43 protein-coding genes are annotated in these 57,671 nt (G+C 34.8%); 20 read left to right on the top strand and 23 right to left on the bottom strand.

Features of this window, described 5'->3' with window-relative positions; translation table 11 throughout:
- Positions 1 to 149 precede the first annotated feature (149 nt).
- The 8 genes from HNS40_RS02815 to HNS40_RS02780 form a co-directional block, all read right to left on the bottom strand.
- The gene (locus tag HNS40_RS02815) at positions 150 to 611 is read right to left on the bottom strand and encodes a hypothetical protein (RefSeq protein ID WP_172277349.1); all 462 of its coding nucleotides are present in this window, start codon (positions 609 to 611) and stop codon (positions 150 to 152) included.
- A gap of 83 nt (positions 612 to 694) precedes the next feature.
- The gene (locus HNS40_RS02810) at positions 695 to 3,403 is read right to left on the bottom strand and encodes a T9SS type A sorting domain-containing protein (protein ID WP_172277346.1); all 2,709 of its coding nucleotides are present in this window, start codon (positions 3,401 to 3,403) and stop codon (positions 695 to 697) included.
- A 129-nt stretch (positions 3,404 to 3,532) separates the two neighbouring features.
- A complete protein-coding gene (locus tag HNS40_RS02805) occupies positions 3,533 to 4,711 on the bottom strand; it encodes a sodium ion-translocating decarboxylase subunit beta (RefSeq protein WP_216663646.1) in 1,179 nt (392 codons plus the stop codon).
- 173 nt (positions 4,712 to 4,884) lie between these two features.
- Positions 4,885 to 5,301 carry a biotin/lipoyl-containing protein gene (locus tag HNS40_RS02800; protein WP_172277343.1) on the bottom strand — a complete coding sequence of 139 codons (417 nt, stop codon included), beginning with the start codon at positions 5,299 to 5,301 and terminating at the stop codon, positions 4,885 to 4,887.
- 10 nt (positions 5,302 to 5,311) lie between these two features.
- On the bottom strand, positions 5,312 to 5,680 hold the full coding sequence (locus HNS40_RS02795; RefSeq protein WP_172277340.1) for an OadG family protein: 369 nt from the start codon (positions 5,678 to 5,680) through the stop codon (positions 5,312 to 5,314).
- Positions 5,681 to 5,690: 10 nt separating this feature from the next.
- A complete protein-coding gene (locus HNS40_RS02790; protein ID WP_172277337.1) occupies positions 5,691 to 7,247 on the bottom strand; it encodes an acyl-CoA carboxylase subunit beta in 1,557 nt (518 codons plus the stop codon).
- A gap of 28 nt (positions 7,248 to 7,275) precedes the next feature.
- Positions 7,276 to 7,680, bottom strand: a complete 405-nt coding sequence (mce, locus tag HNS40_RS02785) for a methylmalonyl-CoA epimerase (RefSeq protein WP_172277334.1) — start codon at positions 7,678 to 7,680, stop codon at positions 7,276 to 7,278.
- 275 nt (positions 7,681 to 7,955) lie between these two features.
- On the bottom strand, positions 7,956 to 8,153 hold the full coding sequence (locus HNS40_RS02780) for a hypothetical protein (RefSeq protein ID WP_172277331.1): 198 nt from the start codon (positions 8,151 to 8,153) through the stop codon (positions 7,956 to 7,958).
- Between the two features lie 155 nt (positions 8,154 to 8,308).
- On the opposite strand from HNS40_RS02780, the gene thiL reads away from it, so the two are divergent.
- The 6 genes from thiL to HNS40_RS02750 all read left to right on the top strand — a co-directional run bounded on the left by thiL (position 8,309) and on the right by HNS40_RS02750 (position 18,063).
- Entirely contained in the window at positions 8,309 to 9,361 is a 1,053-nt protein-coding gene (gene thiL, locus HNS40_RS02775) for a thiamine-phosphate kinase (protein ID WP_172277328.1), read from the top strand.
- Between the two features lie 8 nt (positions 9,362 to 9,369).
- The gene (uvrC, locus tag HNS40_RS02770) at positions 9,370 to 11,175 is read left to right on the top strand and encodes an excinuclease ABC subunit UvrC (RefSeq protein WP_172277324.1); all 1,806 of its coding nucleotides are present in this window, start codon (positions 9,370 to 9,372) and stop codon (positions 11,173 to 11,175) included.
- Positions 11,176 to 12,117: an NAD(P)-dependent oxidoreductase gene (locus HNS40_RS02765; protein WP_172277321.1), complete on the top strand. Its 942-nt coding sequence runs from the start codon at positions 11,176 to 11,178 to the stop codon at positions 12,115 to 12,117.
- A 148-nt stretch (positions 12,118 to 12,265) separates the two neighbouring features.
- Positions 12,266 to 13,999, top strand: coding sequence for a C69 family dipeptidase (locus tag HNS40_RS02760; protein WP_172277318.1), 1,734 nt, complete (start codon positions 12,266 to 12,268; stop codon positions 13,997 to 13,999).
- Positions 14,000 to 14,233: 234 nt separating this feature from the next.
- Positions 14,234 to 16,135 carry a 1-deoxy-D-xylulose-5-phosphate synthase gene (gene dxs / locus HNS40_RS02755; protein ID WP_371742917.1) on the top strand — a complete coding sequence of 634 codons (1,902 nt, stop codon included), beginning with the start codon at positions 14,234 to 14,236 and terminating at the stop codon, positions 16,133 to 16,135.
- Positions 16,136 to 16,155: 20 nt separating this feature from the next.
- Positions 16,156 to 18,063, top strand: coding sequence for a Na+/H+ antiporter NhaC family protein (locus HNS40_RS02750; RefSeq protein WP_172277312.1), 1,908 nt, complete (start codon positions 16,156 to 16,158; stop codon positions 18,061 to 18,063).
- Positions 18,064 to 18,149: 86 nt separating this feature from the next.
- Here HNS40_RS02750 and HNS40_RS02745 read toward each other — a convergent pair whose 3' ends face one another.
- The 9 genes from HNS40_RS02745 to HNS40_RS02705 form a co-directional block, all read right to left on the bottom strand.
- A complete protein-coding gene (locus HNS40_RS02745; protein WP_172277309.1) occupies positions 18,150 to 18,665 on the bottom strand; it encodes a response regulator in 516 nt (171 codons plus the stop codon).
- A gap of 676 nt (positions 18,666 to 19,341) precedes the next feature.
- Complete coding sequence (gene tsf, locus HNS40_RS02740) at positions 19,342 to 20,259, bottom strand: translation elongation factor Ts (protein WP_371742913.1); 918 nt, start codon at positions 20,257 to 20,259, stop codon at positions 19,342 to 19,344.
- Positions 20,216 to 21,046 (bottom strand): 30S ribosomal protein S2, encoded by an 831-nt coding sequence (gene rpsB / locus HNS40_RS02735; RefSeq protein WP_172277306.1) that lies wholly within the window; start codon positions 21,044 to 21,046, stop codon positions 20,216 to 20,218. Before rpsB ends, tsf begins: the two co-directional genes overlap by 44 nt.
- Before the next feature lie 96 nt (positions 21,047 to 21,142).
- Positions 21,143 to 21,529, bottom strand: a complete 387-nt coding sequence (gene rpsI / locus HNS40_RS02730; protein ID WP_172277303.1) for a 30S ribosomal protein S9 — start codon at positions 21,527 to 21,529, stop codon at positions 21,143 to 21,145.
- Positions 21,530 to 21,531: 2 nt separating this feature from the next.
- Entirely contained in the window at positions 21,532 to 21,987 is a 456-nt protein-coding gene (rplM, locus tag HNS40_RS02725; RefSeq protein WP_172277300.1) for a 50S ribosomal protein L13, read from the bottom strand.
- Positions 21,988 to 22,269: 282 nt separating this feature from the next.
- Positions 22,270 to 24,201, bottom strand: coding sequence for a glycosyltransferase family 39 protein (locus HNS40_RS02720; RefSeq protein ID WP_172277297.1), 1,932 nt, complete (start codon positions 24,199 to 24,201; stop codon positions 22,270 to 22,272).
- A gap of 72 nt (positions 24,202 to 24,273) precedes the next feature.
- On the bottom strand, positions 24,274 to 25,206 hold the full coding sequence (locus HNS40_RS02715) for a hypothetical protein (RefSeq protein WP_172277294.1): 933 nt from the start codon (positions 25,204 to 25,206) through the stop codon (positions 24,274 to 24,276).
- Positions 25,207 to 25,306: 100 nt separating this feature from the next.
- Entirely contained in the window at positions 25,307 to 26,656 is a 1,350-nt protein-coding gene (locus HNS40_RS02710; RefSeq protein WP_172277291.1) for a hypothetical protein, read from the bottom strand.
- Positions 26,657 to 26,933: 277 nt separating this feature from the next.
- Entirely contained in the window at positions 26,934 to 28,181 is a 1,248-nt protein-coding gene (locus HNS40_RS02705) for an aminotransferase class I/II-fold pyridoxal phosphate-dependent enzyme (protein WP_172277288.1), read from the bottom strand.
- A gap of 221 nt (positions 28,182 to 28,402) precedes the next feature.
- Here HNS40_RS02705 and HNS40_RS02700 point away from each other — a divergent pair, with 221 nt between their 5' ends.
- From HNS40_RS02700 to HNS40_RS02675, 6 genes are all read left to right on the top strand, one after another.
- A complete protein-coding gene (locus tag HNS40_RS02700) occupies positions 28,403 to 29,290 on the top strand; it encodes a lipopolysaccharide assembly protein LapB (RefSeq protein ID WP_172277285.1) in 888 nt (295 codons plus the stop codon).
- Positions 29,291 to 29,460: 170 nt separating this feature from the next.
- Positions 29,461 to 32,322: a T9SS type A sorting domain-containing protein gene (locus HNS40_RS02695; protein WP_172277282.1), complete on the top strand. Its 2,862-nt coding sequence runs from the start codon at positions 29,461 to 29,463 to the stop codon at positions 32,320 to 32,322.
- Positions 32,323 to 32,437: 115 nt separating this feature from the next.
- Positions 32,438 to 33,538, top strand: coding sequence for a 7-cyano-7-deazaguanine synthase (locus HNS40_RS02690; protein ID WP_172277279.1), 1,101 nt, complete (start codon positions 32,438 to 32,440; stop codon positions 33,536 to 33,538).
- Positions 33,539 to 33,593: 55 nt separating this feature from the next.
- Positions 33,594 to 35,036, top strand: coding sequence for a T9SS type A sorting domain-containing protein (locus tag HNS40_RS02685; protein ID WP_172277277.1), 1,443 nt, complete (start codon positions 33,594 to 33,596; stop codon positions 35,034 to 35,036).
- Between the two features lie 74 nt (positions 35,037 to 35,110).
- Positions 35,111 to 36,520, top strand: coding sequence for a T9SS type A sorting domain-containing protein (locus HNS40_RS02680; RefSeq protein ID WP_172277274.1), 1,410 nt, complete (start codon positions 35,111 to 35,113; stop codon positions 36,518 to 36,520).
- Between the two features lie 90 nt (positions 36,521 to 36,610).
- Positions 36,611 to 37,252, top strand: coding sequence for a hypothetical protein (locus HNS40_RS02675; protein ID WP_172277272.1), 642 nt, complete (start codon positions 36,611 to 36,613; stop codon positions 37,250 to 37,252).
- A gap of 2 nt (positions 37,253 to 37,254) precedes the next feature.
- On the opposite strand, the gene HNS40_RS02670 is transcribed toward HNS40_RS02675, so the two are convergent.
- Positions 37,255 to 37,782 (bottom strand): nuclear transport factor 2 family protein, encoded by a 528-nt coding sequence (locus HNS40_RS02670; protein ID WP_172277269.1) that lies wholly within the window; start codon positions 37,780 to 37,782, stop codon positions 37,255 to 37,257.
- 194 nt (positions 37,783 to 37,976) lie between these two features.
- Between HNS40_RS02670 and mrdA the strand changes: the two genes are divergently transcribed.
- Both mrdA and rodA read left to right on the top strand, forming a co-directional pair.
- Positions 37,977 to 39,791 carry a penicillin-binding protein 2 gene (gene mrdA / locus HNS40_RS02665; protein ID WP_172277266.1) on the top strand — a complete coding sequence of 605 codons (1,815 nt, stop codon included), beginning with the start codon at positions 37,977 to 37,979 and terminating at the stop codon, positions 39,789 to 39,791.
- A 56-nt stretch (positions 39,792 to 39,847) separates the two neighbouring features.
- Complete coding sequence (gene rodA, locus HNS40_RS02660) at positions 39,848 to 41,107, top strand: rod shape-determining protein RodA (protein ID WP_172277263.1); 1,260 nt, start codon at positions 39,848 to 39,850, stop codon at positions 41,105 to 41,107.
- Between the two features lie 273 nt (positions 41,108 to 41,380).
- Here the strand turns inward: rodA and HNS40_RS02655 are convergent, their stop codons facing one another.
- The gene (locus tag HNS40_RS02655; protein WP_172277260.1) at positions 41,381 to 43,531 is read right to left on the bottom strand and encodes a DPP IV N-terminal domain-containing protein; all 2,151 of its coding nucleotides are present in this window, start codon (positions 43,529 to 43,531) and stop codon (positions 41,381 to 41,383) included.
- A gap of 276 nt (positions 43,532 to 43,807) precedes the next feature.
- Here HNS40_RS02655 and HNS40_RS02650 point away from each other — a divergent pair, with 276 nt between their 5' ends.
- The 3 genes from HNS40_RS02650 to HNS40_RS02640 all read left to right on the top strand — a co-directional run bounded on the left by HNS40_RS02650 (position 43,808) and on the right by HNS40_RS02640 (position 46,350).
- Complete coding sequence (locus HNS40_RS02650) at positions 43,808 to 44,314, top strand: OmpH family outer membrane protein (protein WP_172277257.1); 507 nt, start codon at positions 43,808 to 43,810, stop codon at positions 44,312 to 44,314.
- Positions 44,315 to 44,398: 84 nt separating this feature from the next.
- Positions 44,399 to 45,556, top strand: a complete 1,158-nt coding sequence (locus HNS40_RS02645; protein ID WP_172277254.1) for a methionine aminotransferase — start codon at positions 44,399 to 44,401, stop codon at positions 45,554 to 45,556.
- Positions 45,544 to 46,350 (top strand): amidohydrolase, encoded by an 807-nt coding sequence (locus HNS40_RS02640; RefSeq protein ID WP_172277251.1) that lies wholly within the window; start codon positions 45,544 to 45,546, stop codon positions 46,348 to 46,350. The genes HNS40_RS02645 and HNS40_RS02640 overlap by 13 nt, the downstream gene beginning before the upstream one ends.
- Before the next feature lie 96 nt (positions 46,351 to 46,446).
- Here HNS40_RS02640 and HNS40_RS02635 read toward each other — a convergent pair whose 3' ends face one another.
- The 4 genes from HNS40_RS02635 to ispG all read right to left on the bottom strand — a co-directional run bounded on the left by HNS40_RS02635 (position 46,447) and on the right by ispG (position 53,086).
- Complete coding sequence (locus tag HNS40_RS02635; RefSeq protein ID WP_172277248.1) at positions 46,447 to 48,006, bottom strand: T9SS type A sorting domain-containing protein; 1,560 nt, start codon at positions 48,004 to 48,006, stop codon at positions 46,447 to 46,449.
- A gap of 357 nt (positions 48,007 to 48,363) precedes the next feature.
- Positions 48,364 to 49,857: a TrkH family potassium uptake protein gene (locus tag HNS40_RS02630; RefSeq protein WP_172277245.1), complete on the bottom strand. Its 1,494-nt coding sequence runs from the start codon at positions 49,855 to 49,857 to the stop codon at positions 48,364 to 48,366.
- A 2-nt stretch (positions 49,858 to 49,859) separates the two neighbouring features.
- Positions 49,860 to 51,203, bottom strand: coding sequence for a Trk system potassium transporter TrkA (gene trkA, locus HNS40_RS02625; protein ID WP_172277242.1), 1,344 nt, complete (start codon positions 51,201 to 51,203; stop codon positions 49,860 to 49,862).
- Positions 51,204 to 51,364: 161 nt separating this feature from the next.
- Positions 51,365 to 53,086 carry a (E)-4-hydroxy-3-methylbut-2-enyl-diphosphate synthase gene (gene ispG / locus HNS40_RS02620; protein WP_172277239.1) on the bottom strand — a complete coding sequence of 574 codons (1,722 nt, stop codon included), beginning with the start codon at positions 53,084 to 53,086 and terminating at the stop codon, positions 51,365 to 51,367.
- A 245-nt stretch (positions 53,087 to 53,331) separates the two neighbouring features.
- Here ispG and dnaK point away from each other — a divergent pair, with 245 nt between their 5' ends.
- The 3 genes from dnaK (at position 53,332) to guaD (ending at position 57,361) form a co-directional block, all read left to right on the top strand.
- Positions 53,332 to 55,251, top strand: a complete 1,920-nt coding sequence (gene dnaK / locus HNS40_RS02615) for a molecular chaperone DnaK (RefSeq protein ID WP_172277236.1) — start codon at positions 53,332 to 53,334, stop codon at positions 55,249 to 55,251.
- An 85-nt stretch (positions 55,252 to 55,336) separates the two neighbouring features.
- Positions 55,337 to 55,912 (top strand): hypothetical protein, encoded by a 576-nt coding sequence (locus tag HNS40_RS02610; protein WP_172277233.1) that lies wholly within the window; start codon positions 55,337 to 55,339, stop codon positions 55,910 to 55,912.
- Positions 55,913 to 56,077: 165 nt separating this feature from the next.
- Positions 56,078 to 57,361 carry a guanine deaminase gene (guaD, locus tag HNS40_RS02605; RefSeq protein WP_172277230.1) on the top strand — a complete coding sequence of 428 codons (1,284 nt, stop codon included), beginning with the start codon at positions 56,078 to 56,080 and terminating at the stop codon, positions 57,359 to 57,361.
- Positions 57,362 to 57,671 lie beyond the last annotated feature (310 nt).

Genomic DNA, 57,671 nt, shown 5'->3' with positions numbered 1-57,671 from the left:
GAATAGATCCTCTTGATGTTGACTAAGAGACCATTATATGATCAATAAGGTTGCGTGGAAGATGGAAAAAAACACTAATTTAGAAGGTCACATATTTAACGTGCTTCGGAAAGGGTTAAGTTGCATTAAATCAAGGTTTAGTAGTTTTTTTAAGGCTTTGTCTTTCTAGCTGAAAGATTAAAACCAACAATACCAAAGTTATCGGTATGTTGTGAATGAAGAATGATTTTGATTTTTAATAATCCGTCGCTTTTTATTTTAAGGTCTTGCTTAAATGTCACAGGAAGTTCAAAACCATTATCTGCCTTTTTTCCCAAGGCTTGATATTCAAAATCAAGAATTCTTATGGTTTTGTCTTCCAATCTTTTTCCACCTTCAGGCAGGTATAGGTAAAACCCAAGTTCCATTTTCCTATTTTTATAGTTGGAATCAGTGATAATAGTTCCATCGAAACTATAGTTTTGACCAGCATCTACTTCAATTTCATAATTAAATTCATCAAATTTAAACCAGTTGTTGTCTTCGAATCTCTGTTGGGTTTCAAAAACAGTAGAATTAGTACAAGAGTAGGCTATAATAGATAATAAAAATATGAAGATTGTGTTTTTCATTGTAATTATAATATTAAAATGCAAAGATAAAAAAAGACGGATTGGTGGGGCCAATCCGTCAATGAACAAAGCAGATAAATATTTTATTGTATACTTATCTTGCTTGAATAATATTTACTTGAAGTCTTTAGTTTTAAGACATAGCTTCCAGTAGAATAGTTGCTTAGGTCAACAAAATTATTTTTTAGGGATGTTGAGGATTCAAAAACCAAATCCCCCTTCATGTTAAAAAGTTGTAATTGCTTTATTGTGCTTTCGTTGTCAGGAAGAACAATGTTAATCTTGCCGTTTGAAGGATTTGGATAAACAGTGAAGCTTTCCGTGTTTTCCAATTCATTTTGTCCTACTGATAATAAATCATATGTACAAGTATATAGACCTCTACCATGTGAGGCGGCGATTACTTTTTTATCACTTTCTCTTATTCTTAGCATATCAACTCTTACGTTGGCCATCCCCTGAATAGCAGGAGACCAGCTTGGGTTATTTGCACTTAAATCAGAGGCTTGCCATACGCCTAGCTCAGTTGCGAGAAGTGCTTGTTTACTTGAGTTTGGATGGTATAGCGCCCATCTGATTGGCATATCTGGTAGGTTTCCTTCAATTTCTTGCCAGTTATTACCTCCATTATAGGTTTGCCAAACCGAACTCACTCCATAGTTACTGAATGTTACTAATAAGGTATCTTCCGAACCTCCGATAGCAATACAGCTAATGGCTCCCGTTGGGAAGTCTGAGCTTCCTATTTCAGTTGTATTTGCTATAGCTTGTGCATTACTAATTTTAAACAAATGCCCCGCATTGGAGCCCATAAATATGGTAGAACTTCCTAGCTCAGCATAAGGAGAATTTGTAACTGCAGTAAACCATGTGTTTATATTTGTACCTGCATCTATTAATTGTTCTGTTGGGTTGTTGGGCAGGTTTTTCACTCTAAACATTTTGTTTGCATCTTGTCCAAAAAAACCAACTCCATTTGCAAATAGAATATTGTTTTCGGAATCAAGATCCGCAGGACAAAGAAATGTTCCAGTACTATTATTTCCAACCCAAGCCACTTGATTATCTCCATTAAACACGGTGTATCTATTATAATAATAGGATGCTAATGAGATGTTTGGCTCATTTTTATCATAGAAGCAATAAGCACCATCTCCTCCAACAATCATATCGAATATAGTTAAGTCATTGCCTGTATATTTTAATGTTCCATTATCTTGAAGACCACCTAAATATTGATCTTCTCCAGTACTAGGATGAATGTCGCAGGTGTAAAATTGTAAACTTGAATAATGATTATTTCTTTCTTGAAAAACTGGGTTGGAAGCGCTTGCATTATTTGTATAAAAGACGCCGCCATCTGTTCCAAAAATAACTTCATCAGAAGAACCAGGTTTGAATTTTATCACATGTTGGTCAGCGTGAATATAATAATCCCCACCACCACTATACATAGCTGCCCAATCGCTTACATGAAAGTAAGTAGAGCCTTCGTTCAATGAATGATATTGGTCTAGGCCTCCAATATAGAAATGGTTTACTTCCACTGGATCAACAGCTATAGAGAAAGCATGCCAGCTTAAGCTAGCCCATGTTGGATCGTTATTTGGAATGTTTAACTCTTCCCAATCTTCACCACTATTATAAGATTTTAATACGAAATTCCCATGATAATAACCAAATCCGTTTTCGTATCCAGCTCCGATTATTGCATATACTTCAGAGTTATCTGATGCGGATGTTCCAAGCATCACTCTACCAGGTAAGCTATATTCACCAATTCCATCTTCAATAATTTCCTGGTAATCATCATTCTCTACCCAGGAACCACTAGTTCCCAAATCAGAGTATAGAATAACGGCGCCACCTTCTCCATCAATATTTCTCATGGTTCCTATATAAATTCTTCCATCAGGACCAATTTCAATATCTGCAGGTGTATATGGAATCTCATTTGAAATATATGGTAGCACTTGTTCCCATGAGTCTCCACCATTATCGGAGCGATATAATCCATCAGAAGGAAGTGAAACATGATCGGCTCCCATATATTGGCCCGAAGCCACACCGGCATAAATAACTGATATACCTTCTTCATCTCTTACTTCTATATCGGTGATGTAGGCAAAGTTTTGACTAGACTCAATAATGCTCCAAGTACTACCTCCGTCTTCTGATTTCCAAATACCAACACCTCTACCAGAGGATTCTCTATAGGTGATTATGGCAGTTTGCGCTTCACCAGTTCCTGCATAGAAGGTTTGAGTTTCGTTAGGATCGTAGGTCAAACAACTGATAGATAAGGAAGCCATAAAATCATCAACAGGATGCCATTCAGAATTATAATCTGTGATGTCTTCGTTATACCAAATACCACCAGTAACGGAGCCTGCCCAAACTCTGTTGCCAGTATTACTGTTAGGATCCCACATTAATGCTCTGGTTCTTCCACCCATATTGCTATTAATATTCTCCCATTCTAATTCTTGAGAATTCTTGAAACTTGAAGCTTCTAAGATTGCTTTAGTCTCCTTATTAGCTTTTACAAGTCTTTCTTGTGGTACTCGTTTTTCTACAGGATCCATTACCTGATAATATTCTTGTAGGGCTGCCATATCAGGTTGCCCAAGTGCCTTTTCATCAGTGGACTCCTCAGGTAAGCTTTTTTGAAAAGCCATGAGTTCTTTATTGATGGAATTAGCGTATGTGTCACGCGGATTTTTATTCTCGAATATAAAGACAATTGCAATTAGCACAATAATTGCGATAAATGGGAGTAAATAGTTTTTCATGATTATGATTTTTATTTAAGGACAAAGCTATTTATATTATGGTTGTTTTACAACTCATAGTTTTTAGATATAAAATAAGAAGCCCCAACTAAATAAGTAGCTGGGGCTGTAATTATATTTTGAGATGGCTTATGCCAAAAAGCTCAATAGGATACCAGCGGCTACGGCAGAACCAATAACACCACTTACATTGGGGGCCATGGCATGCATAAGAAGGTGGTTGGTCGGATCGTATTTTAAACCTTCGTGTTGTACTACACGAGCACTATCTGGAACAGCACTAACACCAGCTGCACCTACTAGAGGGTTGATTTTTTCTCCATCTTTCAAGAATATATTCATGAATTTTGCAAAAAGGATTCCTCCTGCGGTTGCAATGATAAATGAAGCAGCTCCTAGTCCGAAAATCATTAAAGAAGTTCCTTTTAAGAATACAGTAGCTTGAGTAGAAGCTCCTACAGTGATACCCAAAAGAATAGTTACGATATCGATCATTGGATTTCGAGCAGTATCAGCTAATCGTTTAGTTCTTCCACTTTCTTTTAGCAAGTTACCAAAGAATAGCATACCTAATAATGGTAATGAACTTGGAGAAATAAAACCTGTTAGCAATAGTCCAATAATAGGGAACATAATTTTCTCTAATTTAGGAACAACTCTAGGAGGTTTCATTCTAATAACACGCTCTTTATCATTCGTTAATAAACGCATGATTGGAGGTTGGATTACAGGTACTAGGGCCATGTATGAATAAGCAGCAATGGCAATAGGGCCAATTAAGTTTAATACAGTCTCTCCGTTATATAAGTTAATACCATTTGCTAATTTAGACGAAAGAAAAATCGCGGTAGGGCCATCTGCTCCACCAATAATTCCAATAGCACCAGCTTCTGGTGGATTAAATCCTAAAGCAATAGCTCCAAGGAAAGTAAGGAAGATACCAATTTGAGCAGCAGCTCCTAAAAGCATCAATTTGGGATTAGAGATTAATGAAGAGAAATCTGTCATGGCTCCAATTCCTAAGAAAATTAGAGGAGGGTATATACCAAGTGTTACACCATAATATAGATAATTCATAACACTACCTTCCTCATAAATACCTAATTTTAAACCTGCTCCTTCCATAAAGGGGATGTTGCCTATTATGATACCAATTCCTATAGGAATTAAAAGCAAGGGTTCGTAATCGTATTTAATGGCTAGGAAGATAAAGAATAATCCGACGAAAAGCATCACAAGGTGACCTGTTGTAACATTATTAAAGCCAGAGTATTCGTAAAACTTCATTACTCCGCCCATTCCAGACATTCCTGTTACGCTTTCTTCATCGTGTCCCATATCGGAAGTGACTCCGGTACTTTTCTCTACTTGAGAAGTTTGCTCAACATCAGTTGCTTTTTCATACAGTTTGAAGCTGCTTGAAACCAATGCTATAATGGCAATTGCTCCTATTATTGTTAATAGTTTTCTTATCGCCATTTTTATTTCATTTCAAGTAAAACATGATCTTGAAGAACGGCCTCACCCACTTGAACTTTAATAGAGGTGATGACTCCATCTTTTTCTGCTAATACTGTGTTTTCCATTTTCATGGCTTCGTACATCAGTAAAGTATCACCTTTTTTAACTTGGGCTTTTTCTTTTACTAAAATACTCATGATATTACCAGGAAGAGGGCATTTAACCTTAATTATTGCACCATCTCCTTTTTTCTTAATTGTTTTGTGAGTTGGTACAGCCTGTCTTACCATGGTTGGTGTTTTGGACTGACTCACTTCGCGGTCAAGTTCTACTTGGTAGGAAGTACCATTTACTTCAATATCGAAAAGATTACCTTCGGTACTTTTTATATCTACTTCGTATTCGTTGCCTCGTATTTTGAATTTATATGATTTCATTGTTCAATTTTTAAAATCTTGAATTTAAACCTCCCTGAATGGTGTATATCTTAGAACTCCATGGAGAATATCGTTTTGACAATTTTTTAGCTGTGATTTTACCACTTTCAATATCATGCTTTTCGTTCATGCAAAGATATATAGCCATACTAATAGCCGCATTTACTTCTCCTGAATGACCAATTGTACTTTCTTCTGCATCTTTTTTACCAGCTCTTCTCATTCTAGAACGTGTATACATATCTAATAATTTGGGTATTAGTAAGTATACTAGGAATAAGAAAATAAGTGCAGAAAGAACAATTAGATATCCAATTAAAGTAACTGTGATTCCGAAGTCCATGGTGCTATTAAGCAATATTAAATTTAGATGTTCCATTTTCTTTTCTTTACAAAGGAATGTTTCCGTGTTTCTTTGGAGGATTCATATCCTTCTTGTTTGTTAATGTTCTGAAAGCTCTAACAATTCTAAATCTAGTATTTCTAGGCTCAATGACATCGTCAATATAGCCATATCTTGCTGCATTATAGGGATTAGCGAATTGTTCTTTGTATTCGTCCTCTTTTATAACGGCATATTTAGTAGCTTCTTCAGGAGTCATAGTCGACATTTTTCTGCCTTCTAATACTTCGATAGCACCTTTGGCGCCCATTACAGCGATTTCTGCAGTTGGCCACGCGTAATTAACGTCTCCTCTTAATTGTTTAGAGCTCATTACATCATGTGCACCACCGTAGGATTTACGGATTGTAATTGTTACTTTTGGAACTGTAGCTTCACCATAAGCAAACATTAACTTAGCACCATGAGTAATAATTCCGTTATGCTCTTGTTTGCTACCAGGTAAGAAACCAGGAACATCAACCAATGTTAAGATAGGAATATTGAAAGCATCGCAGAAACGTACAAAGCGAGCAGCTTTTCTACTGGCGTTGATATCTAGTACACCAGCTAAATAATTAGGTTGATTGGCAACAACTGCAGTTGGATTGCCATTTAATTTAATAAAACCTGTGATGATGTTTTTAGCAAAATGTCTTTGGAACTCAAAGAATTCATTATTATCTGCTAAACTCCAAATGATGTCCTTCATTTCATAAGGCTGATTTGGGTTTTCTGGAATGATTTCATTTAATACATCATCAATACGATCAAGAGGGTCGTTACAAGTAGTTTGAATGGGGTCTTCCATATTATTGTTAGGAAGATATTCCATCAGTTTTCTAATTAACATTAAACCTTCTTCTTCATTTTCTGCTTTGTAGTGAGCAACACCTGATTTGGAAGTATGAACATCTGCACCACCAAGGTCTTCGGTAGTGATATCTTCTCCAGTTACTGTTTTTGTTACTTTAGGGCCAGTAACAAACATATAACTAGATTCTTCACTCATGATGACAACATCAGTAAGAGCTGGAGAATATACGGCTCCACCAGCACAAGGACCAAAAATTGCAGAGATTTGAGGAATAACTCCTGAAGCCATAATGTTTCTTTGGAAGATCTCAGCATAACCAGCTAAACTATTTACACCTTCTTGAATACGTGCTCCTCCGCTATCATTGATGCCGATAACAGGTGCTCCTACTTTCATAGCCATGTCCATTACTTTACAAATTTTCTCAGCGAAAGTTTCTGATAAAGAACCTCCAAATACCGTGAAGTCTTGAGAGTAAACGTAAACAATGCGACCATCTATTGTTCCATGACCTGTCACTACACCATCTCCTAAGAAATGCTGCTTATCCATGCCAAAGTTAGTACATCTGTGAGTTACAAACATATCAAACTCTTCGAAACTGCCCTCGTCGAGTAAGATGTCAATTCGCTCACGGGCTGTGAATTTCCCTTTGGCGTGCTGGGAGGCTATTCTTTTTTCTCCTCCGCCAAGGGCTGCTTCTTCCCGTTTTTTGATGAGCAAGTCTATTTTATCTTGTATTGCCATTATATATAATTATTACAAATGAATGTTATTATTTTTTACCACAAAACTCTGTAAGAACCCCACCTGTTGATTTAGGATGGAGGAATCCGATTCTTAAACCTTCAGCACCGCCACGAGGTTCTTTATCAATCAAACGTACGCCTTTTGCTTCGGCATCATTTAAGGCAGTAGTTACATCATCCATTGCAAAAGCTATATGGTGAACGCCAGGGCCTTTTTTATCTAGAAATTTAGCAACTGGGCTATCATCAGCAGTAGCTTCTAATAATTCGAGTTTTGTTTGACCTACCATAAAAAAAGCTGTTTTTACTTTCTGGTCTGTAACTTCTTCAACAGCATAGCATTCTAATCCTAAAACTTCCTCGTAGTATTTAATGCTCTCTTCAAGGTTGCTAACTGCAATTCCTATGTGCTCTATGTGGGTTGGTTTCATATATTGAAATTTATTATTATTACTTGAAAATATTACTGCAAAAGTATTTGTTTAGCTGTTAACTAAAAAACAATAAAAGCAAAAAATATCACCGTATTTTTTGCTTAAACCTAAAGTTTTTGTAAATATGGAATCGCCTGATATAGAGAATTATACAAAATTAATTTGAACAAGTTTTAAATAAAATCAGTGCAGATTAGATTTTGTTAAACTAAATAGGGCATATTTATTTATGCTTGCATAATAATTGCATGAGTGAAATGGTCGTATTCTCATTATTTTGTTGAGAGTTTTCTTTTTTTATTGTCTTTGGGTTTTGCCGTTAAAATCACTACTACACCAATTGCAGGTGTTAAAAACACGCTTAAAATAAAAACACCCCAGAAACCAAGTTTTGTGTTTTTACCAATCAAACCAAAAACAATGGCTAGCATGAGGTATGTAGACCAAAAATATATACTATAATTTTCCATAATATTATTGTTTAGGCTAAAATAATAAAAAAATGACTTCAATCAACGTCTTTAATTCTTCTATTTTAAAGCTGATCTAATATTAATTGATTCAAGAAATAATCATCACCCATATGTGCTATTCATTTTGTACTTTTGCAAAAAAATAATACAGCATGTTCGAAGAGAGAAAGAAAAGAACCGAAATATCCGAATTAGGTGAGTTTAGATTGATAGAAATTTTAACTAAAGATTTTGAGATTAAACAAGAGAGTACTCTCACAGGAATTGGTGATGATGCCGCTATTCTTGGTTTTAAGGAGGATGAAAAAGTATTGGTTTCTACCGATTTATTAGTGGAAGGAATTCATTTTCACTTGTCATATGTTCCATTAAAACATTTGGGTTATAAAGCTGCTATTGTAAATTTTTCTGATATGGCTGCTATGAATGCACTTCCTACTCAGATAACTGTTGGAATAGCATTAAGTAATCGCTTTTCTTTAGAGGCTGTGCAAGAAATATATGAGGGGATAAAGCTTGCTTGCGACAAGTATAATGTTGACTTAGTGGGTGGCGATACTACTAGCAGCACTAGTGGTTTGGTGATTTCAATAACTGTTATTGGAAAAGCAAAAGAGGAGCGTATTGTTAAAAGATCTGGAGCCAAGGAAAAAGACTTGTTGGTTACAACTGGCGATTTAGGAGCAGCATATGCTGGGCTTTTATTGCTGGAAAGAGAAAGGAAAGTGTTTGAAAAAACACCTGAAGTACAACCCGAGTTTTCTGGTTTTGAATATGTTATAGAGCGTCAGTTAAAGCCAGAGGCGAGAGTGGATATTGTGAAAAAGTTAGAGGAGTTAGATGTTATTCCAACATCAATGATAGACATTAGCGATGGCTTAGGTTCTGAAATTCTTCACCTTTGTAAAGCTTCAAAATTGGGCTGTCATCTCTATGAAAATAAAATTCCTTTGGATGTTCAAACCCATCAGGTTTCTGATGACTTTGGGATTCATCCGGCGACCTTAGCATTAAATGGGGGGGAAGATTATCAGCTTTTGTTTACCATCTCTCAAGATGATTATGAGAAAATTAAGGATGATGATTCTTTTATCATTATTGGTCATATGATGGATGAAGGGACAGGAGCACAGATGATTACTGAAATTGATAAGGCCATTCCTATTAGAGCTCAAGGTTGGGATGGCTTAAAAGCTGAACAATAGTTTTTTCTATGAATGAAGCTCATGAAGCCATAAAGAAGCAGATTAGAACTTTGCCTCACCAGCCAGGGGTTTATCAATATTTTGATAAAAATGAGCAGATCATTTATGTAGGTAAAGCCAAAAACCTAAAGAAACGCGTTTCTTCTTATTTTGCTGGGCTACAAAATCATAGCGGAAAATTAAAGGTTTTAGTCAAAAAAATAGTAAGCCTTAAATTTATAGTGGTGGAGACAGAGGTGGATGCGCTTTTATTGGAGAATAATCTTATCAAAAAGTACCAGCCTCGTTATAATATCCTCCTCAAAGATGATAAGACATTCCCATGGATTTGTATTAAAAATGAAGCGTTTCCTAGAGTCTTTTCTACGCGTAAAAAAAATGATGATGGTTCTCAGTATTTTGGCCCTTATGCTTCTGGTAAGATGATGAAAACCATATTGGAACTGATTCGTCAATTATATCCCATTCGTACTTGTGCTCATCATCTTTCACAAAAGAATATAGAAGCTGGTAAATTTAAAGTTTGTCTCGATTACCATCTTGGTAATTGTCTGGGGCCGTGTGTTGGAAAACAACGCACAGAGGATTATGATGGAAATATAAAAGAGATAGCAAGGATTTTAAAAGGAAACATAGCCAGTTTAATTCAAGAGTTGAAACAAAAGATGATGAGCTATGCCGAAGCAATGGAATTTGAAAAGGCACAAATGCTTAAAGAAAGGTTAGAAGTTTTAACTAGCTATAGAAGTAAATCTATGGTGGTGAATCCAAATATAAAAAATGTGGATGTATTTTCCTTTTTTGAAGACGAGGAAGCTGCTTATATCAATTTTATGAAGGTGATTGATGGGGCCATTGTTCAAACCCATACTCTCGAGTTAAAGAAAAAATTAGAGGAAAGTCCTGTACAATTATTAGAAATGGGAATAGCTGAGATTAGGCAGACTTATGGATTGGAAGCTGAAGAGATGTTATTGCCATTTGAAATAAGTTTAGCATTCGATAATATCTATATCACTATCCCGAAAATTGGTGATAAGAAGCATCTTTTAGAATTAAGTGAGCGTAATGCTAAGTATTATCAGTTGGATAAGAAAAAGAAAAAAGATTTAATAGATCCAGAACGTCACGTAAAAAGAATACTCGATAAAATGAAAGAGGAATTGAGGATGAATGAACTTCCTCGTCATATTGAGTGTTTCGATAATTCCAATTTTCAAGGAGATTATCCAGTTGCTGCCATGGTGATGTTTAAAAACACCAAACCTTATAAAAAAGGATACAGACATTATAATATAAAGACTGTTGTTGGTCCCGATGATTTTGCCTCCATGGCCGAAGTCATATACCGACGCTATAAAAGATTGCAAGAAGAAAATGCCGATTTACCTCAACTGATAGTTGTGGATGGAGGTAAAGGACAATTGAGTGCTGCTGTTTCAAGTCTTGATAGGTTAGGGCTTCGCGGAAAAATCACCATTGTTGGGATTGCCAAAAAGTTGGAGGAAATCTATTTCCCTGGTGATTCTTTACCTTTGTATATTGATAAAAAATCGGAGACATTAAAAATCATACAGCATACAAGAGATGAGGCGCACAGGTTTGGAATTACGCATCATCGAAGCAAAAGAGATAAAGGAACATTAAAAACTTCATTAACTGAAATTAAAGGTATTGGTCCACAGACCACCGAATTATTGCTGAAGAAATTTAAATCGGTTAAGAAAATTAAAGAGCAAGATTTAAAGACCTTAGAAAAAGAGGTGGGTTTATCAAAAGCTCAATTATTGATAGAATATTTTAAAACTCATTAAATGAAAGTTTTATTTATAGATACTACTCATGAAATCCTGCCTCAAGAACTAGAGGAAATGGGCTTTCAATGCGATTATTTTGATGATTATAAATATCAGGATTATCTAAATTGTATTGCTGATTATGATGGAGTAGTGATTCGTAGTAAAATTAAAATGGACAAGCATATTCTGAAACAAGCCAAAAAACTAAAGTTTATTGGTAGAGTTGGAGCGGGAATGGAAAATATTGATGTAGAATTTGCCCAATCTTTAGGAATCGCTTGCCTCAATTCTCCTGAAGGAAACCGCGATGCTGTTGCTGAACATGCCTTAGGAATGATTCTCGCCTTAAGAAATCATTTGGTTAGAGTTAATCAGGAAGTTAGAAATGGCATCTGGATAAGAGAAGAAAACCGAGGCTTTGAGCTAAAAGGAAAAACATTGGCTATAATCGGATATGGAAATATGGGAAGAGCTTTTGCCCAAAGACTTCTAGGTTTTGAGATGAAGGTGATTGCCTACGATAAATATAAAAGCAATTTTTCTGATGAATATGCCCAAGAAGTAGCTTTAGAGGAGGTTTTTAAACAAGCTGATGTCATCAGTTATCATGTGCCTTTAACCGAAGAAACTCGCTATATGTTCAATGATGAATTTATTTCGCAAATGAACAAACCATTCTATCTCATCAATACGGCTCGTGGACCAGTTGTAAACACAGCTGATTTAATGAAAGGGATAGAAGCTGGACAAGTATTGGGAGCAGCATTAGATGTTTTGGAGTTTGAAGGTGTGTCTTTTGAGAAGCTAAAAGAAGAAGATTTACCCGAAAGTTTCCAAAAATTAATCTCCTCCGATCAGGTTTTATTGAGCCCTCATATTGCTGGTTGGACCATGGAATCTAATATAAAACTATCCTCTTTTATTGTGGAGAAGATAGCAGCTTTAAACCTACTATAGGTTCGAGAATACCCATATAAAATCCTTTATTTATCCTTGATTGTACTAATTTTAAATAGCGTTCAAGCCTGTCTTTAGCATCCTTGTATATTTCCCCAAAAAACTTACTTTTGTGCTTCGTCAATTATATATTTAAAATACAATACTTATGAAGAAGATATTAGTGCTTGTACTAGTGGCTTTCACGGTGGTCTTTTCAAGCCATCAAGCTTCCGCTTGTACCAATTATTTGATTACTAAAGGTGCATCTACTGATGGTTCTACCATGATTAGTTATGCCGCCGATAGTCATGTATTATATGGTGAATTATATCACTGGCCTGCTACAACATGGGCAAAGGATGCGATGTTAGATGTTTATGAATGGGATACAGGAAAGTATCTTGGAGAGATTAAGCAAGCTGCCAAAACTTATAATGTGGTTGGTAATATGAATGAATTTCAGTTGGCCATAGGAGAAACAACTTATGGTGGACGTTCAGAATTGCGTGATCCAAAAGGAATCATGGATTATGGTAGTTTAATATATATCACCTTACAAAGAGCAAAAAATGCTCGTGAAGCGATTAAAACTATCGCTGGTTTAATGGCTGAATATGGATATTATAGTTCTGGTGAATCTTTTTCTATTTCTGATCCTAATGAGGTTTGGATTATGGAATTGATTAGCAAGGGACCTGATAATAAAGGTGCCGTTTGGGTAGCACGTCGTATTCCTGATGGATATGTTTCTGGTCATGCCAATCAAGCTCGTATTACTACTTTCCCTTTAAGTGATGGAAAAACTTCTATTTCTTCTGATGAAATGGATAAGATTTTCAATAAAGAAGTAGAAAATGTTTATGCTGCTGACGTTATCACTTTTGCTCGTGAAAAAGGATATTTCTCCGGTGCAGATAAAAACTTTAGTTTCTCAGATTCTTATGCTCCAGTTGATTTTGGAGGGGCGCGTTTCTGTGAAATTCGCGTTTGGTCTATGTTTAATGAAATTACTGATGATGCCAATAACTATTGGGAATATGTAAAAGGTAATATTGAGCATGGTAAGAAATTAGCCAATGGTGATGAGAATAAAGATCATTACCCAACCAATCGTATGCCTTTATGGGTGAAGCCTAACAGAAAAATATCTGTTCAAGATATGATGTTCTTTATGAGAAATCATTTAGAAGGAACAGAATTAGATATGAGTAAAGATATGGGAGCTGGTGCTTTTGAAAATCCATACCGTTGGAGACCATTGACATGGAAAGTAGATGGCGAAACTTATTGTAACGAGCGTGCTACTGCTACTCAACAAACAGGTTTTTCTTTTATTTCTCAAAGTCGTTCTTGGTTGCCAGATCCAGTTGGTGGAATTATTTGGTTTGGAGTTGATGATGCCTCTAGCTGTGTTTATGTTCCTTTGTATTCTAGTATTACCAAAGCCCCACGTACTTTAGAAAGAGGAAATGGTAAAATGATGGTTTGGTCTGATGATGCTGCTTTCTGGGTATTTAATCAAGTGACAAACTTGGCCTATACTCGTTATAATGAAATTCATCCAGAAGTTGAAAAGAAACAACAAATGTTTGAAGATCAATTTGTGATGCACACTGATATGGTTGACCAACGTGCTGTAGCTCTTTATGAAAAGAATCCTCATTCTGCTGCTGAATATTTAACTCATTATTCTTGTTCACAAGCTGATATGGTTACTTATGCATGGAAAGATTTTTATAAATACTTATTTATGAAATACATGGATGGTAATATCAAGACTGCTAATCCTGGACATCAAAACCCAAATATGAAACAGCCAGGTTATGGTGATAAGTGGTATAAGAAAATCGCAGATGAGACAGGTGATAAACTAAAAATGCCTGCTAGCGGAGGTCATTAATTATCATTTAATTAAATAATAAAAGAGGCTCAAATTTATTTTGAGCCTCTTTTGTTATATTAAGTTTTGTATGATAAAGAATCAGGTCCCCTTAATTATCATCTTAAATGCCTTGTTTGATTATAACATATTCCTATTGAATTGGAGAACAGCATTTTTATAAAATAATTAAATGATATTGGATTTTATTCTCAAAAACTGACTTATGGATGCAATAAAAATCTAATTTTGCGAATTATGCAAAACCAATTTGGCAAAATATTATCAAAGGTTAATTTACCTACAGATTTAAAGAATCTTACAGAAGAAGAATTGCAAGTATTAGCTTCTGATGTTAGAAGATGTATTATTGATGTGGTAGCAACTAATCACGGCCATCTGGCTTCTAGTTTGGGGGTTGTCGAATTAAGTATTGCTTTACATTATGTATTCGATACTCCTTATGATAAATTAGTTTGGGATGTTGGTCATCAAGCCTATCCGCATAAAATATTAACAGGCCGAAAAAGCGAATTTCATACCAATAGAAAGCTATATGGGATTTCTGGTTTCCCAAAAATCAGTGAAAGTGAATATGATGCTTTTGGTGTAGGACATTCCTCTACTAGTATTTCTGCTGCTTTAGGTATGGCAGAAGCTTCGCGTTTAAAAGGCGAAATTGATAGGCAGCATATTGCAATCATTGGTGATGGCTCCATGACGGCTGGTATGGCTATGGAGGCACTTAATAATGCTGGTGTTAGCAATTCTAATATCCTTGTCATTCTAAATGATAATGGAATCGCCATAGATCCAAGTGTGGGTGCTATCCATAAATACCTAACTGATGTTTCAACCTCCAAGACTTATAATAGATTGAAGGATGATATCTGGAATATGTTGGGGAAGATGGATAAATTAGGTCTGGCTTCTCAGAAAATTGCAAGTAAAATAGATTCAGCCATTAAAACTACCCTCCTCAAGAGTAGTAATATGTTTGAATCGATGAACTTTAGATATTTTGGTCCGGTGAATGGTCATAATTTGCCAAGATTGGTTAAGGTATTATCTGATTTAAAAGATATTCCTGGCCCCAAAGTATTGCATATCATAACGAAGAAAGGTAAAGGGTTAGCTACCGCGGAGCAAGATCCAATTACTTTTCATGCTCCAGGTACTTTCGATAGCAGGACAGGAGAATTGATAAAAAGTATAGAGGTAGCTGACAGTATCCCGCCCAAATTTCAAGATGTTTTTGGGAAAACATTACTGGAGTTAGCTGAAATAGATGAAAAAATCGTTGGGATAACCCCTGCTATGCCCACCGGTTCTTCATTTAATTTTATGATGGAGAAATATCCTGAGAGAGTATTTGACGTTGGGATTGCAGAACAGCATGCTGTTACTTTTGCTGCTGGATTAGCTATTTCTGGAATGAAACCATTTTGTAATATTTATTCTTCTTTTATGCAAAGGGCTTATGACCAGGTGGTTCATGATGTAGCTTTACAAAAGTTACCTGTAGTTTTTTGTTTGGATAGAGCAGGCTTGGTAGGAGAGGATGGACCAACCCATCATGGTGTCTTTGATTTAGCTTATTTTAGAGGAATCCCAAATATGATTGTCGCAGCTCCACTTGATGAATGGGAGTTACGGTATATGATGAATACCGCTAAAGATTATAAAGAAGGTCCATTCTCTATCCGTTTTCCAAGAGGACGTGGTTCACATGTGGATTGGGCTTGTGAATTGGAAAAAGTAGAAATTGGTAGAGGTCGTCAATTAAGAGATGGAGAAGATTTAGCAATTTTGAGTATTGGAACTGTTGGTGTAGAAGTTTTGAAAGCTATTGAAAAAATTGAGTCGGACAAGAAGCCTGCAGTTTATGATTTACGTTTTCTCAAGCCTTTAGATGAAGAATTGGTCAAGGAGGTTTTTGAGCGTTTCGATAAAATTATTACCATAGAAGATGGTGCTTTAATAGGTGGTCTTGCTTCGGCAATTTCCGAACTAAAAAATAAATTACAGTTTAAAGGGGAAATCAAAAACCTTGGAATTGCTGATGAATTTATTGAACATGGAAAACCTGAGGAATTAAAAGCTATTTGTGGTTATGATTCTTCCGGAATTATAGCTTGCATCCAGTCTTTTTATTAAATTCGCCCTAAACTTTTAGGATGAATCCAATTAAATATTCAAGTTTAGTCTTTTTATTTGCCCTATTCTTTCTTTTAGTGGGAAAAGTTGAGTCCGTTTCTTCTCAAGAAACTACAGCTTGGTCTGTTGAGAAACCACTCATCATAATGCAGGGAATTGAACTAGATTTTCCTATAAAAGTAAATGCTTCAGATTCTTTTCTTGATGTTTATGTAAATGGGAAAGCTGAAACACTGGAAATCATAGATGGATATGCATACCTACCCATTAAAATTGATGTGGAATCTATTATTAAGCTTGAATCCACCCACGGTGTTATTGAAGTAAAAGTTAATCCGATACCACTTTGGTTTAGTATTATCCCTCCCCTTGTAGCCATCTTTGTGGCTTTAGTTTTTAAGGAAGTTTTTACTGCTTTATTTATGGGGATATTTATTGGAACCACTACCATTCAATTTTTCTATGGAGAGTCTTTCTTTGCTGCTATTTATAAAGGCTTTTTCAGTATTATAACTGATTATATTATTGGAGCCTTAAATGATCCAGGGCATCTTTCAATTATTGTCTTTTCTATGCTTATAGGGGGGATGGTGCATATTATTACCAAAAATGGAGGAATGGCGGGAGTAGTAGCTTTTCTGAGTAAATATGCTAAAACTAGAAAATCTGGACAGTTTATCACTTGGTTGCTAGGAATATCAATATTTTTCGATGATTATGCCAATACTTTGGTGGTCGGGAATACCATGCGTCCGGTAACAGATCGTTTAAAGGTTTCGCGAGAGAAACTAGCTTATTTGGTTGATTCTACTGCAGCTCCAATTGCTTCAATAGCCTTAATTACAACATGGGTAGGGGCTGAGTTAAGCTATATTCAGGATGGGATAAAACAATTAAATATACACGAGACTCCATATGTAGTTTTCCTTAATTCTTTACAATATTCCTTTTATCCCATATTTACTCTTGGGTTTGTTTTGATGGTTATCTTTACAGGTCGCGATTTTGGTCCTATGAGGAAGGCTGAAATAAAGATCAAACATATAGTGCTGAAGGAAATCGAAAAAGAAACCCCGCTTGATGATTCTTATCAGCCTAAAAAAGGAGTGAAACCTCACGCTTTTAATGCATTAATTCCTGTTCTTGTTGTAGTTTTTGGTACTATCGCTGGTTTAGTGATCACAGGATTAGAATCCTCTACTTGGTCGAGTGAATTGAGCTTCTATCGTAATTTGAGTGGTGTCATTGGTAATGCAGATTCCTATGTAGCTTTGTTATGGTCATCTTTGGCTGGTGTTTTTATTGCGGTAATCCTTAGTGTTTCTCAAAGGTTATTAAACCTTAAAGAATCTATGGATAGTATGGTTGATGGCTTTAGGATCATGCTCACTGCTATTTTAATTTTAACTTTGGCTTGGGCTTTGGCAGCATTGACAGAGAATATTCATACTGCTGAATTTATTTCAGGTAGTTTAATCGATTTACAGATTAGTCCATATTTAATCCCTGCTTTGGCATTTGTTTTAGCTGCCTTGGTAGCTTTCTCTACTGGTTCTTCTTGGGGAACGATGGCTATTTTGTATCCATTAATGCTTCCTGCAATTTGGTTGTTAGCAACAGAAGCAGGATTATCCTATGATGAATCTATTGTCCTTTTCCATAATGTCGTCTCTGTAATTCTTGCTGGTTCTGTCATGGGTGATCATTGTAGTCCAATCTCCGATACAACTATTATGAGCTCCTTAGCTAGTCAATGTAATCATATTGAACATGTTAGGACGCAATTACCTTATGCGCTTTCTGTAGGAGGGGTTTCTTTATTACTAGGGACACTTCCCGTGGCTTTTGGCTTTCCTATTATACTTTCTTATATTTTGGGTTTTGGCTTGTTGTTCATGGTCATTAGGTATTTCGGCAAAACCACCTAATCATAGCATCTTATATATTTGAATATCTTTCTAAAATTCATGAATATATGAGGTAACCTTAATATCAAAGATAAATGAAAGACTATTTACAAAGCAGGCCCGTAATTCTGTATTCCTATTAAAACTCCTACCAATATGATTAAAATAATAATGAATATCTTATACCATAATATGACGTTTCCCTTTTTATCGGCTCTAATGTGATTACAAATATTGCCAAGAAGGTGATTGATTCTAATAAGAGCGGTATCTCCTTTAATTACGTAATCGTAGGCACCATTTTTCATCGTCTCAATGGCTACATTAATATCGTCTGATGCTGTGAGGAAAATATTTTGTGTACTAGGACTAATTTGCTTAATTTTTTTTAAAACATCTAGTCCAGTGGTTTTGCCTCCCAAATGATAATCCAATAAACTAATATCGGGTTTCTTTTCTTTAACAGCTTCTATGATGTCTTTAGCGTTACTAAATGAGCGTACATTTTTATATCCCTGTTTTTCTAAATCATGAGATACCACTTTTAAATAGATTAAATCGTCATCAACAAAATAGATCAATGTATTTTCGTTAGCCCTATTCTTTAAATTGTTCGGTTCCATATCAATCTTTTTTATGTAAATATAATAAAACTATTTTTTATAAGCTAGTCTAAAATAAAAAAAAGAGTCTTGAAATGCAATTGTTTAGATTGGAAAAGTATAGAAATATTACAGTTTATAAATCGTTTATTCGATAAGATCCATAGTTTATTCAATATGTCCACACGTTTGTTCATTGGTAGTGACAAAACTAAATGAATCTATTAAATTTGTTGCTGAAAGTGATTCCTATATCACTTTATCCTTATTGATGTAACACAAAGGAATAAATCTCATCTTCCATTCCTTAGCAAGCTTTTCCTCAAAGAGCTTGCTTTTTTTTGCTTTAAAATTAGCTAGTGAAAATTATTTAATTTTGTTTATTGTTGTCGTTTCAACAGTAACATAGAATGATCAAAAATTACGTTTATTCAATGAATGGTTACTTTTAAACATGTATATCGAACGTTTATTTGAGGATTGTTTTGTGGTGTTATTTAGTGCCAGGGATTCATTGAAATCTCTCTGTTCTGTCTCACAAGAAATCGATGATAATAATATTTTTGGTCTACTGAGGGTTAGATAAATGAATTCTAATATAATGAGAGTTTGGTTATAGTATTTGAAAGGTCTATTAAAATGAAAAAAACCATTCTTACATAGGTAAGAATGGTTTTTATATAAAAAAACACTTAGTTTAGGCTAAAGCAAAACGTAAGAAATTAGATACAGTTAAATCTTTGTCTAAATTCTTAGCATAAGTTTCAACATCTATCTTAGAATCTTTAATGAAAGCTTGGCTTAATAAAGTATTTTCCTTGAAGAATTTGTTTAGTTTACCAGTAGCAATTTTTTCGAGCATGGCTTCTGGTTTACCTTCTTGGCGTATTTGATCTTTAGCAACTTCTAGTTCTCTTTCGATAACAGTTTTGTCCACTAAATCTTTATTTAAAGCAACAGGGTTCATAGCAGCAACTTGCATAGCTATATCCTTACTTACTTCATCAACACCATCAACGTTCTTAGACATTGCTACTACGGTAGCAAGCCTATTACCTGGGTGGATATATGTTTTAACATAAGCACCATTAAGGCTTGCAAATTTACCGATCTCAATTTTCTCACCAATTTTACCAACTTGGTCAAGAATTAATGCTTCGATTGTTTGACCACCAATAGTTAAAGTTTTTAAATCTTCAACTGTAGTAGTCTTGTTTTCAATTGCAACATCTAAAATTGATTTAGCAAAAGCAACAAAGTCGTCATTTTTCGCAACGAAATCAGTTTCACAGTTAATCATAACAACAGCACCAAAAGAGTTATCAGCATTTGTTCCTGATAGAATAGCACCTTCAGCCGCGTCACGATCAGAACGCTTTGCAGCTACTTTTTGTCCTTTTTTGCGCAGGTAATCAATTGCTTTTTCGATATCACCATCGTTTTCAACTAGGGCGTTCTTGCAATCCATCATACCAGCTCCGGTTTGCTTTCTAAGCTTATTTACTTCAGCAGCAGTAATCTTTGCCATCTTTTTTCTTATTAAAATATTATTAATTTTATTACGCTTCAGACTATTTAGAAAGTCTTTTTCTTGGTTTTTTCTCACCAGAATCATCGCCTTCAGCTTTTTCAGTAGCTTCTTCAGAAGTTACTTTTTCAGCTTTCTTGCTTTGTTTTGCTGCTTTTTCATCAGCTTGATTCTTTTCTCTTTCCATTTTTCTTTCTGTAAGACCTTCTTCAATGCTCTTTGTCAAATATTCAACAATAGTAGAGATTGATTTTGAAGCATCGTCATTACCAGGAATTGGAAAATCGATAAGAGTAGGGTCTGTGTTGGTATCAACAATTGCGAAAGTGGGTATGTTCAATTTTCTAGCTTCTGCAACAGCAATGTGCTCTTTGTTGATATCAACGATAAATACCGCTGAAGGTAATTTGTTTAAATCTTGTATGCTACCAAAGTTTTTTTCTAACTTCTCTCTTTCACGAGTGATTTGAAGTCTTTCTCTTTTTGATAAGTTCTTGTACTGTGGAGTACTAGCCATCTTATCAATAGTCACCATTTTCTTAACCGCTTTACGAATGGTAACAAAGTTTGTTAACATTCCACCGGGCCAACGCTCAGTAACGTAAGGCATGTTAGTTTTTTTAACGTGCTCAGCTACTATTTCTTTAGCTTGTTTTTTGGTAGCTACGAAAAGAATTCTCTTTCCGCTTTTGGCAATTTGTTTCATGGCATGAGCTGCCTCTTCTAATTTTGCCTGTGTTTTGTAAAGGTCGATGATATGGATACCATTCTTTTCCATAAAGATATATGGAGCCATACTTGGGTTCCACTTTCTTCTAAGGTGTCCAAAATGAACACCAGCATCGAGTAATTGATCAAAAGATACTTTTTCCATCTTTAATTTTTGTTTACATTCTTTAATTCTCAATCAAAAAGTAGTCCTCTGAGGAGTCTAATTGATTTAGATACTAAACAATATTTGATAATAATATTAACGTTTACTGAACTGGAATTTCTTACGAGCTTTAGGCTGACCTGGCTTCTTACGTTCCACCATACGAGGGTCTCTAGTCATTAAGCTCTTAGTTTTCAATTTAGCACGGTTTTCTTCGTCGAATTTAACCAATGCACGAGCAATACCTAAACGTAAGGCTTCTGCTTGACCATTGATTCCACCACCATCTAAATTAGCAACTACGTCAAATCTATCAGCTAATTCTGTAAGTTCCAAAGCCTGACGAACTACATACTGTAGTGTACCAGTTGGGAAATATTGTTTGTAATCTCTTTTGTTAACAGTAATTTGTCCATTACCTTCTTTGAGATATACTCTTGCGATAGCTTTTTTTCTTCTACCTAGTGAATTAATAATTTCCATGGCTACAGAATTTCATTTAAATTAATAGTTCTGGGGTTTTGTCCTGCATGAGGATGTTCAGTTCCAACATATACATTAAGATTCCTGTATTGTTGTGCTCCCAGTTTATTTTTCATTAACATACCTTTAACGGCTTTTTCAACCATGAAAAATGGCTTTTTTTCCATCATTTCTTTGGCTTTCATAACAGTTTGACCACCTGGATATCCTGAGTGACGGATATAGGTTTTTTGATCCCACTTTTTACCGTTTAAAATAAATTTATCTGCGTTGATAATGATAATATTATCACCACAATCTACATGAGGAGTGTAATTAACTTTGTGTTTACCTTTTAAAAGGTAAGCTACTTTTGAAGCTAATCTTCCCAAAACCTCATTCTCTGCATCAATGAGAAGCCATTCTTTAGTAACGGTCTCTTTGTTTGCACTTACTGTTTTGTAACTTAAAGTATTCATTTACAATTGTTTTACTTAATTGAACATATCCATTTTCAAAATGGGCTGCAAAAATAGAAACAATTTCTTGTTTAACCAAATTTATATCAAGCTTTTAGACAATTGGTGTGAAGCTTTCCAATTTGCCTTTTGATATCTTTGTTTTGTGAAGCACCGTCAAATAACGGATATGGTCAGGGTTCTAATTAATAATTTTAACAAATTAATAATCAGGGGTGTTGTTGTACTAAGGGCGGCAAAATTACGCTTTATTTTAATATCACAAAGCGAAAAAAAGAATTTCTATTGAAGATTGTTGAAAAGACCATAACGGATTGGATTATTAGCCCTAGTAGAGACTTCTATATTATGTATTTTGAAGCTTTCTTTATCTTTATTCCAAATATAGAGGTTCAAGATACTGTTGTTCCAATCATTTTTGGTTACCAGTATCTTTGAATCGAGAGTTTGGATTGCTTTATAGTGGTTCTTTTTTGATGTAGAGATTAAAGACATAGGTGCGCCACGCCATATGGTTTCGCCTGAGGTGGTCTGGATTGTACCTACTAATAATGAATTAAGGTCATTTGTATCGCATATAACTTCAGCAATTACTTCAATTATGACTCCATGTTTTATTTTAAGTTTGCTGATGGAATCGGAATAACTTAATCCCCACTCGTCTTTCTCCTTAAACTCATAGGCCGAATTAGCCAAGCTGTCTTCTACGAATCGTGCATCATTAAACTTCCAACCTGTTTTGTTAGATTCCTCTGAGAATGTTGTTATTTCTTGATTTTTTAAGATATTGGGAATGCGTGATTTACTAAAAAGATAGTTTTCTACTGTATATCCATCGACTCTTTTAGTCAAGTTTGGATAATACTGTTGTATGATGGGAATGTAATTGCTTGGAACTCCACTAGCTAATATGAAGTCTTCTTTTCTTGCACTGATTATCTGACTAAATTCTTTGGAACTTATTTCCTCTTTATAAACATTAAAATATGCTGGGTTTTTAATTTCGTATTTGGCGAAATAGAAAGTCTGGTAATCTTCTATAGTGTTGAAAATAATGAATGTCTCGCCCTCTGTTAAATTGTTATTCTCATTGAGCATCTGAGCTGTGATATCAAATGGTTGTTTAAAAATGATTTCGTAATGTTTTCTGTTTTCTATTAAATTAAATGTATTCAGAATAATAATAAGGAGAATGCTAGGATAAAAAGACCACCATTTCATTTTTTCAATACCTGAGCCAATTAATAATAATAAATAGGGGAAGCTATATATTAGCATAGAGTATTGTATCACTGGGTTAATGTAAAGTGAATATCCTAGTCCGATAGTTATAGGCAGTAAAAACCAAGAAATGAGGAGGGTGTTTTTTGTAGTTTTTCTATTCGATATAGTGCTTTTGTCTCCGAAAATAGAATAAGCAAAGAAAGCTGCGACGAGTATGAGGATAGTGCTTGAGAATTGAAATGCCCAATCAATAAATTCTAGTGGGAAACTGTAATTGGGTTTGTTGAGCCAAAGTCCTTCTCCACCAATTCCACCAATACCTAGTTGATGAATGAAAACGGGCATATGAGGAAGGTATAAGGTAAATATTAAAATACCAGATATAATATATTCTTTCACTTGACTTTTATGAATAGTAAAGAGGCCTGAGAACCCTATGATTGCAGCAAATAACAAGCTAAAATGATGATTATAGGCAGAAAGAGCCGCAAATATGATAAATCCAGCTAGAAATTTCTTCGAAGGATTTTGAAACATATATAAACTCCAATAATGAACCATCATTAAAGTTAAAAACAATCCACTAATATAAGGACGGGCAACAGGACTATACAATACAAAAAACTGTAAAGTGGCCATGAAACTTGCTGCTAGAACTCCACTTTTATCTCCAAACCAAGTTTGGCCGATTTTAAAAATTAAATAGATAGATGCCAATCCCATGAGATTGAATGGAAGTTTAACTATCCATTCTGTTCTGCCAAATAGGAGGGTCCAATAATATAAGAATACTTGCACGCCGGCTGGGTGACCATCGGGTTTTACGCCTTTCTCTATGAGCTCTGAAAAGCTATTGAACTGCAGTCGGCTTATGGCGCTTAGTTCGTCCCACATATAGGGGAGCGTGAAAAAATTATAGAAGCGTAGAGTAGCGGCTATTATTAAAATAATAGTTAGGCCAAATTGATATTGATGTTTCTGAAGCCACATAATGCAAATGTAAAATAAAAAAAAGGAGAAGGCTGTCAGCTTCTCCTAGATTTTCTTTATTGCTATTTTCGTTTAGTTGAGTTCCAAGCTTGTACTTCCAATTTCTTCACCATTAGCAAATACTGTAATTTCATAAACTCCAGCTTGCATTTCAATGTTTTCATATTTCTTTAACCAACGAAGACATAATGGGCGAGCTTCATTATCATATTCTACATTCTCAAAAATAGAATATTGAATTTGTTCTCCTTTATAATCGAATACATAATCTTCGGCTACACCAGGTGTTAGGATTTTGTGATCAGGACGGGCGATTCTAACATAAACCTCTTTTTGTCCTGGCTCTATAACCACATTTTTCCCAAGGGTGAAACATACTTCAATAATGTCTGTTCTACGTGCTTTATCACTAGGCTTTTCTTTGCCTGTTTTTTTTAGGTAGACCGCGCTGGCTGTCATATTGTAAGCTTTTAAAACACTTGCTTCAACTATTTTGTCACTAAGTTGAGCTTTTTCCTTATTTAGGTTTTTATTAATGGCTTTCTCTTCATTATAACGTGCTTTAATCTCTTTGTTTTCTACTACAAGTTCATTGTTTACAGTATAAAGTGAATCCATTTGGCCTACATAGGTCCTGGCTACCACTCTAAGTTTATCTAGTTTTTTCTTAACTTTATAAAATTCCCATTTATAGTTTAGTAAGTCTTTGATTTCTTTCGCGTTAGCAATGATAAGGCTGTCTTTGATAGAAAGGCTATCACTTAATTCACCATATTCTGCTTTTATTCTATCATGCTCCACCATTAAGGTTTCTAGTTCTCCTTCAAGTTCAGCCTTCATTATCGCTTTTTCTTGTTCAAGTTGATCTAAGTCTGCTTTCACGGTACTGTTATTCCATGCAAAGTATGCAGCAGCTGCAATAGCGATTACCGCTAAGGCTATCCAAACAAATTTCATTTTGTTGGTTCCTTTTTGTGTTGGGGTTGGTGTGTTTTGCGCCTCCATATGGTGTTATTTATAATTCCTTATTTATAAAACTAATTCTTGTTTATTTTATTTTGCAAAGATACTGATCCTTAACAAATTTTATCATTTTAATTTTTAATTAGCCAATTCTTAGTCCTTGGTCTAGAAGTATGCGGTAAGCAGCAATAAAGACGAGAGCAAAAATGACAATACGATATGATAATTTGATTTTTATTTCTCCTTCTTCAAAATAATATTCTTGATAGTATTTATTTAAAATAAGAATAGGGAGAATCATGAATATCATAGAAATGTTGATTAAGGTATCGTACCGCATGACTTCTGGTTGTGAAATCAACCAAATGAGAAATGTTCCTACGACATAGGGTATGAATACTTGGCTGATTATGAATAGAGGTCTGTTATATGGTTTGGAGTAATTATAATAAGAATTGGCCGACATGATCCAGTATTTGGTTGAAACTGTCCCTACTATTACTGAACTCATAATGATAAGTAGTGACATGATAAGCTTACCTGTATCGGAATAGTACATATACATGATCACATAACCAAGGCCTTTTCCTAATAGGTTGCCAATTAATATTCCTCCAATAAGCTGATTGGCTCCATGAAGAATTGCCCAAAGGAGGAGGGTTTTTAATACTCCTGTTTCTAAATAGACAATGCTATATATAATAAGACTCAATACTGCAATGATAAAAGAGACAATAGGGCCTGTAGCAAAAATAGTTTTTATGGAGTCGGCATACCAAGCATCGTAATCCACCAAAAATTCAATATTATAATAATAAACCACTGTCTTATAGTCGAAAAGTAATGAGGTAGTAGCCATGCTTAAATTTGAGAAAAGCTCAATAAAGAAATAACTCATTAAAAACATCATGAGTGACTGAGTAGAAATAGTCAGCTGATCTTTTTTAGAGATTTGCAACCAAAGAGAAGGGCCTTTCTTTTTTCGAGGAGGTAATCCTTTCCCTTTTAGAAAATTGACAATAATAGTTCTGTTTTTTTTAAGAACGAATTTATAAAGTCTTCTCTTACGATATTTTTGAAAAGCTTTTTCTTTTTTCTTACGTGCTATGAGTTCTATCTGTCTGGGGTGTTTGGCTTTTCTTTTGAAGAAACCTTTGAAGTAGACCTTGTATAAACGGTTTTTCTTCCTTCTGCGCCAATCGTCAAGTTTCTTTTGTTCTGCAATGGCAGCTTTGGCTCGTTGACTTATTTTTCCTCGTTTAACAAAACTTCTTGCAACAACTTTTATTTTTCTCCATCGTTTTCTTCTTCTGAATCTCTTTTCCTTATTGCGCTCCTCTTTTTTCTTGTTCTTTTGATTCTTTTCCTCTTGCTTTCTTTTTCTTTTCGCTCTCTTCAGGAATTTGTATATTCTCCACAGCCTTTTCCATAGTGGGTAGGTGATTTTCTTTTCTGATGAAAACTGCAGAATAGACAGATCTAGTTGAAGCATTCCAATAAATTGGATGCATAAATAGGAGTATGAAATGCTAAATGGGTTCAAGGAAAATTTTATTGCGAATTTATAAAAAAGCTCGTAATAATCGAATTACGAGCTTTTTAAATTATGTTGGGTTTAAAACAAATTATTTTGTGTTGTTTATAAAGTCCGACTTCTTGGTTACGCTTGCCCTATAATTGGTCATTTACACAAGTAAACTCCCAATTATCGGACTTCACAAGCCTCGAATTCAAACTTTCTGAATAAACATATAAGTTCTAGGCTGCCTTTACTCTGCAGTCATTGTTTTAAATGTCATTTCATAAACACCAGTTTCAAGTTTGTGTTTCACTTCGCTAAAACACTTGATAGTATATTCAACATCTTCCAAAGTATGCACTGCTGTTGGAATTAATCGTAATAATATCATTCCTTTAGGAATAACTGGATAAGCAACAATAGAGCAGAAAATACCGTAATTCTCTCTTAAGTCAGCTGTGATTTGTGTGGCTTCAGGAACTCCACCTTTTAACATTACTGGAGTTACAGGAGATTCTGTATCACCTAAATCAAATCCTTTTTCTTTTAATCCTTTTTGTAAAGCATTCACGATAACCCAAAGTTTATCTTTGTGCTCTTGGCTTTCTTTAATCATATCTAATCGCTTAATAGCTCCAATAACCATTGGCATTGGAAGAGATTTGGCGAAAATCTGAGAACGCATATTATACTTTAAAAATTTGATCATTTTAGCATTACCAGCAACAAAACCACCAATTCCTGCCATAGATTTAGCGAAAGTACCAAAGTAAACATCAATCTCGTCTTGACATCCTAAATGCTCACCTGTTCCAGCTCCTGTTGCTCCCATAGTACCAAAACCATGTGCATCATCAACTAATAAACGGAATTGATATTTTTTCTTCAACTCAGCAATTTCTTTCAATTTACCAAGATCACCAGCCATACCGTAGACACCTTCGGTAATCACGAGGATTCCTCCCTTGTTTTTATCTGCTAATTTAGTGGCGCGTTGTAATTGCTTCTCTAAGTTCTCTATATTGTTGTGTGGATAAACAAATCTTTTACCCACTTGCATTCTCATACCATCTAAGATACAAGCATGAGCTTCGCTATCATAAACAATAACATCGTGGCGATCCACTAATGTATCGATGATAGAAACCATACCTTGGTATCCAAAATTTAATAAATAACCAGCTTCTTTATCTACGAAAGTAGCTAAATCTTGCTCTAATTTTTCATGATACTCCGTTTGCCCAGACATCATTCTAGCACCCATTGGGTAGGCCATTCCCCACTCAGCAGCGGCGTCGGCATCAGCTTTTCTAACTTCAGGATGGTTTCCCAATCCTAAATAGTTATTTAAAGACCAAACTAAAACATCTTTTCCTTGAAATTTCATTCTATTGGAAAGTTCACCCTCTAATTTGGGGAACATATAATATCCTTCGGCTTTTTGAGCATATTGACCCAAAGGGCCTAAGTTTACTTCAGTTTTATCAAATAAATCCATATTGTAGGCTGTTTTATTAAGGTTTGCAAATTTATAAAATAATATCAGATGAAGTAATAATTAACCTATAATAAGTGTTTTATGTAAAAGTATTATAAAGATCAAGATTTTACAGTATGTGCGCTTAAAGATTTTTATACTTTTGCCGACTAATTTTTTGAGCAAAAGAAAAGGTCCGTTTGAAAATGGTCTTGAATACTCAGATGACAAATGAAGAAGCCATGAAAAGAAATATTTTCTATTATTTACTACTTATAACTGTGATTTTTACTGCTTGTGGAACCCCAAAGCAAACTATCGATTATCAACAATTGGCCATGACTTCTTATGAAGGTGGAGCTTATCAACAATCCATAGATCAATGGAATACCTATATCCAAGAGCAAGAAACCAAAGTGCTAGAAGTAAATCCTAAGGCCTATGCTGAGATAGCCAAAGCACAATTTGCTATGGAGCAATATGAGAAAGCGGAGCAAAACTTTGATAAAGCTAGGCATAAAGAATATGCTGATGCCGACATGTATGTGATGATGGTTGAGCGATACAGAATGATTGATAATTTAAGCAAAGAGCTTACCGCTTTAGAATATTATAAAGACCACTTCGCGGATCAAAAAGACAGTACTCCAATGAGAAACCGTTTGTTTGAAACCTATATGGAAGCCGATAATTATGAGGCTGTCACTGAGACTTGGCAAAAAATGGATAATGAATCAAAATCTGAGGAGGTTTATGTTCAATTATATTTCGATTTAAATAAGGAATTGGAGCAGACAGAAAAATGCGATGAGTTGGCTGAGCAATTATTAGTTTTTAATGGGGAGAACGAAGAGGCTTTAATTTGGTTGGCCAAGAAATATTATAACAGAGCAGAGAATCGCTACCAAACTCAAATGGATAAATACAATAAGAATAGAAGCAACAAACAGTATAATATCCTTTTGAAGCAATTAGATATAGTAACTGCGGATTTCAAAAAATCCTTAAAGTATTTTGAGCCCCTTTGGAATATGGAAGACGGTAAAAAGTATGCCAGTTATATGGCCAATATCTATGGCCGCTTCGATGATAAAAAGAAATCTCAGTATTATAAGTCTTTTATTAAGTAATTCTTTTTCTCATCTTTTTAAATTCTATTTCATCTAATTGATTGTAAATCAGATTCATAGTTCGTTGAGTTTGTTTTCGTGGATAGATTGATGAATTTTTTTTATTTCTTCAGGCACCCTAGGCTCATTGATATACGACTTAACATATATAACCAATTAAATGTTTTGTCATGAAAAAAGCTATACTTCCTATTTTATTCGTTTTCTTATTCACAAATTTAGCAACCTCCCAAGGCTGTTTCCCCGATGGTATTACTTTTAGTAGTCAGGAACAGGTTGATCAGTTTCCAATAAATTATCCTGAGTGTAGCATTATTGAGGGAAGTTTAATTATTTCCGGTGATAATATTGTGAATTTGGATAGCTTGTATCAAATCACCGAAATTGAAGGTGACTTGCAGGTTAATAATTGTCATGAATTGACTAGTGTGTCAGGCTTGTCTAACATTGAATCGGTTTATGGAATCAATTTCTTTAATATAAAAAGATTGAAGGATATTGATTGTTTTGGTAAAATAACTAGTTTGCAAGGTGAGTTAGAGTTAATGTCAACGGATTCTATTCTAAATATTTCGTCTTTTCAAAATATAACTTCTATAGGTGGCGGATTTAGAGTGTCTGGAACAAAAATTTTAGAAGACCTTTCAGCTTTTCAAAATTTAGAAACAATTCAATCATCGTTTGTCTTTAGCAGTAACGATTTAATAAAAGAAGTTTCAGGGTTTAATCAAACTGATAGTTTGTTTTTAATATATATTGGAAGTAATAAGTCATTAAAAAAAGTTACAGGATTTCAAAATCTGAAAAATGCAGGACAGCAATTTTATATTCTTGTAAACGATAGTTTGCAGGAGGTTAATTTCCCTGGTTTAGTTAAAGCTGAGAATATGACGATTGAAAGCAATGAAAATTTGGAGTTTATTAAATTTGAAAGCTTAGAGGTCATTGAGAGACTGAAAATTAATGATAACAAGAGTCTACATACTCTGAATAGTATTCCAAACCTAGATTCTGTGAATTATATCCTTTTAGAGGATAATAAAAGGCTAAAAGATATTTCCGGTTTAGGTGGTACAGGATTACGAAAACTTCATAGTCTTACCATTAGGTATAACGATAGTTTAGAATCTTTTTCAGGTTTTGATAACTTGAAGAAAATTACCAACCTTACTATTAAAGATGGACGTATGCTTGCTGAATTCAGTGCTTTTCAAAATTTAGATAGTGTCACTGGTGATTTGGTACTTGATAAGCTTAAAAAAATAGAGAGCATAAATGCATTTCAAAAATTGAAATATGTTGGGGGTGAATTTAATATAAGTTTTGGAGCTCAATTAAAGAATTGTGCTAACTTTAGTTCATTGAATTATATTAAAGGTAATTTTACATTGTTGAGACTGGATTCAATATTTGACTTAAATGGTTTTGATCAGTTAAATGTAGTTGGTGGAACTGTAACTATACAAACCAATAATAGGCTTGAAAGCCTAGAAGGATTTAATAACCTAGAAAGTGTAGTTGGGGACTTTGTTGTGTTGAATAATCACGGTTTAGTTTCTCTTGATGATTTGGATTCCTTGAAAACATTGTCAGGTAGTTTATTGATTGAGAATTGTAGAAACCTGAAGGAAATTGCTAGTATTAAAAATTTAGAATATACAGGTGGAATTAGCCTGATAAGGTTAGATAGTTTAAAAACTATTTACGGTTTTCCCAAATTAAATACTCTTGATGGTTCTTTGTTCCTTAAAGATTTAGATAAACTCAAAGAGCTTTCTGGATTTAGCGATATTAATAAGATTAATAAGTCTTTAGGTATTTCAGGTTGCGATGGCTTAAAGGATTTTAATGGACTTGAGACTTTGAAGATGATTTCTCAGACTCTTACAGTTTATAATTGTGACTCTATAAAGAACTTAATAGGCATGGAGAACCTAAGTAAAATAGGAAACCACTTGTATATTGCAAATAATGAACGATTAAGTAGCCTGCAAGGTATAAATAATGCAGACTTAGAATCTGTTGAAATAAAAAACAATCCATTACTTTCTATGTGCAGTGTGGAGAGTATTTGTCAATTTATAAGCACAGATTATATAAGATTTGAGAACAATTCTGAGGGTTGTAATACTGAAGAGGAAATAAACGAAATGTGTTATGACCAAGGATACTATTCTGATGATGTGTTTTCAATGATAAATGAACAGCCAAAATGGAATGTTTTGGATTTGAAAACTGAAATACCAAATATTGCTACAACTCAAAGTTATAATTATACAAATGATTTTGTTTTCTGCGGAAACAGATACTCCAAAATTAATTTCGAAGATATCAATAAAAGAGCATATATCAGAGCGAATCATGAAAAAGCATATTATCGAAATAGAGAAGATTGTAATGCAAAAGAATATTTACTTTATGATTACACGCTAGCTGTTGGTGATACTGCTTATGTGGGCTGGAATCAGTATGAATGGATTGCTAAGGATACAGCCGCATTTGCTGTGACAAAAGTGGAGGATATTGAAAAGTTTGATAGAATTCGGATAAGGGTAACTTTAGAGTACGCAGAGGCAGATGCTGCATATACAGGCCAGCTTCATTGGTTAGAGGGAGTGGGTTGTGAAGAGCATCCATTTTATCCTTTTGCACAAATGGATGATTATTTATTGCACAAATATGAATTGCTGTGTTTTGATAGTGCAGGATTCAAAAAGTATCAAAGTCCAAACTGGAGTGTCTGTGATACCAATTATACAAGTATTGATGATTTGCAAACTTCAGGATTCAGCATCTCACCGAATCCATTTGTAAATCAGATGAAAATTACTTCAGAAAATGAAGAAATACAAGGTATCCAACTCCTCTCTCTAACTGGCCAATTCATTCCAATTTCATGGAATAATAATGGAGGAATAGCAAGTGTTCGTATTCCTGAGGAGTCTCCAAATGGTATATATATCCTCCGGATTTTTACCGCAAATGGATATAGTAATATCAAAATGGTGAAATCCGATTATTCCTTGAAATAGCTTTTCTAAAAGCTGTTTTATAATTGAAATGGTTGACGTTTTTAAAGAATAAGTGATTTCCCCTATTGCTGAACTTATAATATCTGTATAATTTCGGAGGGTAAAACCAAATAGAATGAAATCACAAACTAAATCGAGGCAATGTAAGACCTGTCTTAATCATGATATGTTGAGCCATATAGTGATTGATGAAAGTGGCCTCTGCAATCAATGTCAAGAATATACGCCTTTTGTTCCCAAGCCTTCTAATGGGGTTTTAGATTTGTTCTCTAATATCAAAAAGAAAAATCATCGATATGATGCATTAGTTCCATTGAGTGGAGGAAAGGATAGTACTTATGTGTTATACTTGGCGCTAAAGAAGTATAAATTGAAAGTATTGACTTATACTTTGGATAATGGCTTCATGAGTGATATAGCCAAAGAGAATATTGAGAAAACTATAGCTAAAGCAGAGGTAGACCATGTTTGGTATAGGCATGATAAAGAGGTTTTAAGAAAAATGTACAGAACTTCTTTATTGGAATCTGGAGAAATATGTGGTGTTTGTGGTGTGGCAATAGAGCGAAGCATGCTTAAAGTTTCTGAAGATTATAAAATACCCATTATTCTACTGGGACATTCTCCCGCAGAACATACTTCATTTACCAAAGAAAACATATACGATCAAAAAAGATTGAGAACCATTTTAGCCCAAAGTCCAGAAATCAGTAAACAAGAGATCGACGAGTTTTTAATTTATCCAAGGATGAATTTTATCTCTGCCTTTGTCCAAACCAAATTGGGGAGGTTTGGTCGAAAGATTAATATATTGTATTACGAAGATCTGCCCTCGGATTTCGAAATTGGAGAGATTATCAAAAAAGAACTAAACTGGAGCGATTCTGAGGATTCTGATTATACTCGTCATTTCGATTGCATTGCTGAACCATTTAGCAATTTTATTCGAGATAAAAGATTTGGTTCTTCACGAAGACTTCCTCAAATTAATAATATGATCCGCAATCAGGAATTAACAAAAGCAGAGGCGGAAAAGATTATTGCAGAAGATAAGAAAACGGAGGAACCTGTTCATTATAAATGGATCATGGATTATTTAAATCTCGTGGATAAAGATTTAGAGTCCATTAATAATATTCCTATAGGGGTTTATAGCCAAAATATTTCAAGAGCCAATAAGGTTTTTGCCTTTGTCAGGGAAAAAGTAATGACTTAAAATATGGAAACAATCAAAACCTATCATCATTTATTCACTTTTAAAACAAAAAACTATGAAGAAAAATTTACTTTTATTATTAATGCTAGTGATGAGTATTGGTTTGTTTGCTCAGGATTGGGCGCCAATCAATAGCACTGAACGATTTTGTTATTCCTCTGATGATACTTTGGATATGATAAATAATGTACTCTGGGTGGAGACCTTTGAAGAAGTTGATGATGCTCAAGTTTATCACCTCAATAAAATTGCTATTCCTTTTGAGAATGGAGAAGGAAGTTTGTTTTTATACAATCAACCACAGTTTTTATTGGATGATGTTTGGGTATTTCCAGATGGAGATTGGGTTTTTCAAGATACTTTCTTTTTGCCCATTGAAGAGCTAGAAACTTATACGCTAAAGCCCAATGCTTCCCTAAATGATTCTTGGGATTTTGCAGGCAATATCACTGCCACCATTTCAGAAATAGGTATGATGGATTTATTTGGGCAAGAGGATTCAATAAAAACAATATTGGTTTCCAATGGATTGGGGATTATTTTATCAAAAAATCATGGAATTGTAAATTGGAATAACGAGTATCAGCTCATAGGTATCGAAGGACGAGACTTGGGCTTTCAGGTTCCGAATTTTGAGGATATGTATGCGGAGATCAGTGCTGGGGATGTGATTTGTTATCATATTAATAATTGGGCAGCTGACGATCAGACTTATGGCTGGATTTCGGATGTGAGGTATGATATTGAAAATGTTACGAGGTATGAAGATTCCATTGTATTTAATGCCTTTGTTAGAACAAATACAGATTGGTATTGGAAAAGTTCAAACCAAATATCTACTAAAGGTTATGAGGATATTGTAGTATATAGGAATCGATTTACAGATGCGTATCCCAATGATACATTGTTTATACAAGGAGGGCCTGATATGTATAATTATTCCGAAGGGATTGCTATCTCTAAGCTTTCAAATTTTAAGTGGGGAGGCCTTAAGAAGACTCAGTTTACTTATGAAGGAGATTGGCCATTTGCCAATTTGATGTATCATGATGAGGGTTTGTATAGTTTTGAACTTTACCCTGTTGGTGAATCTATGTTGATGGAGCATTCTGTTGAATATGGCTTCTTAGAATATGTAAACTTTGGTTTTGAATGGGGGGGAGAAAGAGAATTGGTCGGAGTTATTGATAATGGAGATACTTTAGGTTATATTCACCCATTAGATATTTTCACAGGACAAAAAGAATTATCAATAAATAATAATTCCCTAGTCTTCCCAAGCCCAGCCAAAGAATCCATAACAATCCAAAGCCAAGAAACAGGTGAGTACAATTATCAAGTATTCAATATTTCAGGGCAATTGGTTTTGGATAGGAAGCAAGAAAAAACTCTAGCCGATTTAGAGATTGATATTTCGGACTTGCATAATGGAGTTTATATTCTTCAAATAGCTATGAATAACCAAATCATTAGAAAGAAATTTATCAAACAAATGTAATTTCATTAAATTAGCGGGAAAAGCAGAATGAATCAACACCTACTTTCATTTATTCACTTTTTAAAATAAAAACTATGAAGAAAAATTTACTGTTAATTATCATGTTAATGATGACCATTGGTTTGTTTGCTCAAAATTGGGCACCAATAAATACCACTGAGCGATTTTGTTATTCAAATGATGGAGACTTAGAAATACTAGATAATGTACTTTGGGTGGACTCGACTAAACAGATGAGCGATCATGAAGTCTATTATTTCAATAAAATCGTAAGTCCATGCGATACTTGTTCGGAACCCAATTATATGCTTGCAAATCAGCCTCAGTTTCTTTTGGACCAAGCAAAAGTATACGAAAATGGAGAATGGGTTTTTGAAAGCTATAATCAACAATTTAAGTTACTCCCTAATGCTCAACTAAATGAAGAATGGATTTTTGATGAGGAAAGTTCTGTCACGGCTGTTGTCAGTTCATTAGATTTGATAAATGTAATTGGAGAGGAGGATTCTGTTAAAATCATATCATTATCAAATAATGAATCCTTTGTGTTAACGAAAAATCATGGAGTCCTTCAATTTAGTAATTATCAATTACTGGGTATCGAAGGGCGTGAATTGGGAGTCTTAGTGCCGAAGTTTGAAGATATGTTTAGTCAATTTGAGGTGGGTGACGTTTTGTGTTATTATACCTACAGTGCAGAAGCTTATAAAAATGTGGAATTCAAACATAATTATCTGAGGTATGAGGTAACCAATATTGAAAATCATATTGATTCTTTGATATTTGAAGCAGAGTTTTATAGAAAGTATACTGAATTTGAATACGGTAAATTTGATAAAATTACCTATGGTGATACTGTTTTGGTTTTTTATCCAAATGAATATACAGAATCTTATCCAAATGAACTACTAGAAATAGAATTTGAAGATTTATGCATATCCCAAATAGATTATCATAAGTGGGGAGGTTTAACAAAAACTAATACATCCATACTCTTGGATAATGGATTTGAATTAACCGACTATTTGCAAGATGACAATGTTCCAGAATTACTAATTCCTTACACTGGATTGGAATATACAAAATCGGAGTATTCAATTGATTTTGGTTTTATGGAAAGAGAAATTCATGGCTTTGAATGGGATTATAATAATGAAATCACAGGTTATCTGCATAATGGTGATACTTTGGGAGAGATTTTTCCAGTAGATATGTTCGTAGGCCAACAAGAATTATCCTCCAGTAATAACTTCCAAGTTTACCCAAGTCCAGCCAAAGAATCCATAACAATCCAAAGCCAAGAAAAAGGTGAGTTCAATTATAAAGTATTCAATATTTCTGGTCAACAGGTGTTAAATGGAAAAGAAGAAAAATCCTCAGAAGATTTAGAAATTGATATTTCGGATTTGCAAAATGGAGTTTATATCTTGCAAATGGAATTGGGAAAACAATTAATTCAAAAGAAGTTTGTAAAACAAAACTAAACCTTAAAAAATTCTAAAACTGTAATACATTACTTTCTCATTCGTTTCTTGCTTGGATAATCTCTTATTTTTGCACCAAAATTTAAACGAATGAGAAAGTTACTTTTTAGTATTGCCATTATATTTATCTCTTTAAGCTTAACATCTTGTATCGACCTAGTTGAGGAGGTTACCATTAATAAAGACCTCTCTGGAAAATATGAAATGTATCTTGAAACTAGTGGTTTTGGGGGTATGATGAGTCAGATGGGTGGAGTACCCGAGGTTCCACAGATTCAAGAGTTGGACGAGAAACTAAGACTTTTAAAAGCACAACCTGGTATTTCAAATATCAAAAAAGACCTCAATGCCAAACAGCTGAAGTTTAATATCAGCTTCGATTTTGCTGACGAGAAATCTCTAAACAATGCACTTTATGCCCTAGCCGAAATCAAACCTAATATGTTTCTAAAGAAGTTTATTAAGATAAAAAAGAATAGAGTAATTCGCCCCAACCTAAGTCCATATTTGGAGCGATTATTAGAAGAACAAGAACTCAGTGAACAGCTTCCTTCTGAGGATATGCTAAATTATGTCAACTATAAATTCATTGTGAATACCCCAAAAGAGGTGAGAAACACAAGTGGTAATAGAGCGATGGTTCAAAGTAATAAAACCACTGTAATTAGTAGTTATAGCTTTAGAGAACTATTAATTAACAAGGAAAATATTTATCTAAAAATAAAGATGTAGGGTTATTTCATATCTATACTTGTCGGTAACGAAACATGGCCTTGAACCAATTTCCATACACCATGGTCATCTTTAATAAAAACTCCGGTAAAACGAATGCCATCTAAGCTCATCGCTTTATCATTATAGATGAAATTATAATTCAATTCTTCAAAGAACCAAGCAGTACGGGCATCTCGGTCGAAAGAGATATTTTGGTCTGTGATAGATATTAGGGTTTCATTTAAGGAATTGAATTGTCCAGACATGGTTTTTTTAATGGTAGACCAGCCCATTAGTTTTTCATCATTCTCGGTACCAATTAATATAACATCCTCTTTAGGACACCATATTTGTTCTATCATTTCTATATCGCCACTTTCTGTACTGGTGGCATATAAATCTAGAAGTTCTGAAACCTTGGCTTTTTCTTTTTCAAAGTCAATTTCTTTTTTCTCAGGCTTTTTAACTACTTCTTGTTCGTCTTGGTTTTGGCAAGAAGTCATCATTAAAAGAGCATATGCAAATAGGAGTATAAATGATTTTTTCATAGGACAAGGTTTTAAAAATTATGGAAGCTTAAAGATACAAAAAATACCTTGCTTTAGCCAGATTACTATGAAATTCATAATAAAAATTCACTTCGACATTTTTTTGGTATTAACAACAGATAGTTAAATATGTATTTTATTCTATATTTTTCGCCTTATCTATTTATCTAATTTTGTATGCAATCACTCCGCACATGAAGAAAAACTATTCAGATCGAAAATTTATTATGATTGGTGTCATTTCCATAATAGGAATGATATTCTTGGCTCGCTTGTTCTATGTTCAAATCATTGAAGAAGAGTATGCGCTATCTGCTGATAGTAATGTGATTAGGAAGAATATTATATATCCTGCTCGGGGTATTATTTATGATAGAAATGAGAAAATCATGGTGGCCAATAATGCAGCCTACGATTTGATGGTGATTCCTCGTCAACTTAAAGATTTTGACACCACTCGTTTTTGTTCCTTATTACAAATTTCTAACGAAGAATTTATTCGTAGAATGGATAAGGCAAAAAAATACAGCCGCTATAAAGCTTCTTTATTCTTGGGGCAAATTCCCAAAGAAGAATTTTCCTATCTGCAGGAAACATTATATGATTTTTCTGGGTTTTATGTACAAGAAAGAACCTTGAGGAGGTATCCATATCGCTCTGGAGCCTTAAATTTAGGTGATATTGGTGAAGTTAATAGAAAAGATCTAGATAGGGATGCCTTTTATCGCTCAGGTGATTATATTGGAAAAAGTGGTATTGAGAAATTTTATGAGAAGGAATTGAGAGGAGAAAAAGGTGTCGAATATGTGATGGTTGATGTGATGAACAGAAAGAAAGGGAAATATAAGGAAGGACGTTTTGATACATTAGCTGTGAATGGTAAGAGTTTGTATACCAGCTTAGATGCAGAATTGCAATTATACGGAGAACTCCTCATGAAGAATAAGCTGGGCTCAATAGTTGCCATAGAGCCTGCCACCGGAGAGATTCTGAGCCTGGTTTCTAGCCCTTCATACGATCCATCTATTTTAGTAGGAAGAAATAGAGGTAAGAATTTTAATTTATTACTTCATGATACGCTAAAACCTTTGTATAATAGAGCTTTAATGGCAGCTTATCCTCCAGGATCTACCTTTAAAATGCTTAATGCACTCATAGCTTTGGATGAACATGTGGTGACTATAAACACAGAATTTAGTTGTCAAGGAACAGTATCTAAGCCTATTAAATGTTCTCATAATCATATTACTCCATTAGGGATGATATATGGTATTCAGCAGAGTTGTAATCCTTATTTTTGGAATACATTTAGAAATACATTAAACAACCCAAAGGCTGGAAGTGTGAAAAAAGGATTTGAGAATTGGTCGAGGAAAGTGAGAAGCTTTGGTTTGGGAACTAAATTTAATACAGATTTGATGTATGAAAAGTCTGGCATGGTTCCTTCGGTTGAATATTATGATAAAGTTTATCGTGGCGTTTGGAATGCTTTGACGGTTCGTTCCTTGGCTATTGGTCAAGGGGAGTTATTGATTACACCTCTTCAATTGGCTAACTTAACGGCAGCAATCGCCAATAGAGGATTCTATTTTAGACCACATTTAGTTAAATCTATTGGGGAGCCTTCTAATATCATTAGTAAGTATAACGAGAAGCAAGAGGTGGAGATAAAAGCGGAGCATTTTGCTCCTATAGTTGAAGGGATGAGAAGAGTTGTTCAAGTAGGAGGAACAGCTAGAAGAGGAGCTATGGATAGTGTGACCGTTTGTGGTAAAACCGGAACCGTTCAAAATCCACATGGTGATGATCACAGTATATTTATCGCATTTGCACCAATGGACAATCCTCGGATTGCGATTGCTGTTGTGGTAGAAAATGCAGGCGATTTCGGAGGCACATGGGCCGCGCCTATCGCCAGCTTGATGATGGAAAAATACCTGAATGGGGTAGTCATCAGAAAAGAAAAAGAGAAGAGAATTTTGGAGGCGGATCTCATTACTCCTGACTAGTCAAGCTTTGATTAAGTTTGTTAGATAGAAGTATAGAGAGTTAAGAGAGATAGAATATGAGAGAAAAGAATAGCATATTAAAAAATGTAGATTGGTGGCTAGTAGGTTTGTACTTTGCTTTAGCCTTAATGGGATGGATGAGTGTATATGCTGCTGTTTATAATCCAGAGCATTCCTCTATTTTCGATATGGGAGAGCGCTACGGAAAACAAGCTTTATGGATTGGGACCTCAGTGATTCTCATCTTTATCATTCTCCTGATCGATATGAAATTCTTCACCAGTTTTGCTTATGTCATATATGGTGCCACTTTACTTTTGCTGGTTGCCGTTCTTGTGATGGGAAAGGAGGTTGCAGGATCCAAAAGTTGGATACAAGTGGGGAGTTTTGCTTTGCAACCTTCAGAGTTTGCCAAGTTTGCGACCAATTTGGCCTTAGCCAAATATTTAAGCAGCATTCAAATCAATTTAAAAGATGTGAAGCAAGTTATCCGATCTGGAGTCATTATTTTTGCACCTTCAGTATTTATATTTTTGCAGAATGATACTGGTAGTGCCTTAGTTTATTTCTCTTTTATCTTGGTTTTATATAGAGAAGGTTTCTCAGGAAATTTTCTTGTTTTTGGTTTTCTACTTGCGCTATTATTTATACTCACCTTACTCGTTGGCAAGCTCACTATGCTCATATCTGTTGCTTTGATAGCGGTGCTTTTATTTTTATTGATGAAAAAAGTACGTAAAAATATCCTCAGCCTTTTAGCTATTTTGGTTTTGGTGGGTGGATTTATCTTCTCTATAGATTATGCCTTCGAAAACATCCTCCAAGAGCACCAAAAGACAAGGATCGAAGTTCTATTGGGAATGAAAACGGATTATCGGGGAGCTGGGTATAATGTTCATCAATCATTGATTGCTATAGGTTCTGGAGGACCAACTGGAAAAGGATTTCTTCAAGGAACCCAAACCAAATATAATTTTGTTCCTGAGCAAAGCACCGATTTTATCTTTTGTACAGTTGGCGAAGAGTGGGGGTTTTTGGGGACCGCAACGGTAGTGATTCTGTTTTTATTTTTGCTTATTCGGATTATCATTGTCGCAGAACGACAACGTTCCTCCTTTAGCCGGATTTATGGATATGGGGTAGCATCAATACTATTCTTTCACTTCTCCATTAATATCGCCATGACCATTGGCTTGGCGCCAGTGATTGGTATTCCTCTTCCTTTCTTTAGCTATGGGGGATCTTCCCTTTGGTCTTTTACTGTGCTACTATTTATTTTTATTAAAATGGATTCTTATAGATTGGAGTTATTGTAAAAGATAGTGCTTAAAATACTTAGAGTTTAAAGTAAATAAAGTTTAAAGTGTTTTAAGTGAGTAGTTTCCCGACTAATAAGAGCGCCTTTAGGGCATGGAAATAAGGAGTGGCATTTCCCAATTTCTTTGCTGGCCTTTGTGAGAAATTCTTAGTGTCATTCATTTGCGTGGAATACTATCAATTATGTAACATTTACTACTTGAATTTATATGATCAAAAAATGCCCAAGGAAATATATTCATCAGGCATTATGTAGATATTTAAAAGAAGAATTATTTCTTCAAATGTCCATCAATATAAAGATACATTTTCTCTAAAAGGTGAGCTCTATCAATACCTCTTACATTATGTTCTGATCTAGGATATACAAAATAGTCGACTTGCTTTTTCTCTTTAATGGCTTTCTGAACAAATGCTAAACTATGCTGCCAAACCACTGTTGGGTCAATGGCTCCATGAATAATTAGTAAATGGTCTTCCAGTTGATTTGCTTTCTCTAACAGATTAGCGTTTTTATAACCTTCAGGGTTTTGTTCTGGAGTATCCATATATCTTTCGCCATACATAATTTCGTAATACTGCCAATCGATTACCGGTCCGCCAGCCACTCCAGCTTTAAATAGGCCAGGGTTTGAGAGCATCAAATTAGTGGTCATAAACCCACCATAACTCCAACCTTGAATTCCCATTCTGTCACCATCAACAAAGTCTTGCTCCAATAAAAAATCAACACCCGCAAGTTGATCCTCCATCTCATATTTTCCTAGTTTCCTGTGGATGGCAGTTTCAAAAGCAAAGCCACGATTTGGTGTTCCCCTATTGTCTAAAGTGAAAACCACATAGCCTTTTTGTGCCATTAGTTGCATAAATATATTGGCTCCACCCATCCAGCTATCTGTAACTAGTTGAGCGTGTGGACCACCATATACATAATAGAAAACAGGATATTCTACAGCGGTGTCAAAATTTGCAGGTTTAATCATTCTATAATGAAGCTCAATGCCCTCCTCATTTTCAATAATACCTAAAGTGGTTTCACCTAAGCTATAATCTTTCAGAGGATTCTCATCTCTTAATAACTCGTAAACTTCTTTGCCTTTGGTATTTCTTAAGGTATATACTTTGGCTACATCAGTTGATGAGTAGCTGTCAATAAAGAATTGCATGTTTGGACTAAAAACAGCATTGTGAGTACCGTGCTCTTTGGTAAGTTTTTTAACTTTCTTCGATTTAATGTTTACGCTATAAATATGCTTTTGAATTGGGCTTTCTTTAGTACTAGAGAAGAATACATTCTTTCCCGATTCATCGAAACCCAAAAATTCATTCACCATCCATTCGCCTTGGGTTAAAGCTACTTCTTCCAGTGGTTGTCCGTTGGTTTTATAGATATACATATGCATCCAGCCGTTACGCTCCGAGAACCAAATAAACTCGTCCTTCTTGTCTTTCAAAAAATACATAGGGAATTCTGGTTCTACCCAAGTGGTAGCTTCCTCCTCTAAAATAGTATGAACAAAACTACCATCCTCGGCATTATACTTATTCAACCAAATATGATTCTGGTCTCTATTCAAAACGGTGATATAGATATATTTTTCTTCAGGCCCCCAAGTGATACTAGTCAAATAATGGTCAACAGAATCGCCAGTTTGTACAAATAGTGTTTCTTGAGTATTTAAATTGAAGATGCCCAGTTTTACAACTTCATTTTTCATTCCAGCCATAGGGTACTTGATATTATTAACTTCGGCTTCACGAGCGGTAATATCAACCAAAGGATAATCTTTCACCATAGTTTGGTCGTTTCTATAAAATGCCAATGCATTTCCTTTTGGTGACCAGAATATACCATTAGTTATTCCGAATTCGCTTCTGTGAACACTTTGACCATTAACTATACCATTAACACTATCATTGGTAACGGTAATTTTTTCACTTTGTTTAGCAATGAAAAGGTTGTTTCCTAAAGTATAGGCCAAATCATTATTTACAGAAAACTGTGAGTTTTCAGCACCTTCTTCCCATGTATTAAGCTTTTCTAAAACTTTAGTTTTGGTATTAAATTTCAATAACATGTTTTCGTGATTGAAAGTTATCTCATTTTTCTCAGTCCATGAAAACCCTGGAATTCTACTTAGCTTTAATGAATCTTCTCCAAGCGCTAAGTCTGCAAAATCGGCAAGACTTAATATGGTATCAGCTTTTGCTTGATCACTAATGGAGCGGAGAACTATTTTCCCATTTTCTTTATAGCTAAAATTCTGGCTATTGCTTTGCCAAGATAAGCTAGAAAGCCTTTTGGGTAAAATGTTTCTGTTCTGATATATGGCGTCTTCAAAGGTGAGTACCTTGTCTTGAGCCCATAAAGGAGGGGCTATCAACATTAATATGCCTATAAGTATAAGACTTAATCTTTTCATTTTATTCATTTTATAATTGAGATGCAATTTTACAAAACCTTTTCTAAAGTTTTTATCGAAATATTCGATTTCATCAATTATTTGGAAATAGTGTAAAAAGTGTAGAATGGGTGTGTTTACAATACTTACTCATTTTTATTTTTGCAATGAGTTAAAGAAACTTAAACAATACTATTTTTTATGGAAAGCCATTCGGATATTTAAATTATTTGAATAAATTTGCGCCTCGCAATATGGTATTCCATTTGCTATAAATTTGAAACTAATTATATTACAATGAAAAACATATTTAAATTATTTGTCGTTTTATTAATTGCTGGTTCATCCATAACAGCTCAAGCTCAAACTGCTAAGATTGGTCACATCAACTTCCAAGAATTATTAGGAGTAATGCCAGGTCAAGAAGCAATAAATCAAGAATTGGAAACTTTTGTTGCTGGTTTAGAAACTCAATTACAAGCCATGCAAAGTGAATTAGAAGCTAAGTATGCTGATTATCAAAACAATCAAGCTACAATGTCAGAAATCATCAGACAAACTAAAGAAAAAGAAATAATGGATTTGCAGCAGAGAATGGAAGCATTCAATCAGCAAGCCCAGTACGAAATTCAAAATAAGCAAGTGGAATTATCTGAACCTTTAATTAAGAAAGCTCAAGATGCCATTACAGCTGTTGCTTCTGAAAATGGATTCACATATATTATTAATGCAAACGAGCAAGTTTTACTTTATAAAAATGGTACAGATATTTTGCCATTAGTAAAAGCCAAACTAGGTTTATAGTTTAATGTTTAAAAATATTTAAAGCCATATCAAGCCAATTGATATGGCTTTTTTGTATCTTTGTTTTCTAGAAATAATCTTTTTATGGAAGCTTTTAAAGGTTCAATTATATCAAAATCTCCAGGGGTAAAAACCTCTATTTTCGCAGTGATGTCGCAAATGGCTAATGAACACAACGCCATTAATTTAGCTCAGGGTTTTCCTGACTTTGATGTGGATGCTGAGCTCATTAATCTCATTGCAAAGAATATGAGGAAAGGGCATAATCAATATGCTCCTATGCCTGGTTTACCAGAACTTCGACAGCAGATTGTTGCCAAAATCAAAAATACTTTTGGTGCTGAATATAATGCTGATACAGAAGTTACCGTAACATCAGGTGCTACTCAAGCATTATTTACCGCTATTTCTGCATTTGTTAGAGACGAAGACGAGGTCATTGTTTTTGAGCCAGCTTATGATTCCTATTCCCCTACCATAAAACTCAATAGAGGAATTGTTAAATATGCCAAGCTTCGCCTTCCCGATTATCATATCGATTGGACAGAAGTGAGTCGTATGATTTCTCACCGTACGAGAATGATTATTCTGAATACTCCTCATAACCCTACTGGAGCTGTGCTTTCAAAGAAGGATTTGGATGCTTTGCATAAGCTTACTAAAAATACGGATATCATTATTTTAAGTGATGAAGTATATGAGCACATTATCTTTGACAAGAAGAAGCACCACAGCCTTTCTGCTTATCCAGGATTAGCCGAAAGAAGCATTGTGGTGGCTAGTTTTGGGAAAACATTTCATGCTACTGGTTGGAAAATGGGTTATGCTGTGGCACCAGAAAACTTGATGAATGAGTTTAGAAAAACTCATCAGTTTATTGTGTTTACTGTGAATACTCCAATACAATATGCCATAGCAGAGCATTTAAAAGATGAAGGTAATTTTTCAGGATTAGGTTCTTTTTATCAAAAGAAACGAGATTATTTTCTGAAGTTGATCAAAAATTCTAGGTTTAAGCCTGTTCCTTCCTATGGTACCTATTTTCAAGTTTTAGATTATTCAGAAATTAGTGATTTACCAGAGATGGAGTTCGCTGAATGGTTGATTAAAGAACATGGTATTGCTAGTGTTCCCGTATCTGCTTTCTATCATAAAAACGATGATCACAAAATGCTTCGATTCTGCTTTGCCAAAAAAGAAGAAACCTTAGAGAAAGCAGCCGAAATACTATGCAAGATTTAACAGTAACTTTCATTCAGTCCAATTTAGTTTGGAATGATTTTCGTGCCAACCTATTAACTTTCAGTGAAAAATTAAATGCTGTGTCAGAAAAAACAGACTTGGTTGTATTACCAGAAATGTTTAATACTGCATTTGTAGTTGAGCCAGAAACTGTAGATAAAGAAGCGGCTCATATTTCTTTAGATTGGATGATAAGGAATGCTCAAAAGTATGATACCGCCATTTGTGGAAGTATGATAGTTAATGAGGAGGGCAATTATTACAATCGTTTCTATTGGGTGGAACCAAATGGAAATATTCAAAAGTACGACAAAAGGCATTTGTTTACATTAGGCAACGAGCATTTGAAAATAACTGCTGGTCAAGAAAACATAATAATCGAGTACAAGGGTTGGAAAATAAAACCTTTAGTATGTTATGATCTTCGTTTTCCTGTATGGGCTAAAAACACTTATGCGAACGGTCAATATGAATACGACCTTCTTATTTATGTAGCCAATTGGCCAGCAGCAAGAAATTATGCATGGAAATCATTATTGGTAGCTAGGGCTATCGAAAATCAGGCTTATGTAGTTGGAGTCAACAGAATAGGACCCGATGCTAATGGAACTAAGCATACCGGATTCTCTAGCATTATTGAGCCGAAAGGTGAATTGATTTCTGAGGAGGTTGAAAATATAGAATCCTCTCAAACTATATCTTTATCAGCTGTCGATATGAATACCTATAGAGAGAAGTTTACAATTGGAATAGACTGGGATGAGTTTTCTGTAAAAAAAAATAAGCCCGATTAAAAGGATTAACCGAGCCTATTGTTTTCTATTAAAATCTTTTGGAATTGGCTCCTAAGAATTATTCTTAAGAACAGCTAGATTTTATTGTAAGATGTTTTATAGCTTTTGAAATTTAATATGTTGGTTCTTACCTTCAGAAATGGTCTCAAGAATATATGAGCCAACTGGTAGATTTGAAATGTCAAGAGTGTTAGTGTAGGTTATATTGTTCATAATATAAACGCTCTGCCCAGTGGCATTCAGAATTCTAATACGCTCTGGTAAACTTTTAAAGTTAACATTCAAAATATCATTGGCTGGGTTTGGATAAGCAATAAAGTCTAATCCTTTTATGTTTTTATTACCAGTAATATCGCTAACATCCATTATAGCTTTTATATACATTTTCCCTCCATTTGATTCCACATCAAAAGTTGTTTCATAAGTACCTGGAGTATTATAGTTTGAAGCGTCAAAGGTAAATTCATGTTGATTTGAACCATATCCCGTAGTGGTTCCTCCGTTATCGTTTGTGCTCAACCAAGATGCAGTATTACTAGTATTAACAATATAAGAAAGGTTTCCGCCTCCTTTGTTGTTGATGTTAAACGGAATAGTTTGAGTATCACCCATCTGTATGTCTACCCAAAATACGCTGGTGTCTGCGCTTATCATGGCAGAGTTTGTATAATCTAACTTCATAACTCCATGATTGTAGGTCCCCATCCAGGCTTCATTTTCACGAAAAAAGAAAGCTTGAATATAATTATTAATAAGGCCAGTAGTCTCATCAAAGTGAACAAATAAATTTTTATCATCTTCATAAATGCCCACACCTTTATAATTATAGAATCCTTGTTCACCGGCAAACCAAATAGACTGATAATCTGCTTGGAAGTTATACATCATAAAACGAATCCAGTCAAAAGGGATTAAAGAGTTACTAGTTTTAAACTCTGCTAATTGATTAATTTCATTATCATAATAATATAGTCCTTGAACAGGGGAGTAACCACCTGACCAAAGGTTATCTTTTTCATCATAGTCAAAATCAAAAGTAGTGATAGCCTCATGTGTAGTAAAAGATATTCCATCAAATTCAAGAAAACCCACATCATCCGAAGCAAGTATCTTTTTCCCTTCACTATTTATGTCAATTTTCCAACAATCGTTATTTAACTCAGGATAATTGATGTAATCAAACACGGTAAAAGTCATTGTTGAAGGAACTAAAGAGTATAACCAAGATTCTACTGTGTTTCCACCCAGAATCCAAAGTACACCTTCTTCATCCATTACCATATCCATAAACATAAATCCAGCACTTAATTCAGGAGTTCCTTCTCCAAAGTAGGCCCAGTTTGTACCATCAAACTTCCATAGTCCTGCCTCACCGCAGGCCCAAATGTTTCCATCAAGATCCTCAATAATCTTATGAATCCAAATCCAGTCCCAAGGGGCATTCATCACACTCCAGGGGTAATTAGTCCAGGTGGTTCCGTCGAATCTTGAGATTCCTTTTCCTTCACCAATCCATATATCTCCATTGATTTCGGTAATACTTGAAACTCTATCTACAGAAATACCTGCATTATCTGTATTATAAGTTGTTACAGTTTGTGAAAATATTCCTATAGTAATAATTGCAAAAAGGATAATTAGTAATTGTTTTCTCATAATAAACATGTTAATTAATCATTTGTTTGTGTCATTATTTTATCAGTGCAAACATTAGAAATTTCTTATTGAAAAGTGATTCCCACCACCTATACTAATACTATACTTGGCGTTTTGTCACCTATACAAAAACCATACAGTAAGATGTAATATATTGATATGCATAAGGATGAGATTTGTGAAAAACTTTACTAGGAAACGAGTATTTGTGGATTCTATTAGACTTAGTTTATTGCAAAACGGAAGGTATTCTGTAGAGAGTTCTATGATGGGATGGTTATAGATACTTCTATTCATGGAGAAAGATTGATTATATTCCTACTATTATTAAAAAAGATCTTCTTATTATTTGGAAGATCATTTTTTCCAGAAAGTAGGAGAGAAGATAATTAATACTGTGAATAATTCCAATCTTCCAAGCAGCATCAAGAAACTTAGTACCCATTTTCCAAAATCGGGGATATGTGCATAATTGTCAACAGGACCTAGTGAGCCTAAGGCAGGACCAATATTACCTAGTGCGGATGCTGATGCTCCAACTGCCGATATAAAATCAAGCCCAATAGCAGTCATGAAAACAACTCCTACTACAAAAGTAGTGATATAGAAAAGGAAAAAAGAGGAGACTAAGAATACAATATTTTGAGAAACAGGTCGATGATTGAGTCTTACAGGTAAAATGGCATGTGGGTGAAGTAATCTTCTGAATTCTAACAAACTATTTTTAATAAGAATGAGAATCCTTACTACTTTCACTCCTCCACCTGTGCTTCCTGCACTTCCTCCTACAAAAAAGAGAATAAAGAGAAGGAACCATAAACCTGATGGCCATAATAGGTAATCGGCTGTTACAAAACCGGTTGTTGTTATTATGGAGACTACTTGGAATAGACTATCCCTGAAGGCTTGTTCCCAACCCATATTCATTTTTAATATCAATCCTCCAGTAATAATCAAGGTAACTACAATAATAATTCCAATATATAATTGATATTCCTCATTAGCTTTTACTTTGGAGAACTTTCGTTTCAACATGAAATAATGTAGAGAGAAATTGGTTCCAGCCAATATCATAAAGAGGATGATGATATATTGGATATATGGCGAAAAGCCTGCTACACTGTCGTTCTGGGTTGAGAATCCTCCAGTGGCCATAGTGGCAAAAGCATGACAAACCGCATCGAAGAAACTCATATGTCCAATCATTAGAAGGATAATTTCTGCTACAGTTAATATGACATAAAGTCCCCAGAGTCTTTTGGCCATTTCTTTTACCTTGGGATGTATTTTATCCGCGGTTGGACCTGGTGATTCGGCTGTAAATAATTGCATCCCACCAATCCCTAGTAATGGTAAGATAGCTAAGGACAATACAATAATCCCCATCCCACCAATCCAATGTGTCATACTCCTCCAAAAAAGTAAGCCATGCGGAATAGACTCTATATCATTTAATATGGATGCTCCTGTTGTGGTGAATCCTGACATGGTTTCGAAAAAAGAATCGGTGAAGGATTCAAAATAGCCGCTTAAATAAAAAGGAAGACTACCAAATAATGAGATGGCCATCCAACTAAAGCTAACTATCAAGTATGCTTCTTTTTTTGAGATGTGCTTAGTAGCTTTTCGTGTGTAAACAACAGAGAATAAGCCAATAAAAATAGTAAACAATCCTGCTATTAATATAGGGAAGAATTCTGATGTTCCTTTCATGATATGGAAATCATAAAGTCCTTCAGGGTGGTAAAACCAAGAAAATGGCAATGCTGAAAAAATGGTTAAGCCTTCCAATATTAGTAAGAATCCAATTACTCGGAAAACCATTTTAAAATTTATAGATTGCCTTCGCATGTCTAGTGTTTAAATAGTTTGTTGATTTTATGAATCGCCTCAGGTAATGCAAAAACTACCGCTTTATCACCCTCTTGCAATTGGAAATCACCAACCGCAATAAAACTTTCATCATCTCTAATGATACCACCAATAATACTGCCTTTTGGCATTGATAATTTTTTTAATGGCTTTTTAGTAACGGCAGATTTAGGCATAGCTACTAATTCAATCACATCAGCATTTATTCCACTCAAACATTTAACGGTTGTTACTTTTGCCTCCATGGTATATAGGTTAATCACACTTGCAGTAGTTAATTTTTTGTTGATGATGGTATCAATACCTATGTTTTGGGCAATATCTATATATTCAATGTTTTCAACTAGGGCTATGGTTTTCTTTACACCAAGACTTTTTGCATGAAGACAAGTGAGGATATTTGTTTCAGTATGATTGGTCACCGCAATAAAGGCGTCCATTTCTCTAATACCTTCATCTTCTAATAGTTCCATGTCTCTGGCATCTCCGTTAATGATAAGGGTATTCTCCAAATCGTTGGTTAGAGAATTGGCTCTTTTATTGTCATTTTCAAAGAGCTTGATGTTCATTTTGTCTTGAAGTTTGGAAGCGGTCATCCTACCAATTCTACCTCCTCCAATTAACATAATGTCTTTGATGTCAAAGTTTTGTTTACCACCCAATTCCAATAGTAACTTTACGCCATCAGGTTTCGTAATGACATAGGCCAAATCATTTTCACGAAAAGAATCATTGCCTGTTGGGATTATGGTTTTACCATTTCTATGAATTGCAACAGCTCTAAAATCAAGGTTAGGGTAATCAGTAGCCAATTGAGTTAGTGTTTTATTTACGACCAAAGCGTATTTGTCTAACTTTATTAGAAAAAGCTGCAATTTCCCCCCTGAGAATTCGAAAATTTCGGTAGCTGCAGTTTGATTCAATAGTTGAATAACCTCATTTGATACTACTTGTTCAGGATTGATTAAAATATCTACGCCTTTTTCTTCAAATATGGCGCGGTTTTTTTCGCTCATAAATTCCACATTGGAAATACGAGCTACGGTTCTTTTTACTCCAAGTTTTTTTCCGAGGATGGCTGTTAAAAGATTAATGGCTTCGTCATGCAAAACTGCAATTAGCAAATCAGCGCCTTTGATTCCTGCCTCTTCTAATACATCTACTGAAATAGAGCTTCCCACAACTGGCATAATATCAGTATGATTACCGATCATAGTTAAGATCTCTTCATTGGGATCGATAAATATGATATTATGATGCTCATCTGCTAATAGTTGAGCAAGGTGTAAACCCACTTCTCCGTCTCCTGCAATAATAATATTCATAGCCGCCAAAGTTAATAGAATCTGTAAAACTTTAAAATATTCTTTTCTTAAAAAGTATTTTTTGTAATTAAAAATCAATCAGGTAATTAGAGGCTTTTGTCTTAGCCTTTTCCAATTATAATGGCCATAAAAGAGTAGTGTTTTTGAAAAAATACAGGTGATTATAAACTTTTCTCAATGATTTCGAGAAGAGCATCAGCGGCTTCATCTTCGGGTACATTTTTCTGTATTAAATCATGCTTTTTGTAGATGTTTACTTTCCCGCGACCAGCTCCCACATAACCAAAATCGGCATCAGCCATTTCTCCTAAACCATTTACAATACATCCCATCACTGCAATTTTTAATCCTTTAAAAGCCGTTGTTTTCTTTTTAATGTCTTGAAGCTTCTCTTGAATATTGAATAGAGTTCTGCCACAAGAAGGACAAGCGATGTATTCTGTTTTACTCACCCGCTGCCTGCTGGCTTGTAGAATACCTAAACTGATTTCATTGGTATTGAAATTTGGTGAATCAATCCATAAGCCGTCCAGTTGACCTTTTAGAAAAAACGGTCCAGCTATTACTGCAGACTGTATCATTAATTTGTTTTCCGATTTTTCATGATTTCGAAGCTTCAATATGATAGGAAGGTTAATACGCAACTCATTAATACTATGTATAGCTTTATGTGTATCCGCAATATCACATTCGTCTGTTTTTTCTAATACTAATATTAAATGATTAATAGGGGAGACTAGTTTTGCAAATTCGGTGTTCCATTCTGATGCTTTTAGATTCAGAAAGTAGTTTTGGTCTTTGGAGAAATGATCGTTTTTGAGTTGTTCGAGCGAAAGTTGTTGGATGTGAGTGTTATAATCTTTGGAAACCCAGATGTCATCTTCAAAATAATAATCAGCTTCTAGTATGGTATCCGATTTAAGATCTGAATTTCCGATAACCGCAGGAACCTGTTGAGCTCCAAAGTTCAAGACTTTTACACTCTTTCTTCGGGCATAACTTGTTTGCTCGTCCTGATGTTTCCAAGGATTTTCTTTTGAAGCTTTTGCGATTTCAATGGCTACTGGAATTTCATATTCAGGCTCTTCTGTTAAAGAAACTCTTATGGTTTCTCCAATACCTTGACTCAATAAACACCCAATACCCACAGCAGACTTTATCCTGCCATCCTCAGCATCACCAGCCTCAGTTACACCCAAATGTAATGGGAAAGAAAGATTTTCTTCCTCCATCTTTTGTTTGAATAGTTCATTGGCCTTTACCATAACCAATACATTGCTAGCCTTTAGTGAAATAACCAATTGATTGAAATCTAGCGCCTTAAAAATTCGGATAAATTCCATAGCAGATTCAGCCATACCCTCTGCTGTGTTACCATATTTGTTTATTATTCTTTCGGAAAGAGAACCGTGGTTCACTCCAACTCTGATAGCTGTTTTATGGGTTTTGCAGATTTCAACTAATCCGCTTAATCTTTCCTTTATTTTATCAAGCTCTAAATGGTATTCTTCTTTGGACCAGCTTGTTCTTCCGCTCTTTTTATCAATATAATTTCCGGGGTTTATTCTTACTTTTTCTACTAGTTGTGCAGCTACATCTGCTGCTTTGGGATTAAAATGAATATCAGCTGAAAGAGGAATATTATATCCTCTTTTTTTTAATTCGTTTTTGATTTGGCCTAATGCTTGGGCTTCGCGAGTATCACGAGCCGTTATTCTGACCAAATGAGCTCCAGCATCCGCTATTCTGATGCATTGTTCAACAGTTGCATCAATATCCATGGTAGAAGTTGAGGTCATGGATTGTAAAATTAACGGTTCTAGGAGGCCCATTTTAATAGAGCCAATATTTACTATGTTTTTTTTGGGTTCAGATGAATTCATCTTTTTGAGTATTTAGATTGCAAAGATGCAAACAATATATTTACACTTTGTCATTAAACCGCATGAAAAAGTGTAGAAATGTGCCGAAAGACGTAGCTTGAATTTTCATTTCTGTCGTTTTGTCATGAAAAATGTCGTGAAAAAGAGGGTGTTTGCTTTGGCATAGGAATTGAGAAAGGTTGTTTACTTGAAGACAAAAAAACAAGAAATAAATAAAATAAAAATATATAAAAAGGAGATTTAAAATGGGAAAAATAATTGGAATTGACTTAGGTACTACCAACTCCTGTGTTGCGGTAATGGAAGGAAATGAGCCTGTTGTTATTCAAAACAGCGAAGGACGTAGAACAACACCATCAATTGTTGCTTTTACTGAGAATGGTGAGCGTAAAGTGGGGGATCCTGCAAAGCGACAGGCCATCACAAACCCTGAAAAAACAATTTTCTCTATCAAGAGATTTATGGGAGAAACATTCGACAGAGTTCAATTAGAAACAGGTCGTGTTCCTTACAAAGTTGTTAAAGGTGAAAATAATACACCAAGAGTACAGATTGATGATAGAAAATATACTCCACAAGAAATTTCAGCTATCACACTTCAGAAAATGAAGAAAACTGCTGAGGATTTCTTAGGACAAGAAGTAACAGAAGCTGTTATTACAGTTCCTGCTTATTTCTCTGATAGCCAACGTCAAGCCACGAAAGAAGCTGGTGAGATTGCTGGTTTAACAGTAAAAAGAATTATCAATGAACCAACAGCTGCGGCTTTAGCTTATGGGTTAGACAAAAAAGATGTAGACCAAAAAATAGCTGTATATGATTTAGGTGGTGGTACATTCGATATCTCTATCCTAGAATTAGGTGATGGTGTATTCGAAGTATTATCTACTAATGGTGATACCCACTTAGGTGGTGATGATTTTGACCAAGTTATTATTGACTGGTTGGCTCAAGAATTCAAGAACGACGAAGGTGTTGACTTGAAGAAAGACCCAATGGCATTACAGCGTTTAAAAGAAGCTGCTGAAAAAGCTAAAATTGAATTGTCTTCTTCTTCAGAAACAGAAATCAACTTGCCTTATATTATGCCTGTTGATGGTGTGCCAAAGCACTTAGTGAAGAAATTATCTTTAGCTAAATTTGACCAATTAACTCACGATTTAGTTCAAAGAACTATAGAGCCTTGTAAATTAGCACTAAAAGATGCTGGAATGTCAGCTTCAGATGTTGATGAAATTATTTTAGTGGGAGGTTCAACTCGTATTCCTGCTATTCAAAAAGTAGTAAAAGAATTCTTTGGAAAAGAGCCTTCAAAAGGTGTTAATCCAGATGAGGTTGTTGCAATTGGTGCTGCTATTCAAGGTGGTGTTCTTTCAGGAGATGTTAAGGATGTATTATTATTAGATGTGACTCCACTTTCAATGGGTATTGAAACTTTAGGTGGTGTTTTAACTAAGATGATTGAAGCCAACACAACTATTCCAGTGAAGAAAAGTGAGACTTTCTCTACTGCTGCTGATAACCAGCCTTCAGTTGAGATTCATATCCTTCAAGGAGAGCGTCCAATGGCTGCTCAAAATAAGAGCTTAGGTCGTTTCCACCTAGATGGTGTGCCTCCAGCTCCACGTGGTGTTCCACAAATTGAAGTTACTTTCGATATCGATGCCAATGGTATTCTTAACGTAAGTGCTAAAGACAAAGGAACAGGTAAAGAGCAGAACATTAGAATTGAAGCTTCTTCAGGACTATCTGATGAAGAAATCCAAAAGATGAAGCAAGAAGCTGAAGCCAATGCAGATGCTGATAAGAAAATAAAAGAAGAAGCTGATAAGCTAAACCAAGCGGATAATTTAGTATTCCAAACTGAAAAGCAGTTGAAAGAATATGGTGATAAATTACCTGAAGACAAAAAAGCAGCTATTGAAAAAGCAGCCTCTGATTTGAAAGAAGCGCATCAGAAAAAAGACTTCGCTGGAATTGATACTCACATGGAAGCTTTGAATGCAATGTGGCAAGAAGCTAGTCAAGAGATGTATAAAGGACAAGAAGGTCAGCCAGGTGCAGATCCAAATGCAGCACAAGGACAACCTAACCCAGGTGCCCAAGCTGATGGTGGCGACGAAGTAACCGACGTTGATTTCGAAGAAGTGAAGGAAGATAAATAATATCGAATAGATATAAATTCACCCTCCAGACCAATGGTTTGGAGGGTTTTTTTGTATCTTTAAAAATCCTTATTTTTACATCTTAATGAAAGAAATACAAATCATAAAAACTAAAATAGAAATTCATACGGAGCGAATCGTTTTGCTCTCCGGAAATGGGCAAAACGTAGGCAAAACTACATTTGCTTGTCAGCTCATCAAACATCTGAAAAATCTCAATCAGAAGGTTTATGCACTAAAGATTACTCCGCATTTTCATACGGAGACTCCTCCTTATTGTATTTTTAAAGATGATAGGTTTATTCTGTCATTGGAAAAGGAAATAAATACAGGTAAAGACAGCAGCCGATTTTTGGAAGCCGGCGCTGATGAGTCTTTTGTTCTTCAAGTGAAGGATGCTTTTTTAGCTGAAGCTATTAATTTTACTTTTTCTATGATTTCTGAGGATGTTAAGGTTGTGATTGAATCTGGAGCTTTTCGAAGATTATATATGCCTGCTCTGTTTTTATTTTTAATGAATGATAGAAAAGATACCATTAAAGAATCTGCCATTGGCCTAGCTTCATTGGCCAATAAGATCATTCTTTTTGATGGAATTGGGTTTAGTGAGAATGTTGAAAAAATTCAGCTTAAAAATGAGCAGCTTTACTGGAAAGATTAATTTTGCATTTAGCTTATAATGATGTGTTGGGATATTATATCGTAATAAATATCCACAAAGACACGAAAGTAGATATTATATTGTTGTTATCTTAGCTTTGTGTCTTAGTGCTTTCGAGGCTAGACAATTCTACCCTAAGATTCAGAGCATAAAGAATGAGTATATATGAAGACAAACCAAATAAAAGGCATTAGAGCCCAGATTTTCCACTTTATTTCTAAAGACCAATATGAGTTTTTTGAGGATGGTTTATTGATTATGGATCATGGATTAGTAAAAGCTCTTGGGTCTTATAAAGATTTAAAATCGCAATGGAGTTCACAAGTAGTCATAGAGCATTATAGAGATAGGATTTTGATGCCTGGTTTTATTGATGCACATATTCATGGAGTACAAACGGCTGTAATGGCATCCTATGGAGCCGATTTATTACAATGGCTCAAAGAATATACCTTTCCATTAGAAAACCAATTTTCTGATGCCGACTTTGCTAAAAAAGCTACTCATTTTTTCTTTAGGCAAATGCTGAAAAACGGAACCACAACAGCTGCTATCTATTCTTCAGTTCATCAGGAATCTATTGTAGCTATAATGGAAGAAGCGCTTCGGTTGAATATGAGGATTCAAGCAGGGAAAACCAATATGGATAGGAATGCTCCAGCAAATCTTTGTGAAGCTACAAATGAGACTTTCAAAATTGGAGAGGAACTCATTCAAAAATATGAAGGCAAAGGCCGATTGAACTATTTATTGACTCCTCGTTTTGCTATTACTAGTACTCCAGAGCAACTCCAACAACTTCAATTACTCAAAGAAAAATATCCTCATATAGGAGTACAAACTCATATTTCAGAAAATCATGAAGAAATAGAATCCACTAAAAACTTGTTTCCAGATAGAAAAGACTATTTAGATGTTTATGAACATTATGATTTAGTGGAGAAAAATACCCTTTTAGGTCATGCCATCCATTTCTCCGTAGACGAGTGGAAAAGAGTGAAAGAATCTAATGCTAGCTTAGTTCACTGTCCAACTTCTAATCTATTTTTAGGATCTGGATTATTCAACTTGCAAAAAGCTTGGGAAGAGGATATTCCCTTAGCTTTAGCCAGTGATGTGGGAGGAGGAATGAGTTTTTCCATGCTCAAAACTGCAGCAGCAGCCTATCAAGTGGCCGCTCTCAGAGGATATAAGGCCACCGCTTTGCAACTCTTCTATTTGCTAACCTTAGGAGGAGCGAGAGCAATGGGCTTAGATGATAAGATTGGCAATTTCGAAATTGGTAAAGAAGCCGACTTTATTCTTCTAGACTCCTCAAATATTGAGCTTGTAGACGAGCGTTTGAAAACCGCCAAAACCTTAGAAGAGAAACTTTTTGCTATTTTGATTCTTGGTGATGATAGGTTGATGGATAGTGTTTGGTTGATGGGGGAGAGTGTTGAGTTTTAAGGTACTCTTTCAGGGCTACTTATTAGATGTACCTGATGCGATGCAACAGGTTAACTTAAAATGCCCTTACAGGGCTTTGGTATCGTATTCCAGATTCTTTTGAGCCCTGAAAGGGCGACTTATCTTAAGCCAAGGTAAGGCCTTGGCTTAAAAAGATACCTGCTGAATAAGAGCCCTGTAAGGCATTAGCGTTAACTTAAGCTGTCTATTTTTTTAAGTTACAGATATACATATGATTACAAGACTATTTCTTTCTGACTTCTTTGTTTTTTACTCTTTTTAATACAAAGGTGTTTTTATCTTCAAGCAC

This window comes from Lentimicrobium sp. S6, from assembly GCF_013166635.1.
GTDB lineage: Bacteria > Bacteroidota > Bacteroidia > Bacteroidales > UBA12170 > UBA12170.
The sequence above is the reverse complement of the archived record's forward strand: the minus strand, read 5'-3'. Positions and strand labels throughout refer to the sequence as shown.

Bases quoted from the DNA above. Each gene is read 5' to 3' on its own strand.
- HNS40_RS02815 (WP_172277349.1), bottom strand. From the start codon at position 611: ATGAAAAACACAATCTTCATATTTTTATTATCTATTATAGCCTACTCT.
- HNS40_RS02810 (WP_172277346.1), bottom strand. From the start codon at position 3,403: ATGAAAAACTATTTACTCCCATTTATCGCAATTATTGTGCTAATTGCA.
- HNS40_RS02805 (WP_216663646.1), bottom strand. From the start codon at position 4,711: ATGTCTGGAATGGGCGGAGTAATGAAGTTTTACGAATACTCTGGCTTT.
- HNS40_RS02800 (WP_172277343.1), bottom strand. From the start codon at position 5,301: ATGAAATCATATAAATTCAAAATACGAGGCAACGAATACGAAGTAGAT.
- HNS40_RS02795 (WP_172277340.1), bottom strand. From the start codon at position 5,680: ATGGAACATCTAAATTTAATATTGCTTAATAGCACCATGGACTTCGGA.
- HNS40_RS02790 (WP_172277337.1), bottom strand. From the start codon at position 7,247: ATGGCAATACAAGATAAAATAGACTTGCTCATCAAAAAACGGGAAGAA.
- mce (WP_172277334.1), bottom strand. From the start codon at position 7,680: ATGAAACCAACCCACATAGAGCACATAGGAATTGCAGTTAGCAACCTT.
- HNS40_RS02780 (WP_172277331.1), bottom strand. From the start codon at position 8,153: ATGGAAAATTATAGTATATATTTTTGGTCTACATACCTCATGCTAGCC.
- thiL (WP_172277328.1), top strand. From the start codon at position 8,309: ATGTTCGAAGAGAGAAAGAAAAGAACCGAAATATCCGAATTAGGTGAG.
- uvrC (WP_172277324.1), top strand. From the start codon at position 9,370: ATGAATGAAGCTCATGAAGCCATAAAGAAGCAGATTAGAACTTTGCCT.
- HNS40_RS02765 (WP_172277321.1), top strand. From the start codon at position 11,176: ATGAAAGTTTTATTTATAGATACTACTCATGAAATCCTGCCTCAAGAA.
- HNS40_RS02760 (WP_172277318.1), top strand. From the start codon at position 12,266: ATGAAGAAGATATTAGTGCTTGTACTAGTGGCTTTCACGGTGGTCTTT.
- HNS40_RS02750 (WP_172277312.1), top strand. From the start codon at position 16,156: ATGAATCCAATTAAATATTCAAGTTTAGTCTTTTTATTTGCCCTATTC.
- HNS40_RS02745 (WP_172277309.1), bottom strand. From the start codon at position 18,665: ATGGAACCGAACAATTTAAAGAATAGGGCTAACGAAAATACATTGATC.
- tsf (WP_371742913.1), bottom strand. From the start codon at position 20,259: ATGATTCTGGTGAGAAAAAACCAAGAAAAAGACTTTCTAAATAGTCTG.
- rpsB (WP_172277306.1), bottom strand. From the start codon at position 21,046: ATGGAAAAAGTATCTTTTGATCAATTACTCGATGCTGGTGTTCATTTT.
- rpsI (WP_172277303.1), bottom strand. From the start codon at position 21,529: ATGGAAATTATTAATTCACTAGGTAGAAGAAAAAAAGCTATCGCAAGA.
- rplM (WP_172277300.1), bottom strand. From the start codon at position 21,987: ATGAATACTTTAAGTTACAAAACAGTAAGTGCAAACAAAGAGACCGTT.
- HNS40_RS02720 (WP_172277297.1), bottom strand. From the start codon at position 24,201: ATGTGGCTTCAGAAACATCAATATCAATTTGGCCTAACTATTATTTTA.
- HNS40_RS02715 (WP_172277294.1), bottom strand. From the start codon at position 25,206: ATGGAGGCGCAAAACACACCAACCCCAACACAAAAAGGAACCAACAAA.
- HNS40_RS02710 (WP_172277291.1), bottom strand. From the start codon at position 26,656: ATGCTTCAACTAGATCTGTCTATTCTGCAGTTTTCATCAGAAAAGAAA.
- HNS40_RS02705 (WP_172277288.1), bottom strand. From the start codon at position 28,181: ATGGATTTATTTGATAAAACTGAAGTAAACTTAGGCCCTTTGGGTCAA.
- HNS40_RS02700 (WP_172277285.1), top strand. From the start codon at position 28,403: ATGAAAAGAAATATTTTCTATTATTTACTACTTATAACTGTGATTTTT.
- HNS40_RS02695 (WP_172277282.1), top strand. From the start codon at position 29,461: ATGAAAAAAGCTATACTTCCTATTTTATTCGTTTTCTTATTCACAAAT.
- HNS40_RS02690 (WP_172277279.1), top strand. From the start codon at position 32,438: ATGAAATCACAAACTAAATCGAGGCAATGTAAGACCTGTCTTAATCAT.
- HNS40_RS02685 (WP_172277277.1), top strand. From the start codon at position 33,594: ATGAAGAAAAATTTACTTTTATTATTAATGCTAGTGATGAGTATTGGT.
- HNS40_RS02680 (WP_172277274.1), top strand. From the start codon at position 35,111: ATGAAGAAAAATTTACTGTTAATTATCATGTTAATGATGACCATTGGT.
- HNS40_RS02675 (WP_172277272.1), top strand. From the start codon at position 36,611: ATGAGAAAGTTACTTTTTAGTATTGCCATTATATTTATCTCTTTAAGC.
- HNS40_RS02670 (WP_172277269.1), bottom strand. From the start codon at position 37,782: ATGAAAAAATCATTTATACTCCTATTTGCATATGCTCTTTTAATGATG.
- mrdA (WP_172277266.1), top strand. From the start codon at position 37,977: ATGAAGAAAAACTATTCAGATCGAAAATTTATTATGATTGGTGTCATT.
- rodA (WP_172277263.1), top strand. From the start codon at position 39,848: ATGAGAGAAAAGAATAGCATATTAAAAAATGTAGATTGGTGGCTAGTA.
- HNS40_RS02655 (WP_172277260.1), bottom strand. From the start codon at position 43,531: ATGAAAAGATTAAGTCTTATACTTATAGGCATATTAATGTTGATAGCC.
- HNS40_RS02650 (WP_172277257.1), top strand. From the start codon at position 43,808: ATGAAAAACATATTTAAATTATTTGTCGTTTTATTAATTGCTGGTTCA.
- HNS40_RS02645 (WP_172277254.1), top strand. From the start codon at position 44,399: ATGGAAGCTTTTAAAGGTTCAATTATATCAAAATCTCCAGGGGTAAAA.
- HNS40_RS02640 (WP_172277251.1), top strand. From the start codon at position 45,544: ATGCAAGATTTAACAGTAACTTTCATTCAGTCCAATTTAGTTTGGAAT.
- HNS40_RS02635 (WP_172277248.1), bottom strand. From the start codon at position 48,006: ATGAGAAAACAATTACTAATTATCCTTTTTGCAATTATTACTATAGGA.
- HNS40_RS02630 (WP_172277245.1), bottom strand. From the start codon at position 49,857: ATGCGAAGGCAATCTATAAATTTTAAAATGGTTTTCCGAGTAATTGGA.
- trkA (WP_172277242.1), bottom strand. From the start codon at position 51,203: ATGAATATTATTATTGCAGGAGACGGAGAAGTGGGTTTACACCTTGCT.
- ispG (WP_172277239.1), bottom strand. From the start codon at position 53,086: ATGAATTCATCTGAACCCAAAAAAAACATAGTAAATATTGGCTCTATT.
- dnaK (WP_172277236.1), top strand. From the start codon at position 53,332: ATGGGAAAAATAATTGGAATTGACTTAGGTACTACCAACTCCTGTGTT.
- HNS40_RS02610 (WP_172277233.1), top strand. From the start codon at position 55,337: ATGAAAGAAATACAAATCATAAAAACTAAAATAGAAATTCATACGGAG.
- guaD (WP_172277230.1), top strand. From the start codon at position 56,078: ATGAAGACAAACCAAATAAAAGGCATTAGAGCCCAGATTTTCCACTTT.